The sequence below is a fragment of the Variovorax sp. 10N412 genome (genome assembly GCF_056394985.1).
Map to the genome: position 1 here is coordinate 558,698 of NZ_JBFTIO010000002.1, position 52,610 is coordinate 611,307.

The following is a 52,610-nucleotide window of genomic DNA, read 5'->3' on the forward strand; positions in this document are numbered from 1 at the left end:
CGGCAGCGGCAGGCGTGGCTGCACCTGGTACTGGATGGGCGCCATGTGCTTGGCCGACACCTGGCGCCAGATGCTGGCCGCCGCGTCGCCGTTGGTCACACCGTTGTGTGACATCGGAATGCTGGCGCAGCCGATCATCGTGTCCAGCTTGTTGCGGTGCATGAAGCCGGCCAGCGCGCCCCACAGCGCGAGGATCACCCCGCCCTGGCGGTGCTCGGGGTGCACGCAGCTGCGGCCCAGCTCGACCATGCGTTCGCGCAGGTCGCGCAGGCGGGTCAGGTCGAACTCGGTGTCGCTGTAGGTGCTGCCGACGCGGCGGGCCTGCGCTGGCGTGAGCACGCGGTAGGTGCCGACGACCTGCTGGGTCAGCTCGTCGCGCACCAGCAGGTGTTCGCAGAAGTCGTCGAACAGGTCGATGTCGTGGCCGGCCAGCGGCGACGAGACGCGGGCGCCCATTTCGCCGACGAACACGTCGTAGCGCAGGCGCTGCGCGGCGCGCACGTCGTCCAGGTGGCGGGCCCAGCCGACCGTGATGCCCTGCCTGGCTTCGACGGGCGGAGGAAGAATGACCGCGGGTGCCTGCGGCACCGACACACGGGCCGCGGTGGAAGCACCGGCGGCAGCGGCGACCGTGGGCGCAGGCCACAAGGCCGCGCGCAGCCCGAGCTGCGAGAGCGGAAACGTCGGGTTGGGCAGTTCTTTCATGGGGAACCCTTTCTGCCGAGGGAGTCTGCGCACGTGGAATGAAGCGTGCATGTCAGGAAGATGGCAGGCGGATGACGGTGGTTACAGCGCCGACATCGCATGGAACGCCACGCTGGCCCCACTTGGTCGTCTAATGCGGTTTGCAAGCGACATGGAGCTTTACCGCATGGCCACCGAAGCAAACGGCACCGACACCAGCCGACTCCACCAGACCTTTCCCGTCCTGAGCGACACCGAGATCGCGCGCATTGCCCGTTTCGGCAGCGTGCAGCAATTTGCGCGCGGCACCCGGCTCTTCACTGCCGGCGAGACCGGGCCCGGCATGTTCGTGCTGCTCAAGGGCGTCGTGGCCGTCACGCAACGCGACGGCCTCGGCCATGTGGTGCCCATCGTGCGGCAGGGGCCAGGTGAATTCCTGGCCGAAGTCGGCCAGTTGAGCGGCCGCCCTGCCCTGGTCGACGGCCAGGCCGAGGAGGACGTGGAAGCGCTGCTCGTCTCGCCCCAGCAACTGCGCGCGTTGCTGGTGGCCGAAGCCGACCTGGGCGAGCGCATCACGCGCGCACTCATCTTGCGTCGGGTGGCGCTGATCGAGTCCGGCGCCGGCGGGCCGGTGCTCATCGGTGCGCCGCAGTCGCCCGACATGGCGCGGCTGGAAAACTTTTTGCGCCGCAACGGCTATCCCTACCACGTGGTCGACGCCAATGAAGACCCCGACGCCGCCGCGCTGCTCGCGCAGTACGGCGCCGGCCACCTGCTGGCCGTGTGCCCCGACGGTTCGGTGCTGGTGAACCCGACGGACGAAGGACTGGCGCGCTGCCTGGGCATGCTCGACACCGCCGAGCACGACGCCCTGTACGACGTGGCCGTGGTCGGCGCCGGCCCGGCGGGCCTGGCAACGTCGGTGTATGCGGCCTCCGAAGGGCTGCGCGTGATCGTGCTCGACTGCCGCGCCTTCGGCGGGCAGGCCGGCGCCAGCGCGCGCATCGAGAACTACCTCGGCTTTCCGACCGGCATCTCGGGGCAGGCGCTGGCGGGCCGCGCCTTCGTGCAGGCGCAGAAGTTCGGCGTCGAGATGCTGATCCCGGCGAAGGTGCTGTCGCTGGACTGCACACGCGACAACGCGCTCGGGTGCCTGCGCATCGCGCTGGCCGACGGTCGCACGATCAACGCGCGCACCGTCGTCGTGGCGAGCGGCGCGCGCTACCGGCGCCCCGAGGTGCCGCGCCTGGCCGAATTCGAGGGCCGCGGCATCTGGTACTGGGCTTCGGCCATCGAGGCCAGGATCTGTTCGCAGCAGGAAGTGGCGCTGGTCGGCGGCGGCAACTCCGCGGGCCAGGCCGCGGTGTTCCTGTCGCGCCATGCGGCCAAGGTCAACGTGCTGGTGCGCGGGCCGTCGCTGGCAGCCAGCATGTCGCGCTATCTCATCGACCGCATCGAGGCCACGCCCAACATCGAGCTGCATCCGTTCACCGAACTCGTGCGCCTGCATGGCGGTTCCGACGAAGGCCTGACCGGTGCCACCTGGCGCAGCCACACCACGCATGCGGAACACGACTGCCCCGCACGCAACATCTTTCTTTTCGTGGGTGCCGAGCCCGAGACCTCGTGGCTCGAAGGCTGCGGCGTGTCGGTCGACAAGCACGGCTTCGTGCAGACGGGCGACGCGGCGAGCGGCGGCTTTCCGGCGCGGCCGGCCACCGCGCTCGAGTCCAGCGTGTCGGGCGTGTTTGCCGTGGGCGACGTGCGCTCGGGCTCGGTCAAGCGCGTGGGCGGCGCGATCGGCGAAGGCGCGGCCGTGGTGGCGCTGATTCATCAACACCTCTCGCAAGCCTCGGCGGTGGCCTGACGCGGGCGGTGAATCGCGCGAATTCCCGGCGCGGTGCGCGATTGAACCCGCACGTATAAGCTGCCGGCTCGCATCACACCCACCGGAGCAAGAGACATGTCCGCATCGCCCATCGAGGTCTATTCCTGGCCCACGCCCAATGGCCACAAGATTCACGTCATGCTCGAAGAGTGCGGCCTGCCGTACCACGCGCACCCGGTGAACATCGGCAAGGGGGACCAGTTCGCGCCCGAGTTCCTGCGGATCAGCCCCAACAACAAGATCCCTGCCATCACCGACCCCGACGGTCCGGACGGCAAGCCGATGTCGCTGTTCGAGTCGGGCGCCATCCTCGTGTACCTCGCCGGCAAGACCGGCAAGTTCTTGCCCACGGGCGACCGCGAACGCTACGACGTGCTGCAGTGGCTCATGTTCCAGATGGGCGGTGTCGGCCCCATGCTGGGCCAGGCGCACCACTTCCGCCTGTACGCGCCCGAGAAGATCGCCTATGCCATCGAGCGCTACAGCAACGAGGCCAAGCGCATCTACGGCGTGATCGACAAGCAGTTGGCCAAGAACAAGTTCATCGCCGGCAAGACCTATTCCATTGCCGACATCGCCATCTTCCCGTGGCTGCGCAGCTGGGAAAACCAGGGCATCACGCTCACCGACTACCCGCATCTGAAGGCCTGGTTCGACGGCATCGCCGCCCGCCCCGCCGTGCAGCGCGGCGTGAAGGTGCTGGCCGACCTGCGCCAGCCGATCACCGGCGACAAGGAGCGCGAGATTCTTTTCGGCAAGACGCAGTACGAGAAACGCTGAGAAACTCGCCGACCGGGTAAATATCCGGGCTAGAATAGAAGGCTTGGCGGGGTGTAGCGCAGCCTGGTAGCGCATCTGGTTTGGGACCAGAGGGTCGAAGGTTCGAATCCTTTCGCCCCGACCAAAGAAATCGATATGCACACAGTTCCCAACGGACTGTGTGCATTTTTCGTTTCAGGCCACACACGGCTTTGCGCAAGCGCTTCGGAGCGCTGCGCGAGACACGGAACTGGGTAGAATTCGCCGCTGCCGGCTGGAAACAACAACGCCTAAGTTGTTGATTTTCTTGGTTTCTTCCGGCTTCAAATCTGCCCGTAGCTCAGTTGGATAGAGCACCTGCCTTCTAAGCAGGTTGTCGGGGGTTCGATCCCCTCCGGGCAGGCCAGAACAGCCTCCAACCAATCGGCTTTCCTCTAACTCTTGGAGCATCGGCCCTTCAGCCGCGGCGCCCGGAGCATCTGCCGGAACCCGTGAAAACAGGCTCCAGCACGGCGCGCACGCTGTCGCAGCTCGCCAACCTGGCCTTGTTAATGCAGCCCGCGCCGAACACCCGCATCCGACTGCGCATCCCGCGCGCCCCAACCCACCCCCGCAGCGCCAGTGCTTTCACCGATCGCAAAGAACCGGCAAAGGCCGTTGCTGGTGTCGAAATGCCCGCCGTGCGTGCGGTGCACTGAGCGCCCGTCGAGCAACTGGTAGTTCACGCTCGCGACCATCGGCAGGTATTGCCTGTGAAGGCTGACGCGGAGGAAAAAAGTCGTGTATTCAACGACAGTGCCCTCGCAGTCGTTGGCGTCGACCACGTCGAACCGCGCGGTTTCGCGGATGACTTTCTCGTAAGTTGCCATGGCTCTTCTCCAGCTTCGGTGGAAAAAGCGGCCTGCAAACGAATGAGGTGCCGTGACGGTGACACGGCTCGGAAATCAGGCCATCAGCATGCTCTACGCAACGGGAGCGAAAGTGGATTCGCTTCGCCCGCGAGCGACGGCACGGCTCAGATCGGCCGCACGTCGAAGAAAGCCTCGTCGGTATCCCCCAGATCGCGAAAGCCCGCCGTGCGCGCCGCGTCGTAGGCCTTGGCCCAGCGCTTGGCCATGGCGATCTCGGCCTTCGACAGGTCGCTCTCGCTCGATTCGCTCGCGTTCTGGAATGCGCGCAATGCCGCGACGACATCGCCGCCGAGATGCTTGTCGATCTCGCGGCGGAAGCGCTGCTCGGCTACCTTCACGGCGTCGGCCGCCGGATGCGGATAGTCGGCGAGCCGCACGGCGTACGCGACGCGCGCTTCGACTTCGATGTCTTCGAACCGGAATGGCGCCTCACTCGCCTCTGCCAGGGAAAGAAGTGGCGGCGCGGGCACCGGCCGAGCGGGTTGTGAAGGTGGCCGCGGCGCCGAGGCATGCTGCGCCACCGCCATGGGCACCACCGACGCGGTCACGCGCGGAAAGAAAAGCTCAAACTGATTCATGGTTCATCGCCCCCTGCGCGTTGCGCGCTCACCAAAGGCCTGCTGCCAAAAGACTGTATGAATATACAGTTTTAAATTGCAGTTAACCAGCCCTGGATGAACGGGTACGAGCGCATCAACCCGCGGCCCTGCAGGCCCTCGGGGCGTCTTCCCCTCAGTCGTTGCGCGGCTCAACGACCGTCGTAGATCATTCGCCAGACGTTGCAGCCGCTCGGGCACGCCGCGTTGACCTGGCTGGCGCTGAGCTGTGTTTCGACAACGGGGGAGGCAGAAAGGGAAGGCCCGGCCGGATCGGCGCCCGGTGCCGGCACGCCGCCCATCGCCAGGGCGGTCACCCCAGCCGCGACGACTTTGGTCACCATCAACATGTGTGTCTCCAACAGTGGGTCACAAATGCAACTTAGACCCATGGGAGACAAAAATCGCCGGGACTTACCCTAGCTGCCCGATGCCGGATCGCCCGGCGGCGAAGGCAGGTCGCCCTCTCGCAGCTTGCGGCCCACCCACATCGTTCCGTTCGCATGGTCGACCGCCCCCACCTGGATGCCGCCCACGGTTCGAAGCGCACCGGTGCCGTCGTCAGTGGCGGGGCCTTCGCCGGTGTACTCGCCCGGAACCAGCAGCCGGCCTTCCTTCAGGAAATCGGCGATGCGAAGTTCCCGCATGGCACGGCCCCAGTGCCACTGCTTCTTGATGTCGTAGGGAGCCGGCCTGGCCGGCGGTCTGGATTTCTTCATGTCGTTCAGATCGCGCAAAAAACTGGCGCCAGCATAGCCGCGCCAAGTCACGACCCCACGCCCCATCAGTGCCTACTCAGCGCACGGCCTCCTGCCGTCGCTTTGCATCAGCGGGGCCGGTTCGGTGGCCTCGCCCGATTCCACATAGTTGGGTTCGACGGGATGCACGATGACGGCCGCGGGCTCTCCGTCGAACTTCACCAGCAGGTATTCCCCGCTGGCCCCGGTGATGACGCCGAACTTGCCATGAAACTCGATGCGCCCGCCGCGTCGCGCGGGCACCTTGAAACGAACGCGAATGTAGGGCAACCCCACGCGGAAATATTCAACCATCTGAACTCCCGAAACTTGCCGATCTGGCCAGTGCGTGCGCCCACCGGCATGCCATGCAGGCGGAGTGACATCCGCGGCTGCACGCTGCACTGTCGGCGTTAGGCCGGGGGAACGCATGTCAGCCACAGCCTACGCTTGTTGAAAGGCATTGGACATCCGCCAAGTGGCCATGGCGCCCATGGCGGCGGGTTCGGCCGATCGGCCTGGGTGTGCGGCATTGCGCCGCGCAAGTTCAGTCGTATTCGCCGCTGGTGCCGTCCTCGACCAGGGCCGGGTCGTCGGCTTCTTCGCGGGGGCCGACGTTCAGGTCTTCCGACAGTCCCCGCAGCGCCGCGTAGCCGGCCTGCAAGGCTTCGGCATAGGTAGGGAAGCCCTTGCCGGCCTCCATCAGCGACTCGAACTCCATCGAATTGTCGAAGGACTCGAGCAGCACCCAGAAATAGTCGCCGCCGTCGTGTTGGTCCACGGACAGGGCGATGGAGATAAGTTGACCAGCCATGCGCGCATGGTGACCCGCCCGAATGACGGATCGAAGAAAGGGCCGTGACCCTTTACTCGACGCCTTCCAGAAACTCGAATCCCATGGTTCGCGCGTGATAGTGCAGTCCGCCGTCCTGCACGATCAAGAAGCGCGCACCCTGCGGCCCTGCGTTGTGGTGCGAATGCGGCGCGCCCGGCGGCGTGACCAGCGTGGCCCAGGGCTCCCACGGGCACTGCGCGTCGCCAACGACCGAGTGGCAGCCCTCGCCCTGCACCACCAGCGTGACGGCGGCCGAGTTGTGGCGGTGCGTGCGCTGGTGCGTGCCAGGCTCCAGCGTGTTGAAGCTCAGCGTCAGCGTGGGCGTGAGGTTGCGCGCGGCGGCCTGCCGGTCGGACGAGAAGATCAGCGCGCGGCCCGAGGTGTCGTCGCGCGTGCCGCTCGAAAAGATCAGCGCGAACTGGCGCTCGATTTCCGCGGCCGGATAGTGCACGGCGTCGATGGTCGCCTTGGCCAGCGGCGCAGGCTGCGCGCGCTCGAAGGCCAGCTGCGGCTCGTTGCCGACGGTCCACAGCAGCACGCCTTCGGCACCGGCCTCGAGCCGGTAGCCCTTGGCGCCAGGCAGCAGAAAGACATCGCCCGTGCCGAACGCAAAGCCGTCCGTGCCGCCGGCCAGGCGGCCGCTGCCGGAGATCACGTACCACACCGACCCGGTGGCGCACACGTCCAGCGACAGCAGCGCGTCGCGCGCGGCAACGCGCACATAGCGCGCGAGCATCAGCGGCGTGGTGGCCGCAAAGCCGCAGCCCAGCGCACGCGACTGGTCGCACTCGAACACGCCGAAGCGATCTTCCGCGGGCGGCGGGAAAAGCCGCGCCGGCACTGCCGGCAGCTTCACGTTGAAGGCATTGCCCGAGTTGAAGAAACGCGCGCGGGCCTGCGCGGCGCTGGCCGGCGCACGCGGATGCTGCATCGGCAGGTCGGCCATGTCCACAGGGGTGGCGGTGGCTTCTGTGGCGGCGACAGTGGCATTCATGGCGAATCGCCCTCCCCGGTTGTTGCGCCTGGCAGCGCGTAAGGCAGCAAGACGCGCAGCAGCACGTTCGCCCCCGCCGCCACGTGCGCGGGCTCGGCCCACTCGTGTTCCGCATGGCTCACGCCGTCGCGGCAGGGAATGAAGATCATCGCGCTCGGGCACAGCGGGGCCATGTGGCGTGCATCGTGGCCGGCGGCCGAAAGAATGGGCATGTGCGGCTCCCCGATGCGCTGCGCGGCATGGGCAATCGCCTGCTGCAGCGCCGGGTCGAATTCATTCGACGGTGCATCGACCAGCGGCGTCACCGTCACCCGGCACGGCAGCGCGAACAGCTCGCACGAAGCCGCGAGCCTCTGGCCCAGCAGTTCCAGCACGGTGTTGTCGGGGTGGCGCAGGTCGATGCGCAGCGTCACGCGCTCGGGCACCACCGACGGCGCGTTGGGTTCGACCTGCAGGCGCCCGATGGTGAACTTGACCGCGTCGTCGTACCCGCCGATCTGCGCGTACAAGACCATCGCCATGCGCGAGAACGCCGCCAGCGCGTCGCGCCGGTCCGCCATCGCGAGCGTGCCGGCGTGGCCGCGCTCACCTTCGATGACGATGTCGAAGGTCTTCTTGCCCTGGATGCCGGTGACGACGCCGATCACGCACTCCTGCGCCTCCAGGATCGGCCCCTGCTCGATGTGCGCCTCGACATAGGCCGCCAGCGGAAACCCGAGCGGGCGTCGGCGCAGCGCGGGGAACGCGGCGTGCAAGGCATCCAGCGCATCGGCCACTGACACACCCTTCGCATCGCGCACCGCGCGCACGTCTTCGAGGCTGCGCACACCAGCGAAGGCTTCCGAGCCCATCATGCCGGGCGCGAAGCGCGAGCCCTCCTCGTTCATCCACGCCACGCACACGATGTCCACCGGCGGACGCACGCCGCGTTGCGACAGCGTGGTCAGCACCTCCAGCGCGGCCGCCACGCCGTACACGCCGTCGAAGCGCCCGCCGCCGGGCTGGCTGTCGAGGTGGCTGCCGGCCAGCACCGGCGGTGCCTCCCGGTCCACGCCGGGCAGCGCGATGAACAGGTTGCCGGCCGCGTCGGTCGAAGGCTCCAGGCCGGCCGACAGCGCCCAGTCGATCATCGTGCGCCACGCTGCGATTTCTTCCGCGCTCAGCGCCTGCCGGTCGACGCCGCCGCCCGGCGTGGCACCGATGCAGGCCAGCGCCATGAGCCGGTCCCAGAGCCGGTCGGCATCGATGCGCCAGATGCCCTGCTGCACCGCGACAGTCGCCGGGGCGTTCATCAGTCGGTCTTCATGATCTGGCTGGGCAGCGCGCGCGGGTCGCGCGGCTTCCACTGGCCGGCCTCGACCTGCGCGAAGAACTCCGCCAGCAGGGCGTTGAACGCGGCCGGCTCTTCCAGGTTGAGCGTATGGCCCGTCTTGGGCATCACGGCCAGGCCGCAGGCCGGCACGGTCTTCTTCAGGAAGATGCCCGGCTGCAGGCAGTGGTCGTCCTCGTCGCCGACCACCACGAGCGAAGGCACGGTCATCGCGCGCAGGTCGCTTTCCAGGTCGTAGATCGACGGGCGCCGCGCCTGCACGCCGCGCATGGTGTTGGCCGCACCCACGGCATCGTGCTCGCCGAGCCAGGTCGCAAACTCCTGCCAGCCGCGCGGGTCCTTGTTCTGGAACTGCACGCGGCTCGCGCCCAGCGAATAGGTGCGGGCGAATTTCTCGGAGCCCTGGGCCTCGAACTGCTTCGCGACCTCGAGCGAAACGCCGCGAAAGTAGTCTTCGTGCTCCTTCTCGGCGCCGTAGCCCGCGCCTGCAATCACCAGCGAGGCTGCGCGCTTCGCATGGCGCAGGCCGAAGTGCAGCGTCGCGAAGCCGCCCATCGACAGGCCCACGATGTGCGCGCGCTCCAGGTTCAGCGCATCCATCACGGCCACGATGTCATCGGCCGCTGTGGCCTGCGAATAGCGTTCCACGTCGGCCGGCACGTCCGACGGCGGATAGCCGCGCGCGCCGAAGGTCACGCACTGGTGGCGCCGCGCGAAGTAGCGCATCTGCGGCTCCCAGCTGCGGTGGTCGCCGCCGAACTCGTGCACGAACACGATGGGGGTGCCGCTGCCGGCCGTCTCGTAGTACAGGCGAATGCCGTCGGGGGTGGTGGCAAAACTCATGGCCCGGCCTTTCAGAAGAGCGCCGCCGTGGCGGGCAGGCTGCGCGCGCGTTCCACCGCCTGCGGCAGCACGTCGCACAACGCCTGCGCCCACGCCTTCGGCACGGTGGTCGAGATCTTGATGAAGCGATGGCCGAAGCGCGGCGTGTGGTACGTGCCCTGGCGCACCATGATGTCGTGCTCGCCCAGCGCGGTAACCAGCGCCTCGGGCGTCACGCCCGCCTTGCTGCACTCGACCACGATGAAGTTGGCCTGCGACGGAAACACCGGCACTTCGAAGCCCGGCAGCCTGGCGAAGGCGTCGACGATCATCTGCTGGTTCTCGCGCTGCTGCGTGATGACTCCGGCCATCCATTCGTCCTTCACGCCCAGGCCCGCGATGGCCGCGCGCTGCGCCAGCACGCTGGCACCCAGTGGCGCCTGCGAGTGCGGCAGGATCCGCGCGAGCAGCTCGGGCGACGCCACCAGCGCGCCCAGCCGCAGGCCGGCAAGGCCGAGCCACTTCGAGAAGCTCACGATGGTCACGGTGCCTTCCGGGTAGAAGCGCGAGGCCAGCGTGTGGCTGTCGGCAAAGTCGCGGTAGGTGCAGTCGTGGATCAGCACGGCGTCGATCTCGCGCGCGCGGTCCGCGAAGGCGCGCATCTCGTCTTCGGTGTAGGTGGTGCCCAGCGGGTTGTTCGGGTCCACCAGGTAGATGACCGACGTGTTGTCGTCGGTCGCCGCCGCCAGCGCCTCGGCCGACAGCTTGAAGCCGTACTCCGGCCCGTAGATCGGAATCTCGGTGATCACAGCGCCGGCCTTGGCCGCGAACTGCAGCGGCCACTTCCAGCCCGGATCGGTGGTGACGAAGCCCTTGCCGACCGCGCAGAAGGCACGGCAGGCTAGTGCCAGCGCCGAGACGGCACCGTCGGTCACCACGGCCGACTGGTTCGGCACGCCCAGGTCTTCAACAATCGCCGAGCGCAGCGCTTCCATGCCCAGCGGCGGCGCATAGGCGTGGAAGCTCTCGTCGTCGATGGCGTCATGCAGCGCCTTCTTCACCGCGGGGTGCAGCGGGAAGTGGTTGGTGTTCTGGCCCAGCCACATCAGGTCGGGGTTGGTGAAGAGCTTGTCGAAATACTGGTTGCGGGTTTCGGCGTCGCTCGTCACTGCGGGCACGGCCGCTGCGGGGTTCAGCGCCGCGTTCATGCTGCGAGCCTTTGCGCCTGCTCGGCGGCCATGGCCTTCTTGCTGGTCTTGATGATCGAGCCGCGCGAGGCAATGCCGCCGTCGATGGTCACCACCGTGCCCGTGATGTAGCCGGCGCGCGGCGAGGCCAGGAACACCATCAGCTCGGCCACTTCTTCCGGCGTGGCCGGGCGGCCGCCCGGGTAGTTGTCGAACAGCTCTTCCCAGCGGCCTTCGTCGCCGTGCGTGTCGAAGGCGCGGCGCTTCATGAGCTTGACCATGCGGTCGGTCGCGACCGGGCCGGGGTTCACGCCCACCACGCGGATGCCGTCGTCCAGGCTCACGCCGCCCAGGGCGCGCGTGAAGGCCATCACGGCCGCGTTGCCGGTGGAGCCCGCGATGTAGTTGGCGTCCCAGTTCTCGCCGGAGTTGCCGATGTCGTTCACGATCACGCCGCCGCCCGCGGCCTTCATGCGCGCGTAGTAGATCTGCGTGAGCTCCATGTAGCCCAGCACCTTGAGCTGGAAGCCGCGGCGCACCACGGCGAAGTCGAGCGACTCGATGGGGCCGGCCGGAATGTCGCCCGCGTTGTTCACGAGGATGTCGACATGCCCCGCCGCCTCGGCCAGCTGCTGCATGGCGCCGGGCGCGGCCAGGTCCATCGGGTGGATGCGCACGTTGATCGGGTAGATCTTCTCGATCTCTTCCTTGGCCGCGGCCAGTGCCACGCCGTCGCGCGCGGCCAGCTGCAGGTGGCAGCCTTCGGCTGCGAACGAATGGGCGGCCGCAAGGCCGATGCCTTTGGACGCGCCGGTGATGAGTACGGTCTTGCCTTCGAGTTCGAGTTTCATGATGAAGTGATGTCCGGGAATGCGGTCGAAAAAGTGGGTGTTGAAAAGGCGCTCAGGGCGCGCCGCCGTCCTGCTCGGACAGCGCCGCGATCAGGTCGACGATGTCGTCCTCGAGCAGGCTCACGTGGTCGATGGCGGAAGAAAACGCGGCGCCCGGGTCGTTGCGCCGGATGGCGTCCAGGATGGCGCCGTGCTCGCCGATGGTGGCGGTCATGCGCCCGGGCTGGAAGGTGACGTAGCGGCGGTACACGCGCACCCGCTTGCGCAGCGCGCGCGTCTGCTCGGCCAGGTAGTGCGTGTTGGAGGCCTCGTACAGCGCGTCGTGGAAGTCCTGGTTCACGTCGTAGAAACGCGAGTGATCGCCCGAGGCCAGGATGCTGGTCAGCTCGTCGTGCAGCGCGCCCATGCGCGCCTTCTGCGCTTCGGTGGCACGGCGCGCGGCGAACTTGGCGCACAGGCCTTCCATCACGGCCATCATCTGGAACATCTCGATGAGCATCGGCAGCGAGATGCGCGCCACGCACACGCCGCCCTGGCGGCTGCGCAGGTCGACCAGGCCCGTGGCGGCCAGCGCCTTCAGCGCCTCGCGCACCGGCGTGCGCGACACCTTGAAGCGCTCGGCCAGCTCGGCTTCGTCGAGCCGCGCGCCGGGCTTCATGACGCCGCTGACGATCAGGTCTTCCAGCGTGTCCTTCAGCTCGTCGGACAGCGTGGCGCCCTTGCCGCGCTGGCGCTCGCGTCCGCGCAGCATCGCGGGCTCCGCCATCTCGGGTTCGTTCGGTTCCATGGTCTTGCCTTCCTTGTTGTGTTTGTCTTTGTCGGTCTTCGATCGCGGGGCGCTGCGGCAAACCCGCGGGTCAGAACGGGCGGTCGCCCGCCACCGTGGTGCGGTGCATCACGCGGCGGTACACGTTGTCGTCGTACGGCGTGGCGCGGTGCATGGTGCAGCGGTTGTCCCACACCAGCAGGTCGCCCGCGAGCCACTTGTGGCGGTAGCTGAACTCGGGCGAGATGGCGTGCGCATTCAGCTCGGCCAGCAGCGCGGTGCTTTCCTCGGCGGGCAGCCCGTCGATCTGCTTGACCACGTCTTCGCCCACGTAGAGCGACAGGCGGCCGGTCTCGGGGTGCGTGCGCACCAGCGGATGCACGACGTCGGGCGTGGCGGCCAGCTGCTCGGGCGTGAGCGGGTTGCGGTCGGCAAACGCCTTGCCGTAGTAGTTGGCGTAGCTGTGCGTGGCCGTCATGGGGCGGATGCGCGCCTTCATGTCGTCGTCCAGCGCCTCGTAGGCGGCGTGCATCGAGGCGAAGAAGGTGTCGCCCTCCACCGGCGGCACTTCCAGCGCGTAGAGCAGCGCGCCCATCGAGGGCTCTGCCTTGTACGACAGGTCGGAGTGCCAGTTCCAGCCCTCCTTGTGGTTGCCGATGGGCTTGCCGTTTTCCGACACGTTCGACAGCACGTACACCTCCGGGTGCTCCTTCTTCAGGAACTGGGTGAGCACATGGCCCAGCAGCGGTCCGAAGCGGCGCGAGAAGGCCACGTGCTGCGCCTCGTTGATGCTCTGGCCGCGAAACAGCAGCACCGAGCGCTGGTTGAGCGTGTCGCGCAGCACGGCGAAGTCGTCGTCGCCCACCGGCTCGCGCAGGTCGATGCCTTTGACTTCGGTGCCGATGAAGGAGGTGAGGTTCTCGAGTTGCATGATCGAAATGTGTCTCTGGGGGTGAAGATGAAAAGAACGGCTGTCAGAGCCTGTAGTCGGGCTGCGTGCGCTCCAGCATGCGCAGGAACGCAGGCCATTCGCGCGTGCCGGGCGGCAGGATGTCGCCGGCGAATTCGGTGAACTGGCGCGCGGCCAGCGCGCTCACTTCGGGCTGCGGGTACACCAGCGATTCGCCGGGCGCCACGCCGCCCTGCGCGAGCAGCTGCACCTTGGCCGCCTTCTCGAAGTAATACATGAGGATGAAGGCCTCGGGAATGGTGCGGCCCACGGTCAGGATGCCGTGGTTGCGCAAGACCAGGGTGTTGTGCGCACCGAGGTCGCGCACCAGCCGCTCGCGCTCGCCGGTTTCCAGCGCCACGCCTTCGTAGTCGTGGAACGCGGTGTGGCCCTGGTAGCGCATTGCGAACTGGCTCAGCGGCAAAAGGCCGTTCGGCATGGCCGCGATGGCGGTGCCCGCGTCGGAGTGCGTGTGCAGCACGCACAGTGCGTCGGGCCGGCCCGCGTGAATGGCGCTGTGGATCACGAAGCCGGCCTGGTTGACCTCGGCCTCGGTGTCGTCGATCTTGCGGCCGTCGAGGTCGATCTTCACCAGCGACGAGGCCGTCACTTCCGAGAACAGCAACCCGTACGGGTTGATCAGGAAGTGATGCGCCGGCCCCGGCACGCGTGCCGAGATGTGGTTGTAGATGAGGTCGTCCATGCCGAAGTGCGCCACCAGCCGGTAGCAGGCGGCCAGCTGCACGCGCAGCTCGGCTTCGGTGTCGGGATATGCCGCGGGATTCGTCTTTGCCATCAGCGCCACCACACCAGTTTCTGGTCGATCCAGATCAGCAGGCCATAGAACACCATGCTCGCCAGCGACGCCACCAGCACCGCCGACCACACGCTCAGCAGGTCGACCTGCTGCGTCGACTCATAGATCATTCGCCCGAGCCCCGCATAGGCGCCCAGCATCTCGCCGACGATCGCGACGATCATGCTGCGCGGCACGCCGATGCGCAGGGCAGTGACCACCGAGGGCATGGCCACCGGCAGGCGCAGGCGCCAGACGATCTTCATGGGCCCTGCGCCGAAGCTGCGCATCAGGTTCACCGCCGCCAGGTCGGCCTGCTTCAGCCCGTGCAGCGCATTCACCAGCATGGTGAAGCCGACCGCCAGCGCCACCAGCGCGATCTTCGAGGCGGCGCCCAGGCCGAACCAGATCAGGAACAGCGGCGCATAGGCCACCGTGGGCACCGCGTTCACGGCCACCGCCAGCGGCATCACGATGCGCTCCAGCGGCGGTGCGAGCAGCAGCAGCACGGCCAGCAGCAAGCCCAGAACGCTGCCCAGCGCATAGCCGCCGAGCGCCTCGCCCAGCGTGGCCAGCAGCGCGGCCATCAGGCGGGCGGTGTCAGTGAAGGCGTGCTGCACGATCGCGCCCAGGCTGGGCAGCACGAACGGCGGAATCTTGAACAACAGGATCGCGCCCTCCCACACCACCAGCAGCACGACCACGCTCAGCACCACCGGCACCACGGGTGAATCTTTCAACTTTCGCTGCGCCACCATACGAGCCTCCTTTCCACGAAGGTGAGCAGCCCGTACAGCAGCGCACCCATGAGCCCGCAGGCAAACATCACCACCCACAGGCGCACCACGAGGTCGGCGTTCATCGCCTCCATGAGCATCACGCCCAGGCCCACGGTCTCGCCGAACCATTCGCCCACCACCGAGCCGATGAGGCTCAGGCCGATGGCCACGCGCAGCCCCACCATGATCTGCGGCAGCGCCGAGGGCACGGCCAGCTTGAAGAACATCGTGAAGCGGTTGGCGCCGAAGCTGCGCATCAGCGCCATGCGCTGCGGGTCGCACGACTTCAGCCCGCGCAGCGTGTTCACCGTGACGGGGAAGAACGTGAGGAAGAACGCGGTCATCACCTTGGCCAGCAGCGAGTTGCCGAACCAGATGACGATGAGCGCACCGAAGGCCACCACCGGCACCGTCTGCGACACCACGAACAGCGGGAACACCGAGCGCTCCATCCAGCGCGAGTAAGTGAACACGGTGCCGCAGAGGCAGCCGAACACCGCCCCCATGGCAAAGCCCAGCACCGTTTCGAGCAGCGTGCGGCCGAAGCCGCGCGCCAGTTGCGGCCACACCGACCAGGCGTCCTGCGCGATGGCGCTGAGCGCCGGCAGGTAGCGCGGCGACGGCGCGAAGGCGTGCACGCACAGCTCCCACACCAGCGCCAGGCCCACGAAGGCCAGCACGGGCGAGCGCACGGCGCGCTGCAGGAGTGCGTTCACGAGGCGGTGCCCTCCTGCGCGAAGGTCTTCTGGCTTTCTTCCTCGATCTCGGCCAGCAGGCGCTGCTTGAGGCCGATGAACTCCGGCGTGAGCACCACCGACGGGTCGCGCGGACGCGGCAGGTCGATCACGGTTTCGCTCTTCACCGTGCCGGGGCGCGCGGTCATCACCAGCACCTTGTCGCCCAGCAGGATGGCTTCGTCGATGTCGTGCGTGATGAAGAGCACCGTGCGGCGGTGTTTCGCCCACAGCTCCAGCAGCCAGTGCTGCATGCGGGTGCGGGTGAGCGCGTCGAGCGCGCCGAAGGGTTCGTCGAGCAGCATCAGGTCGCGCTCGAACAGGAAGGTGCGCATCAGCGCCACGCGCTGGCGCATGCCGCCCGACAGCTGGTGCGGGTAGTGGTTGGCGAAGCCGGCCAGGCCGAACTCCGGCAGCATGGCGCGGGCGCGTTCACGCGCCTCCTTGCGCGGCACGCCTTCCACCTCGAGCGCGAGGATGGCGTTGTCCAGCACGGTGCGCCACGGAAACAGCAGGTCGCGCTGCGGCATGAACGACACCTTGCCGAGCAGCTGGCCGTCGCGCTGCGGCGCGCCGCCGAACAGCAGCGAGCCGTCGTCGTCGGGCGGCAGCAGGCCCGCGATCATGTTGAAGAGCGTCGACTTGCCGCAACCCGAGGGGCCCACGAGTGTGACGAACTCGCTCTTCGCGATCCGCAGGTTGACGCCCGACACCGCGACGGTCTGGGCCTGCGCCTCACCGAAGCGCTTCCACACGTTGACCAGTTCGAGCATGGGCGGCGCCGTGTCTGCCACGGCGGGCGGCATCACTTCGTGAGGCATGAATTTCATGACGTTGCGATACGGCTCAGAACTTCTTGTCGGCCGCAGGCACCTGCGTCCAGAAGCTGGCGTCGTAGGCCTTCGACAGGTCGGCCGGCGCCTTCAGCGCCTTGTAGCCCACGAGCTGCGTCTGCATCTTCTCGACGGTCGGCAGGTCGATGGCCAGGATGCCGTCGCTGCCGCCCTTGCCGGCCTTCACGAGCTTTTCGAACTCGTCGAGCATGGCTTCCTGGTGCGGGCGGTTCAGGCTGGGCGAGGCGGCCATGATGATGTCGATGGCCTCCTTCTTGTTCTGCAGCGCGTACTTCCAGCCCTTGACGGTGGCGTTCATGAAGGCCTGCACCTGCTGCGGTTTCTCGTTGCGGTACTTCTCGGACACCAGCACGGTGTCTTGCTGCACCACCACGCCGTAGTCGTCGGGCTTGATGAGCACCAGCTTGTCGCCCAGGCCCTGCTCCTTGAGCGTGTTGAGCTCGTTGTAATAGGTGGCGGCGGCCACGTCGAACTGCTTCTCGACGAAGGGCGCCATGGAGCCCGACTGCGGCACGATGGTCAGGTCGGCCTGCTTCACGCCGGCCGAGGCCAGCATCGAGTACAGCGTGTACTGCGTGCCGGTGAACCAGGTGGCCACCTTCTTGCCCGCGAAGTCCTGCACCTTGGTGATGCCGGAGTCCTTGTAGGTGACATAGGTGAAGGGCGTCTTCTGCACGGTCACGCCGATGCACACCAGCGGCAGGCCCTTTTCGCGGGCGAGCAGCACGGTCTCGGTGCCGCCGGCCAGGCCGAAGGTGTCGTTGCCCGAGGCCACCAGCGTCTCGACGTTGAGGTTGGGGCCGCCGGGGTTGATCGTCAGGTCGAGGCCGGCCTGGTCGTAGAAGCCCTTGGCCTTTGCCACATAGAAGCCGGCGAACTGCGCCTGCGCCAGCCACTTCAGGCGCACGGACACCTTTTCAGCAGCGGACGCCGGCAGGGCCGACAGAAGGGCCATCGACGCAGCGACGACAGCCAGGAGACGCAAGGACTTGAAAGACATGTTGAAAGCCTCTTGAATACAAAAAACCATTTAAGCAGTATCCATGCCAAGCAATTTGGGTGTGTTTTGCGCCGAAAGACGGCGAAATTGGCCCGGAACATGCACCGGAGTGCAGCTCCTGCCCCAATTCGAGCCCTCATGAACCGAATCCATGCGCTGACCGATCTCTCCGCGCGACAGGCCGCCGAGCAGATGTCCCGCGGCGACCTGCGTGCCACCGACTACGCCCGGGCGCTGCTGGAACGCGCCGAGGCCACCGTGTCTTTCGGCGCCCTGCTGCACGTCGAACCCGACGCGCTGCTGGCGTCCGCCGCGTCACTGGATGCAGGGCCGCGCCCCGCGCCCGGCACCCTGCCCCTGCATGGCGTGCCGCTGGCCTTCAAGGACAACATCGACGTGGCCGGCATGCCCACCACCGCCGGCAGCCCCTGGATGGCCGGCCACCGCCCGCGCGTCCATGCCGGAGTGACCCGGCGACTGCTCGACGCGGGCGCGCTCGTGCTCGGCAAGACGAACCTGCACGAGTGGTCGCAGGGCGTCACCGGCCACAACCACGGCTTCGGGCCCTCGCGCAACCCCTTCGACCCGGCGCGCGTCACGGGCGGCTCCAGCGGCGGCAACGCGGCGCTGCTGGCCCTGCACGCCGCGCCGGCCGCCATCGGCACCGACACGGGCGGCTCGGTGCGCGTACCGGCCGCGCATTGCGGCCTCGTGGGCTTCCGCCCGACCGTGTACCGCTGGCCCGACGAAGGCCTGGTGCCGATCTCGCCGACCTTCGACACCGCCGGCGTGATGGCGCGCTGCGTGGACGACTGCGTGCTGGTCGACCACGCCGTGGCCGGCGGTCCGCTGCGGATTGCCCCCGCACCGCTGGCGGGCGTGCGTCTCGGCGTGCCCGAGGCCTACTTCTGGCAAGACGTCGATCCGCCCGTGGCCGGCCTGGCCCGCGAAAGCCTCGAGCGCCTGCGCGCCGCGGGCGCGGTGCTGGTGCCCTGCAACCTGGCCGAAGCCGGTGCGCTGTTCCAGGAAGGATCGATGTCGATCTCGCTGTACGAGATTCTTCCCGCGCTGGCCGCCTACTTCGCGCGCCACGACCGCCCCTTCGACGCCCGCGCGCTCACCGACGCCGTGGCGAGCCCCGACGTGCGCCCGCTGTTCGAGCGCCTGTTCGGCGACACCGCCGTCACGCCCGAGGCCTACGCCCACGCGCTGCACACCCTGCGCCCGCGCATGCAGGCCGCCTACCGCGAATGCTTCGCCCGGCACGACCTGGCGGCGCTGGTGTTCCCGACCAGCCCGCTGACCGCGGCGCGCATCGGCGAGGACGTGGAAGTCACGCTGTGCGGCCGCCCGGCCTCCGCGTTCTCGGCCTACATCCGCAACACCGGCCCGGCCGGCATGGCGGGGCTTCCGGCCCTGAGCCTGCCGATGGGACTGAGCTTCGACGGCCTGCCCGCGGGGCTGGAACTGACCGGCGCGGCAGGCGACGACACGGCCCTGCTCGCGCTGGCCCTGGGTGTCGAAGCCGTGCTGCCGCCGGCCCCCGTGGCCGCCGTTGTGCACAAGTTGGCAAATCGCTGAAACGGGCGTCGCCAAAACACTACGTGGCTTGGCGTAACAAGCCTTCACGGCGAGGGGTGGGATCGGCGATGCTCAGGGCATGCCCATCGCAAATCCGGCAAGTTCACGACCGCCCCGGCGCTCCGGCTGGCGCACTGCCGCGCTGATCTACACGGTCACCGGCGTGGTGTGCATCCTGGCCATGGCCGTCGCGCCCGACAGCGAAGTCGGCATGCTCGCCGCCATCGCGGGCGGCCTGCCGTGGTCGCTGAGCCTGCTCACGCTGGGCCTGTCGCCGGGCGTGGCCAGCACCGCGCTCGTGATGCTGGCCGCGAGCTGGGCGATCAATGCCGCGCTGCTGTGGTGGCTGGCGCTGCGGCGCCCCCGACGCCCGCGGCACCATGCGCCGTCGCACCTGGCGTAGCGCCGGCTTCTTCCAGCCCCAGGTACGCGCGCCGCAACTCCGGCCGCGCCATCAGTTCCTCCGGTCGGCCCAGCGCGACGATGCGCCCCTCCTCCAGCACCGCGGCACGTTCGGCCACGTCCAGCGCCATGCCCACGTTCTGCTCCACCAGCAGCACCGCGATGCCCTCGGCATGGATGCGCCGGATGGCGGTGAACATGTCGAGCACCACGCTCGGCGCCAGGCCCAGCGAGGGCTCGTCGAGCAGCAGCAGCTTGGGACGCGCCATCAGCGCACGGCCGATGGCCACCATCTGCTGCTGGCCGCCCGACAGCGAGCCGGCCGGCTGCGCCAGCTTTTCCTTCAGCACAGGGAACAGCGTGCACACATGCTCCATCGAGCGTGCGCGCTCCAGGCGTGCCGCGCGCAGGTAGCTGCCCAGCTCCAGGTTCTCGCGCACCGCCATCTCGGTGAACAGGCGCCGCCCCTCGGGCACCAGCGCAATGCCCTGCGCGCAGAAGCGGTGCGGCGCCAGGCGCGAGATGTCCTGCCCTTCGAAGCGCATGCGCCCCGCGCTGATGCGGTGCAGCCCGGCCACCGCGTTGATGAGCGTGCTCTTGCCCGCGCTGTTGGGCCCGACGATGCACAGCAGCTCGCCCTTGCCGATGGACAGCGACACGTCCCACAGCGCGGTCGCCTGCCCGTAGGCGACGCGGATGGCTTCGAGTTCAAGCATGGGCCAGCTCCCTTTCGATGCCCGTGGCGGGCGGTGCGCTCGCCGGTGCGGCGGGGTCGGGCGCCATCGCCTGCCCCAGGTAGGCCGACACCACCTCGGGGCGCTGCATCACGTCGTGCGGCGCGCCTTCGGCCAGCACCTCGCCGCGGTTGAACACCACGATGCGGTCGCACAGTGCCATCACCGCGCGCATGACGTGCTCGACGAAGACGATGGTCGCGCCCTGGTCGCGAATGCGGCGAATGAGCGCCACGGCCTCGTCGATTTCCGAAGGCGTGAGGCCCGACAGCACCTCGTCGAGCATCAGCACCTGCGGGCGCGAGGCCAGTGCGCGCGCGAACTCCAGGAACTTGCGCTGGTGCAGGTTCAGCTCGGCCGGCAAGGCGTGCGCGCGCTCGGTGAGGCCGGTGAAGGCCAGCCACTGCCATGCCTCGGCCTCGGCCGTCTGGCGGTCGAGCGCGGCCGCGCCGAACATCGCGGGCAGCGCCACGTTCTCCAGCACCGTGAGGTGCGCGAAGGGCCGCGGGATCTGGTACGTGCGCGCAATGCCACCCTGGGCGATGCGGTGCGCCGGTACGCCCGAGATGCGCCGCCCCTCGAACTCGATGAGCCCGGACGTCACCGCATAGTGGCCGCTCGCGACATTGATGAAGGTCGACTTGCCCGAGCCGTTGGGCCCCAGAAGCCCGAGGATCTCGCCGCGCCGCACTTCCAGGCTCACGCCGCGCAGCGCGTGCACGCCCTTGAAGGACTTGCGCACGCCTTGCGCACGCAGCAGCACCTCGCCGTCGGCAACGGCGGGCTTCTTCGCTTCGGCGGCAACGGGCGCAAGGGCCGGCGCCGCCGAAGCGGCCGGCGCACCCCGCCTTGCGCTCCACCACTTCAGCACCTGCCCCAGCAGCCCTTGCGGCATGAACAGGATCACCACGATCAGCACCAGCCCCGTCAGGCCCTTGCCGATGATCGCGCTGTCGCCGCCCGTGAAGGCGTAGAGCAGCAGCGTGATTGCCGTCGCCCCCACGATGGGCCCGGCCCAGTGCCGCGTGCCGCCGAGCACCGCCATCAGCACCACCGTGAGCGGCATCGCGATGGTGAAGGTGTCGCCCGTGGTCACGTACGAGATGAACAGCGCATGCACCCCGCCCACCACGCCGGCCAAGCCGCACGACAGCGCGAAGGCGCCGAGCTTGTAGCGGTAGGTGGGCACGCCCATCACCTCGGCCACGTCCTCGTCGTCATGGATGGCGAACAGGCCCGTGCCGAAGCGCGAGTGGTACACGGCCAGCGCGGCCAGCACCGTGACCACCGCCACGCCCAGGGCCAGCAGGTAGAAGGTGCCCGAGGCGGTCGGCCCGAGCTGCGGCACCGCCACCGCGCTCATGGACACGCCCGGTCCGCCGTCGATGGGCGTGTTCAGGATGATGGTCGCCACCACGAAGGTGGCGGCCAGCGTGAGCAGCGAGAACAGTTCGGCGCGCACCGCCTGCACGCGGAAGGCCACCGCGCCCAGCAGCGTGCCCACCAGCGCGGCCACCACGGCGGCGGCCGGCAGCGTCCAGAGAAAGGGAACGTCGAAGCGTGTCGCCAGCGTGGCCGTGGTGTACATGCCGATGCCGAAGAACGCGCCGTGCCCGAACGAGAAGTACCCCGAGTAGCCCGACAGCAGGTTCCACGAGGTGGCCAGCGCCACCCAGTGCAGCACCAGGTAGAGAATGGATTCGTAGAACGCCGGCAGCCCGAGCCACGGCACCACGGCCAGCCCCGCGCCGGCCGCAAGAATCAGCAGGAACGAGCGCTTCATGCCACCCTCCCCGGCCGCACCAGCAGCACGAACATCAGCAGCGAGAACGACACCAGCGGTGCCCACGAGGGTGCGGTCACGGTCATGGTCACGGCCTCGGTCACGCCGATGATGCAGCCCGCAATCAGCGGCCCGAGCGGGCGGCCCAGGCCGCCCAGCATCACGGCCGCGAACACCACGCCGATCCATGCGTAGATCTGCGAGGGCGACAGCGTGTACGCCAACGCAATGCACACGCCCGCCACGCCGGCCAGCGCCGCGTTCAGGCCCGAGAGCATGAGCGCCAGCGCGTGCTGGTTCACGCCGAAGGCCGCGGCAATGGGCGCGTCTTCGGCCGCCGCGCGCATCGCCTTGCCCAGGTCGGTGCGGCGCAGCGCAAGCCACACCGCCAGCGAGATGCCCACGCCCAGGCCCAGCGTGATGAGTTCGGGCACCGGCAGGTACAGCGTGCCGATCTGCAGCTTGTGCTCCGCGTAGCTCGACTCCAGCTTGCGGTAGTCGGCCGTCCAGGTCCACTGCAGCAGCGCCTCGATGATCACGGTGATGCCGAAGGTGACCAGCAGCGAGTTGAAGGGGCTCACCCGAAAGCGCGTGAGCACCCAGTGCAGCGCGGCGCCCAGCACGAAGAACAGCGGCACGATGACCACCAGCGTGAGCAGCGGATCGACGCCGCGGTGGCTCGACAGCTCGTACGTGAGGTAGGCGCCCAGGAAGGCGAGCGCGAAGTGCGCCAGGTTGATCTGCCGCAGCATGCCCCACGACAGGCTGAGGCCGAGCCCCAGCAGGCCGTAGAGCGCCCCGGTGAACAGGCCCGCCAGGATGGACTGGGCCAGCAGCGTGGCACTGGGAAAGCTCATCAGCCGGTCACTCCGCGCGTCTGCAGCTTCGCGCCGGGAGCGGCCCACTCCTTGGGCCACACCACCACCCACTTGCCGTTCTGCACCTGCTTCACCTTGCCGAGGTCGTCGCCGAAGTTGCCGCGCTCGTTGAAGCGCAGCTTGCCCTGGATGGTGTCGACCTTGTTGGCGCGCAGCCAGGTGGCCATGGCCTTGTCGTCCAGGCCCTGCGTCGCGACCACGGCGGCCTCGATGATCTGCCAGGCCGAGAACGAGGCGGCGGCCTGCGTCTCCACCGCCGTGTCGGGCATGGCGGCCTTGGCCGCGCGCTCGCGGTAGAGCTTTACGAACGCGGCGGCCGTCGGGTTGTCGGTGAAGGGCGGATGGTCTTCGAAGATGGTGGTGGCCAGCGCGCCGTTGGCCTCGGGCGCCTTGAGCATCGGCGCGGGCGCGGGCACGTGATAGAAGTGATGCAGCGGTGCGTAGTCGATCTTCTTCATCGCGTCGAGCAACTGGTTGCCTTCGAGGCCGATGGCGCCGTTCCAGATGAAGTCGGGGTTGGCCTCCTTCAGCCGGCCCGCAATGGGGCCGAAGTCGCGGTTGCCGAAGTCCCACTCCAGGAACAGCACTTCCTTCAGCCCGCGCTGCCGGGCCACCTCGCGCGCGCCCAGCGCCACGAAGTGCACCGAGGGGAACTTGCTGGTGACGATGGCGATGGTCTTCGGCGGCTTGGGCGAGGTCGCCAGTGCATCGAGCACCATGGCCGGCATCGTCTTCTCGGGATCGGGCCCGAGCGACCAGGCGGGAAACTGCTGGTCGTACTTGGCCAGGCTGGGAATGCCGAAGGTGTGGTGCACCAGCGTCTTGTTGTAGCGCTGGGCCACGCCCATGGCCGAAAGAATGGCGCCCGTGGCATAGGGGCCGATGAGCAGGTCGACCTTGTCGGCCGTCACCAGTTGCTCGTACAGCGTGCGCGCGAGGTCGGGCTTGGACTGGTCGTCCTTCAGCACCCACTCCACCGGCCGGCCCAGCAGGCCGCCGCGCTGGTTGAGCGACTCCACGTAGATCTCGCCCGTGAGCTTGTGCACCAGGCCCGTGGCCGACAGCGGCCCGGTGAGCGCCAGCGTGCCGCCCACGCGAATGGGCTTGCCCGCGGGCTGCTGCGCGGCGGCGCTGCCGCTGAAGAGCGCGCCGGTGCCCAGGGCACCGACAGCTGCGACGAAGGAACGACGATCGATGCTCATTTTTTTGTCTCCGGAATGGTTGTTGTCTGCGCGGCGTGGAAACAGCCGCGCGTCAGTCGCCGTCGACCACCGGGTTGGAGAGCAGGCCCACGCCTTCGATCTCCACCTCGCACACGTCGCCCGCCTTCATGAACACCTGCGGCTTGCGCGCCAGGCCCACGCCCGAGGGGGTGCCGGCGATGATGATGTCGCCCGGCTGCAGCGCGAAGGGCTCGGAGCACACCGACACCAGCGTGGCCACGTCGAAGATCATGTCGCGCGTGTTGGCGTCCTGCAGCACGGTTCCGTTCAGGCGCGTCTGCAGCTTCAGGCCGGCGGCGCCCGCGGGCAGCTCGTCGGCGGTGACGAACTCGGGGCCGAAGGAGCCCGAGCGGTCGAAGTTCTTGCCCATCATCCATTGCGCGGACTTGAACTGGTAGTCGCGGATGGAGCCGTCGTTGAACACCGAGTAGCCCGCCACGTGGTTCAGCGCGTCGCCCTTCTTGATGTAGCGCCCGGCCTTGCCGATGACCACCAGCAGTTCGCCTTCGTAGTCGAACTGCGTGGACACGTGCGGCCGAACGATCGGCTGGTTGTGGCCCACCCACGACGACGGAAAGCGATGGAACAGCACCGGATAGGTCGGCGGGTCGAACTTGCTTTCGGCGGCGTGGTCGATGTAGTTGAGGCCCACCGCAATGGCCTTGGAAGGCGACTGCACCGGCGCCAGCCAGTCGATGTCGGACAGCGGCAGGCGCGTGCGCGCGGCGTCGCCGGCCTTCTTCGCGGCGGCCATGGCCTCGGGGCCGCCGCGCAGCAGTTCGTCCAGCGTGGCGGGCAGGCCTTCGGCCGTGAGGTTGACGACTTCCTTGTCGAGGCGCAGGCCGAGGGCCGGCTTGCCGTGGTGGTTGAAGGCGAGAAGACGCATGGAAATTCCTTGTCAGGCGGGGTTGTTCGAATGAAAAAAAGAAACGGTGGCCAGGGTGCTCAGGCCGTGGGCGCCTCGACCTCGTAGTTGGTGACGAAGTCTTCGGGCACCTTGGGGCCCCAGGCGTAGAAGGAGTCTTCGGGCGGGTGGTCGGCGTGGGGCCAGTCGAAGTCGCCGGGCACGAAGTCCATGTCGCAGGAGTACTCCGAATAGCTGCCCCACGGGTCGCGCACGTAGTGGAAGTAGTTCGAGCCGAGCACGTGGCGCCCCACGCCCCAGCCGCGCACGTGGCCGGCGGCGTACATCTGCTCCATGCCGCGCCCGACCTCGTCGATGTTGGCGACGTCCCAGCTCAGGTGGTGCAGGCCCGGGCCGTTCGAATGCGCCATGGCGACCAGGTGGTGGTCGCTGCCGTGCGCGCCGTGCATGAAGACGATGAGGTCGCCCGAGCGGTCGGTCACGCGCAGGCCCAGGGCCTCCTCAAAGAAGCGCACCGCTTCGGGCACCTTGGCGCTGAACAGCAGGATGTGCGAGAGCCGGCGCGGATGCACTTTGGGAATGCGCGCACGGTTCGGCGACGCCCCGGTGCCGACCGGCGGGCGCGGCGCCACCACGGGCTCGCTGCCGGCGTCGGGCGCGCTCTTGGCGGCCACGACCAGCTGCACCGCATAGCCCTCCGGATGCAGCACCCACAGGCCGCGGTCGTCGCCCAGCGCATGCGGCGAGCAGCGCGGCGCGCCCAACCGCTCGATGCGCGCGGCAATGGCGTCGAAGTCTTCCGCGAAGCAGGCAAAGCGCAGGTACTGCAGCTTCTTCACGCCACTCGCCTGGAAGAGCGAACCCCAGGCATGGGGATGGCCGGCCGTGTACAGGTCGAGCCGGCCGCCCTCTCGCCTGGGCTCCAGCCCGAAGGCCTCGTAGAAGCGCGCGGCTTCGTCGAGGTCGGGCACGGTGAAGACGAAGGCATCGAGCGAATGAACGCCGTGCAGCGCCGCGCGGTGCGGGCTTTTCTGGGTGCGAAGCTGGATCTCGGCCATGGGTGGTGTCTCCGTTCGGCTGTCCATGTTGGGACAAACAATATATTATTTTGTTGTTAGTCTATTGTTTGGCTGTTTATCCATCATTAGGGTTAACAAGTAACATCAACCGTTTTTCGCGGTGTGACGGGAGTGCAATGAACGAGAAAACGAAGGGCCTGGGCCAGACGCGCCAGGTCTTTGCCGAGCTGCGCACGGCCATCGTGGGCGGGCGGCTGCTGCCGGGCTCCAAGCTCAACATCGCCGCGCTCGCCGAGGAGCTGGACGTGAGCGCGGGCGCGGTGCGCGAAGGGCTGGCCATGCTGGAGGCCGAGGCGCTGGTGGTGTCGGAGCCCGCGCGCGGCTACCGGGTGAGCCCGATTTCGCCCGAGGACCTCGAAGAGCTGGTGAACGCGCGCATCGAGATCGAGAAGCTCTGCCTGGCCGAAGCCATCCGCCACGGCGACCTGGGCTGGGAAGGCAGCGTGGTGTCGGCGCACCACCGCCTGTCGCGGCAGGCCGAGCGCGACGCGGCCATGCCCACTGTGCTGAGCGCCGAATGGACCAGCAGCCACGCCGACTTTCACAACGCGCTGGTTTCGGGCTGCCCGAACAGCTGGCTGCTGCGCATGCACCAGATGCTGTACCAGCAGAGCGAGCGCTACCGGCAGTTGTCGGCGCCGCTGGGCAAGGAATCGCGCGACGTGGGCGCCGAACACCAGGCGCTGCTCGACGCGGTGCTCAACCGCGACATCCAGGCCGCGCAGGCGCTGATGGGCGAGCACCTGCAGACGACCGGGCGGCTGCTGATGGCCGCGCTGAAGGCGAGCCCGCCCGCCGACCGGTAGGCTGCGCCACGCCGGCTCGTCACGGGCTCGGCACCGTGGTGCGGCCATTTGGGAAACTACGAGGCATCGCACCGAACGTTCGATGCGATCATTTCGCAACGTATCCCGGCCTGCACCGCAGGCTCACTCTCTTCCCACAAAGGCTTTTCCTCGATGTTCCAGGACCTGCAAGTCAACGCGCCCCTGATCGGCGTTCCCGGCGGCCGCCATCTGCTCGACACACCCGCACTGCTGGTCGACCTGCCCGCCATGACGCGCAACATCGAACGCATGGCCGCCTTCGCCAAGGCACGCGGCGTCAACCTGCGCCCGCACGTGAAGACGCACAAGTCGGTCGAGATCGCGCGCCGCCAGGTGGCGGCCGGCGCCGTCGGCGTGAGCTGCGTCACGCTGGGCGAGGCGGAGGTGATGGTCGAGGGCGGCATTCCGGGCGTACTGATCACCTCGCCGGCCGTCACGCCGAGCAAGATCGCGCGGCTCATCAAGCTGGCGCAGCGCGCGCGTCCCGGCGACGTGATGGTGGTGGTCGACAACCCGCGCAACCTGGCCGACCTGGCCCAGGCCGCAAGCGGCCTCACGCACCCGCTGGACGTGCTGGTGGACTACGGCGCCGGCTACAACCGCACCGGCGCCGCCACGCAGGCGAAGGTGCTCGAACTCGCGGCGCTGGTGGCCGCCGAACCGCGCCTGCGGCTGCGCGGGCTGCAGTCGTATGCCGGCAACCTTCAGCACATCGTGGCGCGCGCCGAGCGCAGCGCCGCGGCCGCCGGCCTGCGCGAGACCGTGGCCGGCATCGTCGCGGCGGCCAGGCGCCAGGGCCTGCAATTCGAGATCGTGACCGGTGCGGGCACCGGCACGCACGACCTCGATTCGCAGGAGAACGCATTCACCGAACTGCAGGCCGGCTCCTATGTGTTCATGGACGCCGAATACACGCAGGTGCTCGCCGGCGCCGGGCAGGCCTCGCCCTTCGAGGTGTCGCTGTTCGTGCAGGCGGCGGTGGTCAGCACCAACGCGCCCGACTGGGTCACGGTCGACGCGGGCACCAAGTGCTTCTCGACCGACAGCGGCGCGCCGCTGGTGGCGCGGGGCGTGGATGCATCGACCCGCTATGCCTTCTTCGGCGACGAGCACGGCAAGCTGATGGTGACGGCGGGCGCGCGACCCGCGCTGGGCGCGCGCGTGGAGTTCGTCACGCCGCACTGCGACCCGACGGTGAACCTGCACGACACGTACCACGTGGTCGATGGCGGCACGCTGGTGGGCATCTGGCCGGTGGACGCGCGCGGCAAACGCTAGTCATCGCGCACGGCATAAGAAAGCGCGAAAAGCGTATTTCACAAATGCCGCGGTGCGGGGGACAGTCGCACGCCTGTCTCCTCTCTTTCCGGGCGTGCGTCATTGCCGCCCCGCCCCCATGGAATCCATCCAAGAAACGACGCGCCCCGCAGCGCACGTCGCCGGCGCGCACGCGCCCGGCTCGCAACAACTCGCCGAGCGCTTCCGCCCCGTCTTCCAGCGCATCGCCGAGGGCGCGGCGCAACGCGAAATCGATCGCGAGCTGGCCTACGAGCCCGTGGCCTGGCTCAATGCCGAGCGCTTCGGCGCGCTGCGCGTGCCGCTGGAGCACGGCGGCATCGGCGCGTCGGTCGAGCAGCTGTACGACCTGCTGATCGAGCTCGGCGAGGCCGACTCCAACCTGCCGCAGATCCTGCGCGCGCACTTCGGCTTCATCGAGCGGTTGCTGGCGGAAATCGACCCCGCCCTGCATGGCCCTTGGATGCGCCTGGCCGCCGAGGGCGTGGTGTTCGGCAACGCCACCACGGAGCTCGGCGACGGCGCCATCGGCACCATGCAGACCACGCTCAAGCGCGAAGGCGACGCGTGGCTGCTCGAGGGCGACAAGTACTACAGCACCGGCACGCTGTACGCCGACTGGATCGCGGTGTCGGCCCAGCGGCTGAACGCCGACGGCAGCAGCGACCGCGTGATTGCGCTGGTGCCGGCCGAGGCACCGGGCGTGGAGCGCGTGGACGACTGGCGCGGCTTCGGCCAGCGGCTGACGGCCTCGGGCACCACGCGCTTTCGCAACGTGCGCGTGAAGCCCGAGAACGTGCTGCTCTACGTGCGCGACCAGCCCACGCCGATGACCGCGCATTTCCAGCTCACGCACCTGGCCACGCTGGCGGGCATTGCGCGCGCCATCGTGCGCGACGCGGTGGCCTTCGTGCAGCCGCGCAAGCGCATCTACACCCACGGCAGCGGCAGCACGCCGCGCGAAGATCCGCTGGTGCAGCAGGTCATCGGGCAGCTCGCCAGCACGGCGTTCATTGCGGCGTCCACCGTGCAGGCGGTGGCGCGCGGGCTCGGCGAGATCGACCGCTACCGCGCGCGCGGCGAGACGGTTCCGGAAAGCCTGTTGTTCGAAGTGGAACTGAACACGGCCAAGGCGCAGGCCGGCATCGTCGATGCGGTGCTGCAGGCGGGCACGCGGCTGTTCGACATCGGCGGCGCCTCGGCGCTGCAGGAAGACCGGCGGCTCGACCGGCACTGGCGCAATGCGCGCACGCTGGCCTCGCACAACCCGACCATCTACAAGGGCCGCGTGGTGGGCGACCACCTCCTGAACGGCGCAAGGCCGACCTTCTACTGGGCGGTGGGCGCGATCGCGTCCTGAAGCGCCCCGGGGCGGCGCAGCGCTTAAAGTCTCCGGTCTTCCGACTGGACCTTTTCATGCGCCTGCTGTTGCTTGCCCTTGTTTCCGTGGCCCTGGCCGCCTGCTCCACGCCCGTGACGGGGGTGGTGCGGCTGTACGACGGCATCCTTCGCGCGGGCAGCCAGCCCGAGGCCGAGGCCTATTGCCGCAAGGACGGCAACCCGATCCGCTTGCTAGAGCAGGCCGACGCGCCGCAGACGCCCGGCAATGGCGTGCTGTTCAGGTGCGACTGAGCCCGGCCTGCGCGTTCAGACGCGCGGCAACGCGGCCAGGAAGGTGGACACCACAATCGCCGCGGCGCGGTCGAGCTGCAGGATGTCCGCCACTTCGAAGGCGTGCGGCGAGGTGCGTCCGCTCGCGACGGCCGGCTTGCGGATCTCGACAAGCACTTCGGCCGCCAGTTCGCGGTCGCTGCGCGGCGCCCCGTCGGCGTCCATCACCCACTCGTCGACCTGGTCGAACGGAATGCTGCGAAAGACCCCGACGATGGGGATGTACTTGTAGCGATCCTCGCCCACCAGGATGGGCACGCTGAGGTTGCAAAAAAACGTAGTGATCGACATGCAGGATCGCTGTCGCGAAACTAAAGCATCCAATTGTTGATGAGCGCGGCGTCAGGGGCCATCCTCCAACGGTCGCTGGGGGACAAGACGTGACCTTCTGCACACAAATTGTCTCCGAATTCCCTCGTTTTCCCCATAAAACAACTACTTTATTCTTACATATTGACGCGTAAAGGCACATCCGCTGCGGCCGAACGTTGCAATGGCGTGAAAAAGCGTGCGCGCACGGGAAGACCGGCACGGCTTTGCCTGGAGCGGGAAAAGACACAGAGGGGCGCGAGGGTGCGCGAAGACAGGCCCCGGCAGACTGCTGGATTACCCCACAACGTCTGTGCGCCGCAACACAAGGCGGCGGGCAAGCGTCAGTGCGGGTCGGTGAACTTCGGCGCGCGGCGTTCGATGTTGGCTTTCACCGCCTCGACCTGGTTCGGGCTGCCGATCAGCGCCTTCTGCTCGAGCGACTCGGCCAGCAGCAGTTGCGCAGCGCTCTGCGACGCGCTGCCGTTCAGCAGCCGCTTGCCGGCGCGGATGGCGTCGGGGCTCTTCTGCGCAATGTCGTGCGCCATCTGCAGCGCCTCGGCCAGCGGGTCGGCTGCCACGCGGGTGGCGAAGCCGATGCGCAGGGCCTCCTCGCCCGAGAAGATGCGCCCTGTGTAGGTGAGCTCGCGCACCACGTCGCTGCGGGCCAGCTCGCGCATGAGCACCATGCCGGCCATGTCGGGTACCAGGCCCCACTTGATTTCCATGACCGAGAGCCTGGTGTCGGGCGCCACGATGCGGATGTCCGCGCCCAGCGCCACCTGCAGGCCGCCGCCGAAGGCCACGCCATGCACCGCCGCAATCACCGGCACCGGCACGTCGCGCCAGACCATCGCCACCTGCTGGGCGGCATTGGAGATGCCGTGGGTGCGCACCAGCAGGTCGGCCCCCGCGGCCCCCTCGCCCAGCACGTCGGCGCCAGCGCCTTCCTGCATGCGCTGGAACGAGGCCATGTCCAGCCCCGCGCAAAAGGCCTTGCCGCGGCCTGAAATCACCACCGCCCGCACCGTGCTGTCGCTGCACAGCGCCTGCCCGGCCTCGATCAGCGCGTCGAACATCGCGGGGTCGAGCGCGTTCATCTTGTCGTCGCGGGCGAGCTGCAGTTGCACCACGCCGTCGGCGTGGCGGGTGGTTGCGATGCGGTCGTTCATTTGGTGTCTCCTGGGGCGGTTCTTGCGCCAGTATCGCGCCGTGCGGCGCTGCGCGATGATGGCGGCTGTCGCCTGCACAACACCCTGAACACCTCGCCATGCCATTGGACCGCCGCCAGTTTCTTCTTCAATCGGGCTCGGCCGCCGCGGTGGTGGCGCTGTTCGGACAGGGCTGCGCCACATCGCTGCCGCCGGCGCAGCCCGCCCCTGGCGGTGTGCTCGGCTTCACCGGCGTGCCCGCCTCGCTGCGCGACGGCATCGCGATACCGCCCGAGTACGAATGGCAGCTGCTCTACCCCTGGGGCACGCCCACCGGCGTGGCGGGCCGGATGCCGGCCTTCGCGCCCGATGCCGGCAACAGCGCCGACGACCAGGCGGTGCAGGCCGGCATGCACCACGACGGCATGCACTTCTTCGCGCTCGATGCGCTCGGCGAACGCGGCCTGCTCGTGATGAACCACGAATACACCGACGAGCAGCTGCTGCACACCGATGGCGTGAAGGGCGCGGCGGATGCCGCGGGCTGGACCGCCGACAAGGTGCGCAAGTCGCTGCACGCCATGGGCGCCTCGGTGATCGAGATCCGCCGCACCGTGCAGGGCTGGCAGCAGGTGCTGCCCTCGCCCTTCGCGCGCCGCGTGCACGGCCGCACGCCGATGCGCATCGCCGGCCCGGCCGCCGGCACGCCGCTGATGCGCACCGCCGCCAACCCGGCGGGCGACGCGGTGCTCGGCACCTTCGCCAACTGCGCGATGGGCGTCACGCCGTGGGGCACCTACCTGACCTGTGAGGAGAACTTTCACGGCTACTTCGGCGGCCCCAAGGAAGCCGCGCAGGCCATGACGCCCGCGCAGCGCCGCTACGGCACGGTGCCGGGCGCGCAATGGGTCGAGTACTGGCGCTTCGACGAGCGCTTCGACCTGAGCCGGCATCCCAACGAACCACACCGCTTCGGCTGGGTGGTCGAGATCGATCCGTTCGACGCGACCGCCACGCCCGTCAAGCGCACCGCGCTGGGCCGCAAGCGGCAGGAAAGCGCCACCTGCACCGTCGCGAAGGACGGCCGCCTGGTGGTCTACATGGGCGACGACTCGCGCTTCGAATACATCTACAAGTTCGTCAGCCGCGACAAGGTGCGCCCCGGCACGGACGCCGCCGCGCGCGCCGCCAACCGGCACCTGCTGGACGAGGGCACGCTGCACGTGGCGCGCTACGACGCGGGCGGGCGCGGCCAATGGCTGGAGCTCAGGCACGGGCGCGACGGGCTGGACGCGGCGCACGGCTTTGCCGACCAGGCCGAGGTGCTCATCCACGCCCGGCTGGCCGGCGACATCGTCGGCGGCACGAAGATGGACCGGCCCGAATGGATTGCCGTGCACCCGCAGTCCGGCGAGGTGTACGTCACGCTCACCAACAACACCCAGCGCGGCGACGCCGGCAAGCCCGGCCCCGACGCGGCCAACCCGCGTGCCGACAACTTCTTCGGCGGCATCCTGCGCTGGCGAGAGGACGGCGGCGACGCCGCGAGCAGCGCCTTCGCCTGGGACCATTTCGCGCTCGCGGGCGACCCGGCGCAGCCCGGCAGCGGCGCGCGCTACCCCAGCGCCGATGCCGACATGTTCGGCGCGCCCGACGGCCTGCATTTCGACCGGGGCGGCCTGCTCTGGATCCAGACCGACATGAGCGGCCAGTTGATCGGCAAGCCGCCCTACACCGCGCTGGGCAACAACCAGATGCTGTGCGCCGACCCGGCGTCAGGGCGCATCAAGCGCTTTCTCACCGGGCCGAACGGCTGCGAGATCACGGGCTGCGTGGTCACGCCCGACCGGCGCACGCTGTTCGTCAACATCCAGCATCCGGGCGAGGCGCGCGACGACGGCGACGGCGGCCACAACAGCGCATGGCCCGACGGCACCGTGCCGGGCAGCACGCGGCCACGCTCGGCCACGCTGGCGATCCGCCGGCGCGACGGCGGCATCGTCGGCACCTGAATCCCGGGGAGCAACCGCATGAGCATCCGCATCGTCCGCCTGGGCACGCCGCGCGCACCCGGCGAAGGCTTGCGCGTCGGCACCGTGCGCCGCCCGCCGCGCGGCGTTCCGAAGACCGAGTTCGCCTCGCAGGACTGGTACGACGTGTGGTTCCCGAACCTGGCGCCCTCCGTCGAGACGATGAAGCAGGCGCAGGAGGCACAGGCGAGCGGTTCGCCCGCGCAATGGAACGCCTTCGTGCGCAGGTTCAAGGCTGAGATGGCCGAACCGGACGCGAGCCGCAGCCTCGACCTGCTGGCAGCGCTGTCGCACGGCACGGCCTTGGCGATCGGCTGCTATTGCGAGCACGAGTCGCACTGCCACCGCGGCGTGCTGCGCAGCCTGCTGGCCGAGCGCGGCGCGGACATCACGGACTGAACCTGCTCGTTCAGACCTGCGGCGCGCCGAGGAACACGGGCAGGTGTTCCGCCTGCGCGGCATGCGCCGCCAACGCGGGGAAACCGCCGGGCGAGATGAGCTCGGGCAGCATCAACTGCGTGAAGGACCACGCCACGGCGCTCGACACGCCGGCCTGCGTCATCGTCGTTTCCTCGGCGGACAGCGGCGAAGCGGCCACCTCCGCTTCCAGCGCCGAATACGCGGCCATCAATTGGCTTCGCACGCGGTCGACCCACGGCTGGTGCAGCTTCTCGGCCGGCCGCAGCTGGTGCTCGTAGACGATCTGCACGGTCTTCTCGCAGGCCGCGAGCGCGAGCCCCGTGAGGCGCAGTGCACGCAGCCGTCGGGCGGGGTCGGCGGGCATCAGGCTGCGCCCGCTCAGCGCCTGGGCATGGTCGATGATCAGCGTGGAGTCCATCAGCACCGTGCCGTCGTCGCACACCAGCGTGGGCGCCTTCACCACCGGGTTGATCGCGCGAAACTGCTCGAAGGTGCTGAAGACCGAGACCGGCCTGTGCACGAAAGGCAGGCCGAGCAGGCGCAGCGAGATGGCGGCGCGCCGCACGTAGGGTGAGTCGAGCATGCCGACGAGTTGCATGGGTTCTCCTGGAAAAATGAGAACCACGATAGCGGGCGTGCCGCGCGCGCAGAAGCGCAATCCATCGAAAATCGCGGCCGCAAACCGATCAGGCATCGGCCGCTACACCCCTGACTTCGCCCCCCATGAACATCGACAAGAAAGACCGGCTGATCCTCGAAGCGCTGCAGGCCGACGCGCGCCAGAGCCTGGCCGCCATCGGCAAGCGCATCGGCCTGTCGCAGCCGGCCATGAGCGAGCGCGTGCGCAAGCTCGAGGAGGCCGGCGTGATCGAGGGCTACGGCGCGCGCGTCAACCTGCGCGCGCTGGGCGTGGGGCTGCAGGCCATCATCCGCATCGAGACCACGCACGCCGGCATTGCCAGGTACCTGAAGCTGTTCGAGGCCATGCCCGAGGTGCTGAGCGCCGACCGCGTGACGGGCGCGGACTGCTTCATCGTGCGCTGCGCGATCGCCGAGCCGGCCGACCTGGAGCGCGTGGTGGACGCGCTGGCGGTCGATGGCGCGGTGAGCACCTCGCTGGTGTTGTCGAGCCCGGTGAACAAGCACGTCACGGTGCACGCCGCCCGGCCGGCGATGTCGCCGAAGAAGTAGGCAGCGAGCCCCGCAGATCAGCGCTGGGCCTTGTCCTTCTGGTTCTGCGCCTCGATGCGTTCGCGCGCGGCCAGCCAGTCGGCGTCGCTCCACTGGCGCAGTTCGTAGAAGTTGCCGCCGGTGGCCAGCGCGTTGCCGCCGTCCATCATGATGCTCTGGCCCGTGAGCCAGTCGCACTGGCCCGGCGCCATCAGGAAGGCCGCGAGGTTCTGCAGCTCGCTCATGCGGCCGGTACGCGCCATCGGGTTGTGCAGCTTGCTGCGCGCGCCGGGCTCTTCGCCGGGGTTCAGGCGCTTGCTCATGCCTTCGGTGGGAATCTCGCCGGGGCCCACGGCGTTCAGCCGGATGCCGTGCCGCGCCCATTCGACCGCGAGCGACTTGGTCATCACGTCGATGCCGGCCTTGCTCATGGCCGAGGGCACCACGTAGGGACTGCCGTTGTCGACCCAGGTCGTGATGATGCTCATGACGCTGCGGTAGGCGTCGCCGCTCTTCCATTCGCCCGCCTTGGCCTGCGCCACCCAGCGCTTGCCCACGGCCTGCGTCACGTAGAAGCTGCCGTGGAAGACGATGTTGGCGACGGCATCGAAGGCGCGCGGCGAGAGGTTTTCGGTGGGCGAGACGAAGTTGCCCGCCGCGTTGTTGACCAGCCCGGTGAGGCCGCCGCTCTTGAACAGGCTATCGACCATGTCGTCCACGCTCTGCGCAATGCGGATGTCCACGCCGAAAGTGTCGATGCGCCGGTCCGGGAACTGCTGGCGCCATTCGGCCGCCGTTTCCTCGCAGACCGCCTGGCGCCGCCCGCAGATGGCCACGTCGGCGCCCAGGCCCAGGAAGCGCTCGGCCATGGCCCGGCCCAGGCCGGTGCCCCCGCCGGTCACCAGGATGCGCTGGCCGCTCATGAGGGAAGCTTCAAACATGTCTGTCTCCTGTTCGTTGAGGCAGCGGCAAGGTGGATGTGGCTGCCACCAGCGGATGCTACGCGCGGGGCGGCACGGCGGCTTGCGGGAAGTGGCTCCCTGCGGGACTTCGGGTGCAGGCGCACCGGGTGAGAATGTGCGAAACAAGCTCCCTGGAGACAAGACCGATGCCGAGTTCCGCCAGCTCCGTCAACGCCGCCGATGCGGTCAACGCCCCTGCCGCACCGCTCGAAGGCGTGCGCATCGTGAGCCTCGCGCTCAACCTGCCCGGCCCCGCCGCGCTGCTGCGCTGCCGCGCGATGGGCGCCACCTGCCTCAAGCTGGAGCCGCCGGGCGGCGACCCGATGGGGCTGTACAACCGGCCCGCCTATGCCGCGCTGCACGAGGGCGTCGAGATCCGCGCCGTGGACTTGAAGAGCGAAGCCGGCCAGCAGCAGCTGCACGCCGAACTCGCGAAGACCGACGTGCTGCTCACCTCGTTCCGCCCCTCCGCGCTCCACAAGCTCGAGCTCGACTGGGCCACGCTGCACGCACGCCACCCGTCGCTGTCGCAGGTGGCCATCGTCGGGGCGCCGGGCGAGCGCGCCGAGGAACCGGGGCACGACCTGACCTACCTCGCGGAAAGCGGGCTCGTCACCGGCACCGAGCTGCCGCCGACGCTTTACGCCGACATGGGCGGTGCGCTGCTCGCGAGCGAGGCGGTGCTCAAGGCCATGCTGCTGCAGTCACGCAAGGCGGGCGGCGTGTACCTCGAGGTGGCGTTGAACGCCTCGGCCGACTGGCTCGCCCTGCCCCGCACCTGGGGCCTGACGCAGCCCTCGGGGGCGGTCGGGGGCGCGCACGCGGGTTACCGCGTGTACCCCTGCGCCGACGGCCGTGTGGCGGTGGCCGCGCTGGAGCCGCATTTCGCGGCCAGGCTCTGCGAGGCGGCGCAGATCGCATCGCGCGACATGATGGCGCCGGCCACGCACGAGGCGCTGGCTGCATGGCTGGCAGGCCGCACGCGGGCCGAGCTCGACGCCATGGGCCGCGAGCGCGACGTGCCGCTGCTCACGCTGGCAAACTGATCGAGCACGCCGGCCCGCTCACTTGGCCCGCTCATCTAGGCGCGCCGTCGCGTTGCCGGTCTTCGCGCTTGAGCGCGAGGTAGGTGTCGAGGTCGACCTCGTGCAACTGCCGCGGGTACTGCTCGGCCCCGGCGAACCAGCGCCGCTGCCGGCGGTCGAGCTGCTCCGCCCCCGGCCCGGGCGCCGCAAGGTAGGCGTCCAGCGTCAGGAAGTAGCGCATCGCATTGCGCTCCACCAGCCCGCGCAGGCCGCGGATGTAGTCGGGCTGCCCTTCGGGCGTCTTGCCCAGCACGGTGAAGCCCACCTTGTCGCTGCCGAAGGTCGCCAGGTAGGCCATGGTGCCCAGCCGCACCATGGTGGTGTGGTCGTAGCTGTAGCTGAAGTGCAGGAAGCTCTTGCGTTCGTCCAGCGCAATGGCCTCCAGCGTCACGTGGTAGTTGCTGGTGCCCAGCGGCCCGCTCTCGGCCGTCAACTCGACCGACAGGTGCTCGGGCGTCGCGCTGGCCACGCGGTAGACGAAGGGCAGCTCGAAGGCCTGGTCGAGCGGCTTGTCGTAGCGCCGCACCACGTAGAGCGTGAGCGCTTCGCGCCCCTGCGGTGCGCCGGCCGCGACGCAGCGCCGGTTGTTGATGTGCAGGGTGAGCACGTCGCACCAATGGGCCGAGCCCTTGAGCGTGGCGCTGATCTCCGACAGCGGATGGTCGACCACCGCGTAGACGTCGCCCTGCACGCCGTCGGCCGTTTCCGTGGAATCGAGCTGCACGGGCCGCCCGAAGCTGCTGTGGTCGAGCTTGTCGCTCAGCCGCTGGTGGGTGGCGCGCAGTGCCTGGGCGGTCGACGGCTCCGGCGCGGCGGCACTTGCCAGGAGCGAGGCCGAAAGCAGCAGCGTCCCTGCCAGAAGGCGCGTCCATGAAGCCGGCTGTGGGGGCGAACTGCTCATGGGGCCACACCATACAACGGCGCGGCCGCGCGTGCGCGCCTCACCGCGCAACGGCGAGAATCCCGCCCATGAAACGCCAAGGCACGCTCGTTCGATGGGAAAAGGACCGGGGCTTCGGCTTCATCCGCAGCCCCCACATTTCCGCAGACGTGTTCGTGCACCTGCGCGACTTCACGGACCGCGGTATCACGCCGCAGGTCGGCATGAAGCTGGCGTTCGAAGAGATCCATGTGGGCGGCAAGGGGCCGCGCGCGGTGGCGGTGCAGGCCGAAGGCGCCGTGCAACAGCGTCCGCAGGAGCGACAACGACAGCCCCCGCGGCCTGCCGTTCCAGCTCGCACACGAACGTTCGCGCCACCAGCCGGCGCCGGGAGGCCGCGCCCTCCTCTTCATCGTCGCTGCCGATGGCCCTGCTGCTCGTGGGCTACGCCGCACTGCTGGGCTACGGCGTGTGGACCGCGCGCGTTCCGCCGATCGCGCTGGGCGTGTTGCTGCTGCTCAGCCTGCTGACCTTCTTCATCTACGGCTTCGACAAGAACGCCGCCGAAACAGGCCGCTGGCGCACCGCGGAAAACACGCTGCACCTGCTCTCGCTGGTCGGGGGCTGGCCGGGCGCATGGGTGGCGCAGCGGTTGTTCCGCCACAAGGTGCGCAAGACGAGCTTCATGGCCGGCTACTGGGCCACGGTGCTGGCCCACCTGGCGGCCGTGGGTGCCTGGGTGGGCAAGCTGCTGCCGGCGGGCCTGCCGGCCTTCTGAAGCTCAGCGCGGCTTGCGGATGCTGCCGCGCACGGGGCCGGCGGCCTTGCGTGGCGCCGGCGCCGAGCCGTTGTCGCGCGGCGGCAGGCCGGTGTGCTGCGTGAGGATGCGGCCCTTCATGGGCTTCACCGGCGCCAGCTTCACCGGCGCGGCCTTGGCAGCCACAGGCGCTGCCGTCGAGTTCTTGCGCCGCGCACTGGTGTAGCCGCCGTCGGTCAGCGGCTGCCACGTCGGGATGAGATGGTGCTTGCCGTTGCCGATCAGGTCGGCACGGCCCATGCTCTTGAGCGCCTCGCGCAGCAGCGGCCAATTGTTCGCGTCGTGGTAGCGCAGGAAGGCCTTGTGCAGCCGTCGGCGCTTGTCGCCGCGCACGATGTCCACCGTCTCGCTCTCGCGCGTGATCTTGCGCAGCGGGTTCTTGTTGGTGTGGTACATCGTCGTGGCCGTGGCCATCGGGCTGGGGTAGAAGGTTTGCACCTGGTCGGCGCGGAAACCGTTCTTCTTGAGCCAGATCGCGAGGTTCATCATGTCCTCGTCGCTGGTGCCCGGGTGTGCGGCAATGAAGTACGGAATGAGGTACTGCTTCTTGCCCGCCTCGGCCGAGAACTTCTCGAACATCTGCTTGAACTTGTCGTAGCTGCCAATGCCGGGCTTCATCATCTTCGTGAGCGGGCCCTGCTCGGTATGCTCCGGCGCGATCTTCAGGTAGCCGCCCACGTGGTGCTGCACCAGTTCCTTCACGTACTCGGGCGACTGCACGGCCAGGTCATAGCGCAGGCCGGAGCTGATCAGGATCTTCTTGATGCCCTTCAGCGCACGCGCGCGGCGGTAGATCTTGATGAGCGGGTCGTGGCTGGTGTTCAGGTTCGGGCAGATGCCCGGGTACACGCAGCTGGGCTTGCGGCAGGCCGACTCGATCTCGGGCGACTTGCAGCCCACGCGGTACATGTTGGCCGTCGGGCCGCCGAGGTCGGAGATGGTGCCGGTGAAGCCCTTGACCGAATCGCGGATGGCCTCGACCTCCTTGATGATCGAGTCTTCCGAGCGGCTCTGGATGATGCGGCCCTCATGCTCGGTGATCGAGCAGAAGGTGCAGCCGCCGAAGCAGCCGCGCATGATGTTCACGCTGAAGCGGATCATTTCCCATGCGGGAATCTTGGTCGCGCCGTCGTGGCTGCCGTTCTCGTCGGCATAGCGCGGGTGCGGACTGCGTGCGTACGGCAGGTCGAACACGTGGTCCATCTCGGCCGTGGTGAGCGGAATGGGCGGCGGGTTGATCCACACGTCGCGCGCCGTGGCGCCCTCGCCGTGGGCCTGCACCAGCGCGCGGGCATTGCCGGGGTTGGTCTCGAGGTGCAGCACGCGGTTGGCGTGCGCGTAGAGCACCGGGTCGCTGCGCACCTGTTCGTACGACGGCAGTCGGATCACCGAATGGTCGCGCGGCGGCACCTTGATCTTCGCGCGCGAAGCCAGCGCCGGGTTGGGCATGAAGGTCAGCGGCTTGATGGCGGGGTTCACCACCGAGGCGGGCATCGCGGGCATTCCTGAGACAGGCTCGCCCGAGGCGGCGGCTTCCGCGGCCTTGGCGACGGCTTCGGCCTCGTCTTCCTTGGCGCAGGTGGCACCGTTGGCCTTGGCCTGATCGGACACCATCAGGTAGGGGTTGACGTGGGCCTCGACACGGCCGGGCTCGTCGACGCTGGTGGAGTTGATCTCGAACCAGCCTTCGGGCGTTTCGCGGCGCACATAGGCAGTGCCGCGCACGTCGGTGATCTGCTGCACCGGCTCTTTCGCTGCCAGGCGGTGTGCGATTTCCACGATGGCGCGCTCGGCGTTGCCGTACAGCAGAAGGTCGCACTTGGCATCGACGACGATGGAGCGGCGCACCTTGTCCGACCAGTAGTCGTAGTGCGCGATGCGGCGCAGGCTGCCTTCGATGCCGCCGAGGATGATCGGCACGTCGTTCCAGGCTTCCTTGCAGCGCTGCGAATAGACGATGGCCGCACGGTCGGGCCGCGAGCCGCCGACGTCGCCGGGGGTGTAGGCGTCGTCGCTGCGGATCTTGCGGTCCGCGGTGTAGCGGTTGATCATCGAATCCATGTTGCCGGCGGTCACGCCGAAGAACAGGTTCGGTTTGCCCAGTGCCTTGAAGGGCTCGGCGCTCTGCCAGTCGGGCTGCGCGATGATCCCCACGCGAAAGCCCTGCGCCTCGAGCATGCGGCCGATCACCGACATGCCGAAGCTCGGGTGGTCCACATAGGCATCGCCCGTGACCACGATGATGTCGCAGCTGTCCCAGCCGAGGGCGTCCATTTCCTTGCGCGAGGTCGGCAGGAACTTGGCCGTGCCGAAACGCGCCGCCCAGTACTTGCGGTAGCTGGTCAGCGGCTTGGCGGCACGCGCGAAAAAGGAGACGTCGACGGGGGCGTTCATCGGTGGAAGTGACAGCGCCGTGGGAGCACCGTTGTGGGCAACCCTCGATTTTAGGGTTTTCCTCCATCCGTGTCGCGACAAACATCCTGTGACCGCGCCGCCGGGAGGTCTTCATATGATTGCCTTGGTCAACCAACTGAATGACAATGGCAACCATGCCAGAGTCCACCGCCAACCCGTCCGTCGCCGTCGACGCCACCGCCGTCAAGGCGATCCGGCAATTCAACCGCTTCTACACGCGCCGCATCGGCGCCCTCGACCCCTACCTCGGCAGCCCCATGTCGCTGACGGACGTGCGCGTGCTGTACGAGCTGGCGCACCGCGAAACGGCGGTGGCGAGCGAGATCAGCCGCGACCTCGGGCTCGATGCGGGCTACATGAGCCGCATCCTGCGCCGCTTCGAGGCCGAAGGCTGGCTCACGCGCGCGCCGCACGCGCGCGATGCGCGGCAAAGCTTGCTGCGCCTGACCGGAAGCGGCCACGCCGCATTTGCGCCGCTGCAACAGAAATCGCGCGAAGAGGCCGCCGCCCTGCTCGCCCCGCTCGCACCGGCGCAGCGCCAGCAATTGGTGCAGGCCATGGGCACGATGCAGTCGCTGCTCGACCCGCAGGCCGGGCCAGCCAAGCCCCAGGCCGCCGTGCTGCGCGACCCCGCGCCCGGCGACATCGGCTGGGTGGTGCAGCAACACGGGGAGGTCTATGCGCGCGAGTACGGCTGGAACAGTCAATTCGAGGCGCTGGTCGCCGGTATCGCAAGCGAGTTCCTGCTCAAGTTCCAGCCCGAATGGGAGCGCTGCTGGATCGCCGAGCTCCACGGCGAGCGGGTGGGCGCGATCTTCGTGGTGCGCAAGTCGCACACCGTCGCCCAGCTTCGCATGCTGATCCTGGCGCCCGGCGCGCGCGGACTGGGGCTGGGCGGCAAGCTCGTGGACGAATGCATCGCCTTTGCGCGGCTGAAGGGGTACAGGAAGATGGTGCTGTGGACCAACAGCTGCCTGCTGGCCGCGCGCGGCATCTATGCCAAGCGGGGGTTCAAGCTGGTGCAGTCGGAGCCGCACGAAGGGTATGGCGCGCCGCTGGTGGGCGAGACTTGGGAGCTGAAGCTGTAGCGGCCCGGAGCTTCTGTGTTGCTCCTTGCCGTTCCGGGGGAAGGCTGGGATGGGGGCAGGCTTGCGATCAAGCGCCGCGTTAAAACGAACGCCGTCGTGCCCCCACCCCTGCCCTCCCCCAGGAGGGGAGGGAGAAATTCAATTCAGCTTTACTGCATGAACCAGCCGTGGCTCACGACCAGCGACTGGCCCGTGAGCGCATTCGTCGGAAACCCCGCGAACAGCAGCGCGACGCGCGCGACGTCTTCCGTGGTCGTGAATTCCCCGTCGACCGTCTCCTTCAGCATCACGTTCTTGATGACTTCCTCTTCGCTGATGCCCAGCGTCCTGGCCTGCTCGGGAATCTGCTTCTCGACCAGCGGCGTGCGCACGAAGCCCGGGCAGATCACGTTGGCGCGCACGCCGTGCTTGGCGCCTTCCTTCGCGACCGTCTTGGCCAGCCCGATGAGGCCGTGCTTGGCCGTGACGTAAGGCGCCTTCAGCAGCGAAGCCTCCTTCGAGTGCACCGAGCCCATGTAGATCACGCTGCCGCCGCGGCCCTGCGCATACATGTGCTTCAGGCAGGCCTTGGTGGTGAGGAAGGCGCCGTCGAGGTGAATGGCGAGCATCTTCTTCCAGTCGGCAAAGCTGAACTCTTCCACCGGATGCACGATCTGGATGCCGGCATTGCTGATCAGGATGTCGATGCCACCGAAGGCGGCGGCGCCCTCTTCCACCGAGGCATTGACCTGGTCTTCGTTCGTCACGTCGACCGCCACGCCGATGGCCTGCGCGCCCGTGGCCTTGAGTTCGGCCGCGGTGGCGTCCGCGGCTTCCTTGTTCAGGTCGGCAATGATGATCTTGGCGCCTTCCTGTGCGAAGAGGATGGCAATTTCCTTGCCGATGCCGCTGGCCGAGCCGGTGATGTAGGCGACCTTGTCCTTGAGTTGCATGGTGAGTGTCCTTGGGTGAGAGTCGGGGTTGAAAAGTGACGGCTGGAATCAGGCGAGATAGTCGTGTTCGACGGTGCCGAGCGCAAGCGTCATGTCGGCGATGTAGTGCACGGCCGACTCGACCTTCAGCACCGGCAGGTCGGCCACCGGCGCCAGCGCGTGCGGATGCAGCTCCAGCGAGGCCGGCGCGGTCCACGCGCCGTGCAGCGTGACATCGACCATGTGATAGCGCACCAGCTCGCAGATGCGCGCGGTGCCGTCGACGTGCGGAATGATCTTGAGCAGGAAGTTCGGCTGCGCGATGCCTGCGAGGATCGGCTCGGGGTCGAGCGCTCGGTGCTTGAAGCCCATGGTGGCCTTGGCCACGCGCACCTTGCCGTAGTCGAGCGTACCCACCACCACGTCGGTCTCGTAGTCGAGCACCGGCGAGGCCAGCTTCTTCGGAAAGCCCCAGAGTTCGCGGCCACCGGCGATGGGCGGATGGTCGTTGAGGTACATCGCGTGAACGTAGGCGCCCTTCTCCACGCCCCTGGCCGTGCGCAGCTGCACAGGAATGACCTGGCCCGACTCGGTGTAGTCGCCGAAACCGGTGGAGTCGGGCATGCGGATGAACTCGTACTTGACCAGCGGTTCGACCACCTCGAGCGGCTCGGGCACCACGGCGCGCAATGCGTCCATGTCGGTGCGGTAGGTGACGATGAGAAATTCGCGCCGCATGAACCGGTACGGACCCGGCGGAAACGCGGGACTGGTCAGCGGCATGGCGAATGCGGTTCGCCGCACATCTTCAATGTTCATGAACATTTCCTCCTGTTGAAGTGACGCGCCCAGTCTGGCCAGGGTTTCTTAGTCGAAGCTGAATCCCCGCCCTACACCGAGAAGCCGGGCCGCTTCACGCGCCCGGTGCCGTGCTCGCCCAGGTCGAAGGTGGTCACGCCGTTGACCGTGGCGTCGGCGCGCAGCGTCTCCGGATGCGCCAGCGTGATGCGCATGTCGCGCGCGCCCGAATCCCAGTGCTCTTCCACCGCGGCGCGCGAGAACTCGTAGTCCTTCGATTCGAGCTCGTAGGGCTTGTCGCGGTAGATCAGGTGAAAGATGTCGATCGGCTCGTGGGTGAGCTGCGACTGCACCGCGAGCACGCTCGGGTCGTTGCGCAAGCCGGCCGGCAGCTTGGTGATGAGGTCGGCAATGGCCTGCTGCAGGTTCATGTTGGCGGCCAGCGCGTCAGTGTTCATGCGCGTGCGGCTGGAGTAGGTGATGTCTTTTTGCCGCTCCAGCACGCCCGCCATGGTGCGCGGCATTTCGCCGCGCGCATTGAACAGGTCGACCTGCAGCACCACCAGCGGCTCGGTGCGCGGGTGCGTGTCGAGCACGTACTGCAGCGGCGTGTTCGACACGATGCCGCCGTCCCAGTAGTCGTCCCCGTCGATGGTGATGGGCGCGAAGCCCGGGGGCAGCGCGCCGCTGGCCATGATGTGCTCGGGGCCGATGCGCTGGCGCGTGTTGTCGAAGTACACCGAGTTGCCGGTGCGCACATTGACCGCGCCGACGCTGAAACGGGCTTCGCAGGCATTGATGCGGTCGAAGTCCACCAGCCGCTCGAGCGTGGACTTGAGTGGTGAGGTGTCGTAGTAGCTGAGCAGCGGCGCGGCACCGCCCATGAGCAGCGCCGGCGCATAGCGCGGTTCGAAGAAGCCCGGAATGCCCACGAGCGAGGCCATGGTGGCGCTGTACTGGTTCTGCGTGGCGCGGTCGCCCATCCACGAGGGCAGGCGCTGCGAAGGGCCGGAAGACACCAGATGCCAGAACTCGCGCAGCCGGTCGACCCGCTGCTCGGGCGCGTTGCCCGCGATCAGCGCCGCATTGATGGCGCCGATGGACACGCCGGCGATCCAGTGCGGCTCCAGCTCGGTTTCACTGAGCGCCGCGAACACGCCCGCCTGGTAGGCACCGAGCGCGCCCCCGCCCTGCAGCACCAGCGCCTTTCGGGCACTGCGCATGTCTTCGCGGCGCGAAGCAAAAGGGTTGAGGGGGCGGGAGGCGGCACGGGATTTTTTCTTCGAAGGTGTCGTCATGCATTTATTTGACACCAGCCGTGCGGCGCCAACCTGACCAGGGGCTTCATCAGCACGAGCCCCTGGCCCGGGATCACATCTTCGGCAGCAGCTGCCCGCGAATCTCGCCGCCCGGGTTGGCCGCCGTGTGCACGTTCGCATACCACTTGCCCGAGACCAGGTCGGCAGCCTGCGACGGCGTGAGCGTGGCCTGGCCTTCGATCGGGCTGGCCGGATTGGCAAAGGGCAGCACCACGCCGGCGTTGGCACCCGCGGCCGCGGGGCCGTGGAAGTGCGCCATGGTGGCGGGTCCGCTCAGGCCGGTGTAGGTGATCTTGTACTTGAGCACGTTGGTGTCGCGGTCGAGCCAGGCTTCGGCCATGCCGCTGCCGCGCGTCATGTTCGGAGGCACTTCACTGGCCGCGTTCATCGCGCCGCTGAAGCTCGCGGTGTTCGACTTCGACATCATTCCGCAGCCGACCAGCGCGGCACTGGCCACCCCGGTGATGAGGGCTGCGCGCAAAAAGGTGCCATATTTGGTCATGAGCTTGATCTCCTGAGTTGTGGAAGCGCCCACAGCATAGGCAGCACCGCCTGGCTTGTCTTGTCGGCCATCGTCCCGACTTGGGCGGGCTCATGCGGCGCGGCACAGGGGCTGAAACACAATTCGCCCATGACTTCCTTCCCCCTTCCGACCGCCCGCGACGTGGTCGAGTTCTGGCGCCAGGCCGGCCCCGAGCGCTGGTTCGCCAAGAACGCCGCGTTCGACACCGAATTCATTTCCCGATGTGCCCAGGCGCACCAGGCCGCCGCCCGCGGCGAGCTCGATGCATGGCTGGCCGATGCCGAAGGCACCCTTGCACTGCTGGTGCTGCTCGACCAGTTTCCGCGCAATGCCTGGCGCAACAACCCCCACATGCTGGCCACCGACGGCAAGGCGCTGGCGGTGGCGAAGAAGGCCGTCGACGCCGGCTTCGACCGGCAGCTGGAGCCCCCGCTTCAGCCCTTCTTCTACCTGCCGTTCATGCACTCAGAAGTGCTGGCGGAGCAGGAGCGTTCGGTGCGACTCAATGCAGCGCTGGACGCCAACACGCAGCGTTTCGCGGTACTGCACCGAGACATCGTGGCGCGCTTCGGGCGCTTTCCGCACCGCAACAAGCTGCTGGGCCGCGAAACCACGGCAGAGGAACAGCAGTTCCTGGACATCGGCGGCTTCGCCGGTTGAGCGGCCTCAGGCGCCGGGGCGGGCCGGCAGCGGCGCGTCGCGCGTGGGCGACGGATTGAGCTCGCCCACGCCCTTCAGGTTCTTCATGGAGCCGTAGGTGCGTGCATAGACCCAGGTGAACTCCGCGCCGAGCAGGAAAATCTGCGCCGAGTAGTACACCCACACCAGCACCACCACCAGCGAGCCCGCCGCACCGTAGCCCGACGCCACGCTGCTCTTGCCGATGTACAGCCCGATGAGGTGCTTGCCCACGGTGAACAGCAGCGCCGTCACAGCCGCGCCCACCCACACGTCGCGCCATTGCACCCGGGCGCGCGGCATGATCTTGTAGATCATCGCGAAGATCACGGTCACCATCGCGAAGCTGAAGACGAAGTTGACCACCTGCGCCGTGCTCTCCCAGGCGCCGAACATCGGCGACCACCACTTGCCCAGGGCCGCGAGCGCGGCGCTCGCCACCAGCGACACCATGAGCAGGAAGCCGATGCCCATGATCATGCTGAAGGACAGCAGCCGCACGCGCAGCATGTTGAACAGCCCCCCGCTCTTGGCGCGCGCCGGCGCGCGCCAGATGCGGTCGAGCGCGTCCTGCAGTTCGCCGAACACCGTGGTCGCGCCCACCACCAGCAGGCCGATGCCGATCACCGTGGCGAAGATGCCCTCGGCCGGCTTGTTCACCGCCTGCAGCATGCCTTGCACCGCCGCGGCGCCTTGCGCGCCCATCAGCCCCGAGAGCTGCGCGAAGATCTCGCCCCGCGCCGCCTCCTGTCCGAACACCAGCCCCGCCACGGCAATCACGATCAGCAGCAGCGGCGCGATGGAAAACACCGTGTAGTACGCCAGCGCGGCGCCCATGCTCGGGGCGTAGTCGTTCGACCACGAATTGAAGGCTCGCTTGCAGAGGTCGAAGAGTGCGCGCAGTTGCATGATCATGGGTAAGTGTCCGCCGGGCGGCGTCCGGCATCCTGTCAGTGCGATGCCCGGCGTGTTGAAAGCCTGCCAACGATAATCGCTCCACATGCATCCGTCTCCCCCAGCATCCGGCACGGCGGCACCGCCCGCCGAACCGGCCGTCGCCCATCCGCAGTCGCCGCGCGACCTGTTCGTTTCGTTCACCTGGCTGGCGCTTCAGGGCTTCGGCGGGGTGCTGGCCATCGTGCAGCGCGAGATGGTCGAGAAGAAGAAATGGCTCACACCCGAGCAGTTCCTCGAAGACTGGGCCGTGGCCCAGGTGATGCCCGGCCCCAACGTGATCAACCTCGCCCTGATGATCGGCGACCGCTACTTCGGCCTGCGCGGTGCGCTGGCCGCCGTGGCGGGCATGCTGACCATTCCGCTGGTCGTGATCCTCGCGCTGGCGGTGCTCTATGCCCACTACGCCGGCAACCCGCAGGTCGCTGCTGCGCTGCGCGGCATGGGTGCGGTGTCGGGCGGGCTGATTGCCGCCACCGGCATCAAGCTGGTGCCGCAACTGCGCAAGCACCCGCTGGGCTTTGCCACCTGCCTCGCGTTCATGACACTGGTGTTCCTGGCCATCGCGGTGTTCAAGGTTCCGCTGGGCTGGGTGCTGCTGGTGGTGGGCGGAGTCGCTTGCGTGTGGACCTGGAAGAAGATCGGCCCATGAGCGCGCGCCGGGCCGCCCCAAGCAAGCTCGCGCCGCAGCCGAAGGCGGAGGTTTTGCGATGACCATTGCGATGCACTGGCACGACTGGCTGGCGCTCTTCGGGCAGTACATGCTGCTGTCGCTGCTGTCGATCAGCGGCGCCATCACCACGGTGCCCGACATGCACCGCTACCTCGTGGCCCAGCACGGCTGGCTGACCGATGCGCAGTTCAGCTCGTCGGTGGCCATCGCGCAGGCCGCGCCCGGGCCCAACGTGCTGTTCGTGGCGCTGATGGGATGGAACGTCGGGCTCAACGCGGGCGGCGGCATCGGCGCCGGGCCCGGCGCCTGGGTGCTCGGCTTCTTCGGCCTGATGGTCACCATGGTCGGCATCATGCTGCCCAGCACCACCCTCACCTACTTCGCCACACGCTGGGGACACCGCAACCGCACCCGGCGCGAAGTGCGCGCCTTCAAGCAGGGCATGGCCCCCGTGGTCGTGGGCCTGCTGGTCGCCACCGGCTGGGTGCTGTCCGCGGGTAACCATGCTGGCAATGCGCCTGCCTGGCACCTGTGGGCGCTCAGCGGCGTGGCTGCGCTTATCGTCTGGCGCACGCGCATCCACCTGCTCTGGCTGCTCGGCGCCGGTGCGGTGCTGGGCGCCGTGGGCTTCGTCTGACCGTTCAACCTTTTTCCCTTCCCTTCTTCAGGAACACTTCGACATGTCGCAACTTCGCCCGCTCGGCCGCTCCGGTCTCCTGGTTTCTCCGCTCGCCTTCGGCGGCAACGTGTTCGGCTGGACCGTCGACGAGGCAGCCTCGTTCAAGCTGCTCGACGCCTGGGTGGACGCGGGCTTCAACTTCGTCGACACCGCCGACGTGTATTCGAGCTGGGTGCCGGGCCACACGGGCGGCGAATCGGAAACCATCATCGGCAAGTGGCTCAAGCAGAGCGGCAAGCGCAACCGCGTGGTGCTGGCCACCAAGGTCGGCAAGCCGATGGGCGAAGGCAAGGTGGGCCTGTCGCCTGCGTACATCCGCGAAGCCGTCGAAGCCTCGCTGCGGCGCCTGCAGACGGACCACATCGACCTGTACCAGTCGCACGACGACGACGCCAACACGCCGCTCGAAGACTCGCTGGGCGCCTTCGACGAACTGATCAAGGAAGGCAAGGTGCGCGCCATCGGCGCGTCGAACTACACCGCGCCGCGGCTCAAAGAGGCACTGGACGTGTCCGAGCGCCTGGGCATCGCCCGCTACGAGAGCCTGCAGCCGCTGTACAACCTGTACGACCGCGCGGTGTTCGAAGACGCACTGGAGCCGCTGTGCGTGAAGCGCGAAGTGGGCGTGATCAACTTCTATGCGCTGGCTGCCGGCTTCCTGACCGGCAAGTACCGCACCGAGGCCGATGCCGCCAAGAGCGCGCGCGGCGCCAACACCACCAAGAAATACCTCAACGAGCGCGGCCTGCGCATCCTCGACGCGCTGGACAAGGTGGCCCAGCAGTACAACGCCAAGCCGGGCCAGGTCGCCATCGCATGGCAGATCGCGCGCCCGGGCGTGACGGCGCCCATTGCCAGCGCGACCTCGATCGCGCAGCTCGAAGAACTGGTGGTGGCCACGCAGCTGAAGCTGGACGCCGGCACCATCGAGATGCTCGACCGCGCCAGCGCCGAGACCGCCGCCGCCTGACGGTGCCCCGGCAATGAGCGTGTTCGATTCCATCGCGGCGCCCGCGCTCGAGCACTTCGCCGACCTGCGCGTCGAGGTGGGCGTGCCGCAGGTGCTGGGCAACAGCCCGCGCGGACTGCGCCGCATCGTGCCGATCACGGGGGGCGAGGCCGTCGGCCACGGGTGGCGGGCGCGCGTGCTGCCCGGCGGAAGCGACTTCCAGCTGATCGTGAGCGACACGCTCTCGGAGCTCGACGCGCGCTACGGCCTGGAGACGGATGCGGGCGACCTCGTCTACGTGCAGAACCACGCAGTGCGTGCGGCGTCGCCGGAGGTCATGGGCAAGCTGCTGCGCGGCGAGCCTGTGGACGCGTCGCAGGTCTACTTTCGCTGCAGCCCGCGCTTCGAGACCGCCTCGCCGTCGCTGAAGTGGATCAACGAACGCATGTTCGTGGGTGCCGGCGCGCGCCATCCCGCCGAGGTGGTGATGCGCTTCTACGCGCTGGTGTAGCCGTTCAACCGTCGACCGGGTTCAGCGGTGTCGCCAGGATGCGCTGGTAGAACGCCACGTCCAGCCAGCGGCCGAACTTGAAACCGGCCTGGCGCACCGTGCCGGAGTGCTCGAAGCCCAGACGCTCGTGCAGCGCGATGCTGCCGGCGTTGGCCGCGTCGATGGCGCCGACCATCACGTGCACGTCGCGCGCGATCGCTTCGGCAACGATGGCCTCCATCAGCGTGCGGCCCAGGCCCTCGCCGCGGTGGGCGCTGTCGACGTACACCGAGTGCTCCACCGTGTACTTGTAGGCGGGAAAGGCGCGGAACGCGCCGTAGCTCGCGAAGCCCAGCAGCTTGCCGTCGTCGTCCACGGCGCCGATCACCGGGAAGCCGCCGGAGCGCTTGGCGGCGAACCACGCAACCATGTTCTCGCTCGTGCGCGGCTTGTAGTCGTACAGCGCGGTGGAGGTGACGATGGCGTCGTTCAGGATGGCAAGAATCGCCGCGGCGTGCGCTTCTTCGGTGCAGGGGATGAGACGCATGGGAGTCCTCGGTGGAAGTTTCACTCGGGTCACTGGAGACCGTTCAATATAGGAGAATAATAATCTCATATGAGAAACGATTCATCCCCCAGCGCCCCGCCCGGCGAGAACATCGACGCGCTCATTGCCACCCGCCTGCTGGCGCTGCGGCAGGCGCAAGCGCTGAGCCTCGCCGAGCTGGCCGAGCGTTCGGGCGTGAGCAAGGCGATGATTTCGAAGGTGGAGCGCGCGCAAAGCAGCCCCACGGCCGTGCTGCTGGGCCGGCTGGCCGCGGGGCTCGGCGTGCCGCTGGCGCATTTGCTGACGGCAGACAAGGCGCAACCGCAGCGATTGCGAAAGCGCGCCGCGCAAGATGTGTGGCGCGACCCCGAGGCCGGCTACCTGCGCAGGCAGGTCGCCGAGCGCCAGGCAGGCAGCGGCGTCGAGCTGGTCGAGGTCGAGCTGCCGCGCTCGGCGCAGGTTGGCTATCCGCGCTGGAGCGGCAAGCCGTACCGGCAATGCCTGTGGATGCTCGAAGGCGCACTGCGCGTGGACTATGGCGACGATCGTTTCGAACTCGCCCCCGGCGATTGCCTGGACTTCGGCGTCGACCGGCCGCTGGTGTTCAAGGCGCTCGGCCGCAGCGGCTGCCGCTACCTGCTGGTGGCCAGCCCAGAGTAGGCAGGCTCCCACATGCACAGGCGGCACACGCCGGTGCGGGGCGCGGCCCGGGTCGGGATACTGCATGGCATCTCAGCTTCTGGAGGAACGACCATGTCTTTCGCGCTCTACATGATCGGTTTCGTGATTTTCCTGGGGGGCCTCATCTGGGGCGCCTCCGTGGCCGGCGTGCCCACGCTCTACATCGGCATCGGTGCGGTGATCCTGCTCGGCATCGGCATCTTCAGTGCGGTCGGCCGCACGCGCGGCAAGGACCCGTCCTGAGTTCACACAGGCTTCACGCCGCGCGCACAGGCGGCAGCTAACTTCGATGGCGCACTGCAGGAACGCGGTGCGCGTCGAAACCGTTGGCTGCCATGCACACCTCTTCCAGTCTTTTCTCCCCTCTCGCTTTCTCATCCACTGCACCCGAGCCGGCCTTTTCACCTGTGGCTGGCCACGGCATAGGCAACCTCAAGGTCGACCTGCTTGTCGTGGGCGCGAGCTTTGCGGGCCTCGCGTGCGCGCGGGCCGCGGCCCTGGCCGGGCTCAGCGTGATGGTGCTGGAGAAGAAGACCTGCGCTGGCGCCAAGCTGCACACCACCGGCATCATCGTCAAGGACGCCGTGGACAGCGTGCCCTGGCTGGCTGAAGTGCCGCCCGCGCTCGTGCGCCGCATCGACGGCGTGCGGCTCTACGCACCCGACATGCGCCATGTCGACCTGCACGCGCCCGGCTACTGGTTCTGGGCCACCGACGCGCCCTGCCTGCTCGACTGGATGGTCGATTCGGTGCGGGCCTGTGGTGTGGACGTGCGCCTGGGCACGCTGTTCGAGCAGGCGCTGTGGATCGACGGCCGCTGGGAAGTGCCAGTGACGCAAGGCCCCTGCATCACGGCCACCTACCTCGTGGGCGCGGACGGACCGCATTCGCGCGTGGCCAAGGCACTCGGCCTGTCGCGCAACAAGCACTTCCTGTACGGCGTCGAGCATGAGTACCAGGGCGCCCGCATGGCGCCCGACCTGCTGCATTGCTTTGTCGACCGGAAACTTGCACCGGGCTACATCGGCTGGGCGCTGGACGGCGTGGGTGTCAGCCAGATCGGCCTGGCACGGCGCATGGGGCGCCACGCGGCGGGCGACGCCAGCGCGCTGAAGCTCGACCCGCTGCTGCGCAAGATCGCCTCCGTGGTCTCGCCCGGAGAGGCCCCGCCCGTCGCGGTGCGCGCCGGAATGATCCCCTGCGGCGGCGTGCTGCCGGTGGTCGCGCGGGAACGGGCGTTGCTGGTGGGCGATGCGGCCGGCATGGTGTC

At 68.4% G+C, this 52,610-nt stretch carries 60 protein-coding genes and 2 tRNA genes (2 of these 62 running past the window's edge); 25 read left to right on the forward strand and 37 right to left on the reverse strand.

Annotated elements, in window-relative coordinates; genetic code table 11:
- A protein-coding gene (locus AC1DJH_RS08145; RefSeq protein WP_478185342.1) for a GNAT family N-acetyltransferase crosses the window boundary here: on the reverse strand, nucleotides 1-705 show its 5' portion. 186 nt of this gene lie to the left of the window's left edge; 705 of the gene's 891 nt are visible here — the first part of the coding sequence; it begins with the start codon at nucleotides 703-705; its stop codon lies beyond the left edge, outside the window.
- A gap of 166 nt (nucleotides 706-871) precedes the next feature.
- Between AC1DJH_RS08145 and AC1DJH_RS08150 the strand changes: the two genes are divergently transcribed.
- The 4 genes from AC1DJH_RS08150 (at nucleotide 872) to AC1DJH_RS08165 (ending at nucleotide 3,737) form a co-directional block, all read left to right on the forward strand.
- Nucleotides 872-2,551 (forward strand): FAD-dependent oxidoreductase, encoded by a 1,680-nt coding sequence (locus tag AC1DJH_RS08150; protein ID WP_478185343.1) that lies wholly within the window; start codon nucleotides 872-874, stop codon nucleotides 2,549-2,551.
- A gap of 96 nt (nucleotides 2,552-2,647) precedes the next feature.
- A complete protein-coding gene (locus AC1DJH_RS08155; RefSeq protein WP_478185344.1) occupies nucleotides 2,648-3,352 on the forward strand; it encodes a glutathione binding-like protein in 705 nt (234 codons plus the stop codon).
- 47 nt (nucleotides 3,353-3,399) lie between these two features.
- Nucleotides 3,400-3,476: transfer RNA gene (locus AC1DJH_RS08160), tRNA-Pro, on the forward strand.
- A gap of 184 nt (nucleotides 3,477-3,660) precedes the next feature.
- Nucleotides 3,661-3,737: transfer RNA gene (locus tag AC1DJH_RS08165), tRNA-Arg, on the forward strand.
- 142 nt (nucleotides 3,738-3,879) lie between these two features.
- Here AC1DJH_RS08165 and AC1DJH_RS08170 read toward each other — a convergent pair.
- The 18 genes from AC1DJH_RS08170 to AC1DJH_RS08255 form a co-directional block, all read right to left on the reverse strand.
- On the reverse strand, nucleotides 3,880-4,200 hold the full coding sequence (locus tag AC1DJH_RS08170) for a hypothetical protein (RefSeq protein WP_478185345.1): 321 nt from the start codon (nucleotides 4,198-4,200) through the stop codon (nucleotides 3,880-3,882).
- A 146-nt stretch (nucleotides 4,201-4,346) separates the two neighbouring features.
- Nucleotides 4,347-4,790 carry a hypothetical protein gene (locus tag AC1DJH_RS08175; protein WP_478185346.1) on the reverse strand — a complete coding sequence of 148 codons (444 nt, stop codon included), beginning with the start codon at nucleotides 4,788-4,790 and terminating at the stop codon, nucleotides 4,347-4,349.
- A 200-nt stretch (nucleotides 4,791-4,990) separates the two neighbouring features.
- The gene (locus AC1DJH_RS08180) at nucleotides 4,991-5,188 is read right to left on the reverse strand and encodes a hypothetical protein (RefSeq protein ID WP_478185347.1); all 198 of its coding nucleotides are present in this window, start codon (nucleotides 5,186-5,188) and stop codon (nucleotides 4,991-4,993) included.
- 69 nt (nucleotides 5,189-5,257) lie between these two features.
- A complete protein-coding gene (locus AC1DJH_RS08185; RefSeq protein WP_478185348.1) occupies nucleotides 5,258-5,557 on the reverse strand; it encodes a hypothetical protein in 300 nt (99 codons plus the stop codon).
- A 72-nt stretch (nucleotides 5,558-5,629) separates the two neighbouring features.
- The gene (locus AC1DJH_RS08190) at nucleotides 5,630-5,890 is read right to left on the reverse strand and encodes a hypothetical protein (protein WP_472114874.1); all 261 of its coding nucleotides are present in this window, start codon (nucleotides 5,888-5,890) and stop codon (nucleotides 5,630-5,632) included.
- A 232-nt stretch (nucleotides 5,891-6,122) separates the two neighbouring features.
- Nucleotides 6,123-6,389, reverse strand: a complete 267-nt coding sequence (locus tag AC1DJH_RS08195; protein ID WP_478185349.1) for a hypothetical protein — start codon at nucleotides 6,387-6,389, stop codon at nucleotides 6,123-6,125.
- Nucleotides 6,390-6,441: 52 nt separating this feature from the next.
- Nucleotides 6,442-7,404, reverse strand: a complete 963-nt coding sequence (locus tag AC1DJH_RS08200; protein WP_478185350.1) for a cupin domain-containing protein — start codon at nucleotides 7,402-7,404, stop codon at nucleotides 6,442-6,444.
- Nucleotides 7,401-8,696 (reverse strand): Zn-dependent hydrolase, encoded by a 1,296-nt coding sequence (locus tag AC1DJH_RS08205; RefSeq protein WP_478185351.1) that lies wholly within the window; start codon nucleotides 8,694-8,696, stop codon nucleotides 7,401-7,403. Before AC1DJH_RS08205 ends, AC1DJH_RS08200 begins: the two co-directional genes overlap by 4 nt.
- Nucleotides 8,696-9,577, reverse strand: coding sequence for an alpha/beta fold hydrolase (locus AC1DJH_RS08210; RefSeq protein WP_478185352.1), 882 nt, complete (start codon nucleotides 9,575-9,577; stop codon nucleotides 8,696-8,698). Before AC1DJH_RS08210 ends, AC1DJH_RS08205 begins: the two co-directional genes overlap by 1 nt.
- Nucleotides 9,578-9,588: 11 nt before the next feature.
- Nucleotides 9,589-10,764: a pyridoxal phosphate-dependent aminotransferase gene (locus AC1DJH_RS08215; RefSeq protein ID WP_478185353.1), complete on the reverse strand. Its 1,176-nt coding sequence runs from the start codon at nucleotides 10,762-10,764 to the stop codon at nucleotides 9,589-9,591.
- Nucleotides 10,761-11,594, reverse strand: a complete 834-nt coding sequence (locus tag AC1DJH_RS08220) for an SDR family oxidoreductase (protein ID WP_435438676.1) — start codon at nucleotides 11,592-11,594, stop codon at nucleotides 10,761-10,763. The genes AC1DJH_RS08215 and AC1DJH_RS08220 overlap by 4 nt, the downstream gene beginning before the upstream one ends.
- A gap of 52 nt (nucleotides 11,595-11,646) precedes the next feature.
- Nucleotides 11,647-12,381 carry a GntR family transcriptional regulator gene (locus AC1DJH_RS08225; RefSeq protein ID WP_435438675.1) on the reverse strand — a complete coding sequence of 245 codons (735 nt, stop codon included), beginning with the start codon at nucleotides 12,379-12,381 and terminating at the stop codon, nucleotides 11,647-11,649.
- Between the two features lie 70 nt (nucleotides 12,382-12,451).
- Complete coding sequence (locus AC1DJH_RS08230; protein ID WP_478185354.1) at nucleotides 12,452-13,291, reverse strand: TauD/TfdA dioxygenase family protein; 840 nt, start codon at nucleotides 13,289-13,291, stop codon at nucleotides 12,452-12,454.
- Between the two features lie 43 nt (nucleotides 13,292-13,334).
- A complete protein-coding gene (locus AC1DJH_RS08235; protein ID WP_478185355.1) occupies nucleotides 13,335-14,105 on the reverse strand; it encodes a class II aldolase/adducin family protein in 771 nt (256 codons plus the stop codon).
- The gene (locus AC1DJH_RS08240; protein WP_435483973.1) at nucleotides 14,105-14,845 is read right to left on the reverse strand and encodes an ABC transporter permease; all 741 of its coding nucleotides are present in this window, start codon (nucleotides 14,843-14,845) and stop codon (nucleotides 14,105-14,107) included. The genes AC1DJH_RS08235 and AC1DJH_RS08240 overlap by 1 nt, the downstream gene beginning before the upstream one ends.
- A complete protein-coding gene (locus tag AC1DJH_RS08245) occupies nucleotides 14,842-15,600 on the reverse strand; it encodes an ABC transporter permease (RefSeq protein WP_435483974.1) in 759 nt (252 codons plus the stop codon). Before AC1DJH_RS08245 ends, AC1DJH_RS08240 begins: the two co-directional genes overlap by 4 nt.
- On the reverse strand, nucleotides 15,597-16,448 hold the full coding sequence (locus AC1DJH_RS08250) for an ABC transporter ATP-binding protein (RefSeq protein ID WP_478185356.1): 852 nt from the start codon (nucleotides 16,446-16,448) through the stop codon (nucleotides 15,597-15,599). The genes AC1DJH_RS08245 and AC1DJH_RS08250 overlap by 4 nt, the downstream gene beginning before the upstream one ends.
- Before the next feature lie 16 nt (nucleotides 16,449-16,464).
- Complete coding sequence (locus AC1DJH_RS08255; RefSeq protein ID WP_478185357.1) at nucleotides 16,465-17,472, reverse strand: ABC transporter substrate-binding protein; 1,008 nt, start codon at nucleotides 17,470-17,472, stop codon at nucleotides 16,465-16,467.
- 138 nt (nucleotides 17,473-17,610) lie between these two features.
- Between AC1DJH_RS08255 and AC1DJH_RS08260 the strand changes: the two genes are divergently transcribed.
- Nucleotides 17,611-19,053, forward strand: a complete 1,443-nt coding sequence (locus tag AC1DJH_RS08260) for an amidase family protein (protein ID WP_478185358.1) — start codon at nucleotides 17,611-17,613, stop codon at nucleotides 19,051-19,053.
- A 79-nt stretch (nucleotides 19,054-19,132) separates the two neighbouring features.
- Nucleotides 19,133-19,456, forward strand: a complete 324-nt coding sequence (locus tag AC1DJH_RS08265) for a hypothetical protein (RefSeq protein WP_478185359.1) — start codon at nucleotides 19,133-19,135, stop codon at nucleotides 19,454-19,456.
- On the opposite strand, the gene AC1DJH_RS08270 is transcribed toward AC1DJH_RS08265, so the two are convergent.
- Genes AC1DJH_RS08270 through AC1DJH_RS08295 form a run of 6 tightly spaced genes read right to left on the reverse strand, consistent with a single transcriptional unit; the run spans nucleotide 19,377 to nucleotide 25,996 of the window.
- Nucleotides 19,377-20,171 carry an ABC transporter ATP-binding protein gene (locus tag AC1DJH_RS08270; RefSeq protein WP_478185360.1) on the reverse strand — a complete coding sequence of 265 codons (795 nt, stop codon included), beginning with the start codon at nucleotides 20,169-20,171 and terminating at the stop codon, nucleotides 19,377-19,379. The genes AC1DJH_RS08265 and AC1DJH_RS08270 overlap by 80 nt on opposite strands.
- Nucleotides 20,164-21,972, reverse strand: a complete 1,809-nt coding sequence (locus AC1DJH_RS08275; RefSeq protein WP_478185361.1) for a branched-chain amino acid ABC transporter ATP-binding protein/permease — start codon at nucleotides 21,970-21,972, stop codon at nucleotides 20,164-20,166. Before AC1DJH_RS08275 ends, AC1DJH_RS08270 begins: the two co-directional genes overlap by 8 nt.
- Nucleotides 21,969-22,829, reverse strand: coding sequence for a branched-chain amino acid ABC transporter permease (locus tag AC1DJH_RS08280; protein ID WP_478185362.1), 861 nt, complete (start codon nucleotides 22,827-22,829; stop codon nucleotides 21,969-21,971). The genes AC1DJH_RS08275 and AC1DJH_RS08280 overlap by 4 nt, the downstream gene beginning before the upstream one ends.
- Nucleotides 22,829-24,052, reverse strand: coding sequence for an amino acid ABC transporter substrate-binding protein (locus AC1DJH_RS08285; RefSeq protein WP_478185363.1), 1,224 nt, complete (start codon nucleotides 24,050-24,052; stop codon nucleotides 22,829-22,831). Before AC1DJH_RS08285 ends, AC1DJH_RS08280 begins: the two co-directional genes overlap by 1 nt.
- A gap of 52 nt (nucleotides 24,053-24,104) precedes the next feature.
- Nucleotides 24,105-24,959 (reverse strand): fumarylacetoacetate hydrolase family protein, encoded by an 855-nt coding sequence (locus tag AC1DJH_RS08290; protein WP_435483982.1) that lies wholly within the window; start codon nucleotides 24,957-24,959, stop codon nucleotides 24,105-24,107.
- A gap of 59 nt (nucleotides 24,960-25,018) precedes the next feature.
- The gene (locus AC1DJH_RS08295) at nucleotides 25,019-25,996 is read right to left on the reverse strand and encodes a VOC family protein (protein WP_478185364.1); all 978 of its coding nucleotides are present in this window, start codon (nucleotides 25,994-25,996) and stop codon (nucleotides 25,019-25,021) included.
- 137 nt (nucleotides 25,997-26,133) lie between these two features.
- On the opposite strand from AC1DJH_RS08295, the gene AC1DJH_RS08300 reads away from it, so the two are divergent.
- The 4 genes from AC1DJH_RS08300 (at nucleotide 26,134) to AC1DJH_RS08315 (ending at nucleotide 29,772) form a co-directional block, all read left to right on the forward strand.
- A complete protein-coding gene (locus AC1DJH_RS08300) occupies nucleotides 26,134-26,823 on the forward strand; it encodes a GntR family transcriptional regulator (protein ID WP_472114826.1) in 690 nt (229 codons plus the stop codon).
- Between the two features lie 153 nt (nucleotides 26,824-26,976).
- Entirely contained in the window at nucleotides 26,977-28,122 is a 1,146-nt protein-coding gene (locus AC1DJH_RS08305) for a DSD1 family PLP-dependent enzyme (protein WP_472114823.1), read from the forward strand.
- A gap of 118 nt (nucleotides 28,123-28,240) precedes the next feature.
- Nucleotides 28,241-29,500, forward strand: coding sequence for an acyl-CoA dehydrogenase family protein (locus AC1DJH_RS08310; protein ID WP_478185365.1), 1,260 nt, complete (start codon nucleotides 28,241-28,243; stop codon nucleotides 29,498-29,500).
- 56 nt (nucleotides 29,501-29,556) lie between these two features.
- A complete protein-coding gene (locus AC1DJH_RS08315; RefSeq protein ID WP_472114817.1) occupies nucleotides 29,557-29,772 on the forward strand; it encodes a hypothetical protein in 216 nt (71 codons plus the stop codon).
- A 15-nt stretch (nucleotides 29,773-29,787) separates the two neighbouring features.
- Here AC1DJH_RS08315 and AC1DJH_RS08320 read toward each other — a convergent pair whose 3' ends face one another.
- Nucleotides 29,788-30,102, reverse strand: coding sequence for a hypothetical protein (locus AC1DJH_RS08320; RefSeq protein WP_472114814.1), 315 nt, complete (start codon nucleotides 30,100-30,102; stop codon nucleotides 29,788-29,790).
- Between the two features lie 362 nt (nucleotides 30,103-30,464).
- Nucleotides 30,465-31,292, reverse strand: coding sequence for a crotonase/enoyl-CoA hydratase family protein (locus tag AC1DJH_RS08325; protein WP_435483988.1), 828 nt, complete (start codon nucleotides 31,290-31,292; stop codon nucleotides 30,465-30,467).
- Nucleotides 31,293-31,390: 98 nt separating this feature from the next.
- Between AC1DJH_RS08325 and AC1DJH_RS08330 the strand changes: the two genes are divergently transcribed.
- On the forward strand, nucleotides 31,391-33,283 hold the full coding sequence (locus AC1DJH_RS08330; protein ID WP_472114811.1) for a PhoX family protein: 1,893 nt from the start codon (nucleotides 31,391-31,393) through the stop codon (nucleotides 33,281-33,283).
- 18 nt (nucleotides 33,284-33,301) lie between these two features.
- Entirely contained in the window at nucleotides 33,302-33,700 is a 399-nt protein-coding gene (locus tag AC1DJH_RS08335; protein WP_472114808.1) for a DUF488 domain-containing protein, read from the forward strand.
- 10 nt (nucleotides 33,701-33,710) lie between these two features.
- Here the strand turns inward: AC1DJH_RS08335 and AC1DJH_RS08340 are convergent, their stop codons facing one another.
- The gene (locus AC1DJH_RS08340; RefSeq protein ID WP_472114805.1) at nucleotides 33,711-34,319 is read right to left on the reverse strand and encodes a glutathione S-transferase family protein; all 609 of its coding nucleotides are present in this window, start codon (nucleotides 34,317-34,319) and stop codon (nucleotides 33,711-33,713) included.
- A 125-nt stretch (nucleotides 34,320-34,444) separates the two neighbouring features.
- Here AC1DJH_RS08340 and AC1DJH_RS08345 point away from each other — a divergent pair, with 125 nt between their 5' ends.
- On the forward strand, nucleotides 34,445-34,912 hold the full coding sequence (locus tag AC1DJH_RS08345; protein ID WP_472114802.1) for an Lrp/AsnC family transcriptional regulator: 468 nt from the start codon (nucleotides 34,445-34,447) through the stop codon (nucleotides 34,910-34,912).
- A 17-nt stretch (nucleotides 34,913-34,929) separates the two neighbouring features.
- Here AC1DJH_RS08345 and AC1DJH_RS08350 read toward each other — a convergent pair whose 3' ends face one another.
- On the reverse strand, nucleotides 34,930-35,832 hold the full coding sequence (locus AC1DJH_RS08350) for an SDR family oxidoreductase (protein WP_472114799.1): 903 nt from the start codon (nucleotides 35,830-35,832) through the stop codon (nucleotides 34,930-34,932).
- Between the two features lie 167 nt (nucleotides 35,833-35,999).
- Here AC1DJH_RS08350 and AC1DJH_RS08355 point away from each other — a divergent pair, with 167 nt between their 5' ends.
- A complete protein-coding gene (locus AC1DJH_RS08355) occupies nucleotides 36,000-36,899 on the forward strand; it encodes a CoA transferase (RefSeq protein ID WP_472114796.1) in 900 nt (299 codons plus the stop codon).
- A 31-nt stretch (nucleotides 36,900-36,930) separates the two neighbouring features.
- On the opposite strand, the gene AC1DJH_RS08360 is transcribed toward AC1DJH_RS08355, so the two are convergent.
- A complete protein-coding gene (locus AC1DJH_RS08360) occupies nucleotides 36,931-37,839 on the reverse strand; it encodes a hypothetical protein (RefSeq protein ID WP_472114793.1) in 909 nt (302 codons plus the stop codon).
- A 68-nt stretch (nucleotides 37,840-37,907) separates the two neighbouring features.
- Between AC1DJH_RS08360 and AC1DJH_RS08365 the strand changes: the two genes are divergently transcribed.
- Together AC1DJH_RS08365 and AC1DJH_RS08370 are read left to right on the forward strand one after the other, a co-directional pair.
- On the forward strand, nucleotides 37,908-38,348 hold the full coding sequence (locus tag AC1DJH_RS08365; protein WP_478185366.1) for a cold shock domain-containing protein: 441 nt from the start codon (nucleotides 37,908-37,910) through the stop codon (nucleotides 38,346-38,348).
- Complete coding sequence (locus AC1DJH_RS08370) at nucleotides 38,243-38,596, forward strand: DUF1294 domain-containing protein (RefSeq protein ID WP_478185367.1); 354 nt, start codon at nucleotides 38,243-38,245, stop codon at nucleotides 38,594-38,596. Before AC1DJH_RS08365 ends, AC1DJH_RS08370 begins: the two co-directional genes overlap by 106 nt.
- A gap of 3 nt (nucleotides 38,597-38,599) precedes the next feature.
- Here AC1DJH_RS08370 and AC1DJH_RS08375 read toward each other — a convergent pair whose 3' ends face one another.
- Nucleotides 38,600-41,029, reverse strand: coding sequence for a YgiQ family radical SAM protein (locus tag AC1DJH_RS08375; RefSeq protein WP_472114786.1), 2,430 nt, complete (start codon nucleotides 41,027-41,029; stop codon nucleotides 38,600-38,602).
- 146 nt (nucleotides 41,030-41,175) lie between these two features.
- Between AC1DJH_RS08375 and AC1DJH_RS08380 the strand changes: the two genes are divergently transcribed.
- Entirely contained in the window at nucleotides 41,176-42,138 is a 963-nt protein-coding gene (locus AC1DJH_RS08380) for a bifunctional helix-turn-helix transcriptional regulator/GNAT family N-acetyltransferase (protein WP_478185368.1), read from the forward strand.
- Nucleotides 42,139-42,287: 149 nt separating this feature from the next.
- Here the strand turns inward: AC1DJH_RS08380 and AC1DJH_RS08385 are convergent, their stop codons facing one another.
- The 4 genes from AC1DJH_RS08385 to AC1DJH_RS08400 form a co-directional block, all read right to left on the reverse strand.
- The gene (locus AC1DJH_RS08385) at nucleotides 42,288-43,070 is read right to left on the reverse strand and encodes a 3-hydroxybutyrate dehydrogenase (protein ID WP_472114780.1); all 783 of its coding nucleotides are present in this window, start codon (nucleotides 43,068-43,070) and stop codon (nucleotides 42,288-42,290) included.
- A gap of 48 nt (nucleotides 43,071-43,118) precedes the next feature.
- Nucleotides 43,119-43,868 (reverse strand): acetoacetate decarboxylase, encoded by a 750-nt coding sequence (locus AC1DJH_RS08390; protein WP_435484000.1) that lies wholly within the window; start codon nucleotides 43,866-43,868, stop codon nucleotides 43,119-43,121.
- Nucleotides 43,869-43,939: 71 nt separating this feature from the next.
- Nucleotides 43,940-45,070 (reverse strand): patatin-like phospholipase family protein, encoded by a 1,131-nt coding sequence (locus AC1DJH_RS08395; RefSeq protein WP_478185369.1) that lies wholly within the window; start codon nucleotides 45,068-45,070, stop codon nucleotides 43,940-43,942.
- A gap of 148 nt (nucleotides 45,071-45,218) precedes the next feature.
- On the reverse strand, nucleotides 45,219-45,668 hold the full coding sequence (locus tag AC1DJH_RS08400; RefSeq protein ID WP_472114772.1) for a CHRD domain-containing protein: 450 nt from the start codon (nucleotides 45,666-45,668) through the stop codon (nucleotides 45,219-45,221).
- A 129-nt stretch (nucleotides 45,669-45,797) separates the two neighbouring features.
- On the opposite strand from AC1DJH_RS08400, the gene AC1DJH_RS08405 reads away from it, so the two are divergent.
- Nucleotides 45,798-46,349 carry a DUF924 family protein gene (locus tag AC1DJH_RS08405; RefSeq protein WP_472114769.1) on the forward strand — a complete coding sequence of 184 codons (552 nt, stop codon included), beginning with the start codon at nucleotides 45,798-45,800 and terminating at the stop codon, nucleotides 46,347-46,349.
- A 6-nt stretch (nucleotides 46,350-46,355) separates the two neighbouring features.
- Here the strand turns inward: AC1DJH_RS08405 and AC1DJH_RS08410 are convergent, their stop codons facing one another.
- The gene (locus AC1DJH_RS08410; RefSeq protein ID WP_472114767.1) at nucleotides 46,356-47,282 is read right to left on the reverse strand and encodes a YihY/virulence factor BrkB family protein; all 927 of its coding nucleotides are present in this window, start codon (nucleotides 47,280-47,282) and stop codon (nucleotides 46,356-46,358) included.
- 85 nt (nucleotides 47,283-47,367) lie between these two features.
- On the opposite strand from AC1DJH_RS08410, the gene AC1DJH_RS08415 reads away from it, so the two are divergent.
- The 4 genes from AC1DJH_RS08415 to AC1DJH_RS08430 are packed head-to-tail and all read left to right on the forward strand — an operon-like array spanning nucleotide 47,368 to nucleotide 50,133.
- Nucleotides 47,368-47,973, forward strand: a complete 606-nt coding sequence (locus AC1DJH_RS08415; protein WP_472114765.1) for a chromate transporter — start codon at nucleotides 47,368-47,370, stop codon at nucleotides 47,971-47,973.
- A gap of 58 nt (nucleotides 47,974-48,031) precedes the next feature.
- On the forward strand, nucleotides 48,032-48,631 hold the full coding sequence (locus AC1DJH_RS08420; RefSeq protein ID WP_435438636.1) for a chromate transporter: 600 nt from the start codon (nucleotides 48,032-48,034) through the stop codon (nucleotides 48,629-48,631).
- 43 nt (nucleotides 48,632-48,674) lie between these two features.
- The gene (locus AC1DJH_RS08425) at nucleotides 48,675-49,643 is read left to right on the forward strand and encodes an aldo/keto reductase (protein ID WP_478185370.1); all 969 of its coding nucleotides are present in this window, start codon (nucleotides 48,675-48,677) and stop codon (nucleotides 49,641-49,643) included.
- Between the two features lie 13 nt (nucleotides 49,644-49,656).
- Entirely contained in the window at nucleotides 49,657-50,133 is a 477-nt protein-coding gene (locus tag AC1DJH_RS08430; protein WP_435438634.1) for a DUF3237 domain-containing protein, read from the forward strand.
- Between the two features lie 4 nt (nucleotides 50,134-50,137).
- Here the strand turns inward: AC1DJH_RS08430 and AC1DJH_RS08435 are convergent, their stop codons facing one another.
- Nucleotides 50,138-50,659: an N-acetyltransferase family protein gene (locus AC1DJH_RS08435; protein ID WP_478185371.1), complete on the reverse strand. Its 522-nt coding sequence runs from the start codon at nucleotides 50,657-50,659 to the stop codon at nucleotides 50,138-50,140.
- Nucleotides 50,660-50,728: 69 nt separating this feature from the next.
- On the opposite strand from AC1DJH_RS08435, the gene AC1DJH_RS08440 reads away from it, so the two are divergent.
- The 3 genes from AC1DJH_RS08440 to AC1DJH_RS08450 form a co-directional block, all read left to right on the forward strand.
- Nucleotides 50,729-51,319, forward strand: a complete 591-nt coding sequence (locus AC1DJH_RS08440; protein WP_478185372.1) for a helix-turn-helix domain-containing protein — start codon at nucleotides 50,729-50,731, stop codon at nucleotides 51,317-51,319.
- A gap of 93 nt (nucleotides 51,320-51,412) precedes the next feature.
- Complete coding sequence (locus tag AC1DJH_RS08445) at nucleotides 51,413-51,583, forward strand: hypothetical protein (RefSeq protein ID WP_177206563.1); 171 nt, start codon at nucleotides 51,413-51,415, stop codon at nucleotides 51,581-51,583.
- Nucleotides 51,584-51,747: 164 nt separating this feature from the next.
- Nucleotides 51,748-52,610 carry the 5' portion of an NAD(P)/FAD-dependent oxidoreductase gene (locus AC1DJH_RS08450; protein ID WP_478185373.1) on the forward strand. It continues 274 nt past the right edge of the window, so only the first 863 of its 1,137 coding nucleotides appear in the window; the start codon lies at nucleotides 51,748-51,750; the stop codon falls past the right edge of the window.

Bases quoted from the DNA above. Each gene is read 5' to 3' on its own strand.
- AC1DJH_RS08150 (WP_478185343.1), top strand. From the start codon at position 872: ATGGCCACCGAAGCAAACGGCACCGACACCAGCCGACTCCACCAGACC.
- AC1DJH_RS08155 (WP_478185344.1), top strand. From the start codon at position 2,648: ATGTCCGCATCGCCCATCGAGGTCTATTCCTGGCCCACGCCCAATGGC.
- AC1DJH_RS08170 (WP_478185345.1), bottom strand. From the start codon at position 4,200: ATGGCAACTTACGAGAAAGTCATCCGCGAAACCGCGCGGTTCGACGTG.
- AC1DJH_RS08180 (WP_478185347.1), bottom strand. From the start codon at position 5,188: ATGTTGATGGTGACCAAAGTCGTCGCGGCTGGGGTGACCGCCCTGGCG.
- AC1DJH_RS08185 (WP_478185348.1), bottom strand. From the start codon at position 5,557: ATGAAGAAATCCAGACCGCCGGCCAGGCCGGCTCCCTACGACATCAAG.
- AC1DJH_RS08190 (WP_472114874.1), bottom strand. From the start codon at position 5,890: ATGGTTGAATATTTCCGCGTGGGGTTGCCCTACATTCGCGTTCGTTTC.
- AC1DJH_RS08195 (WP_478185349.1), bottom strand. From the start codon at position 6,389: ATGGCTGGTCAACTTATCTCCATCGCCCTGTCCGTGGACCAACACGAC.
- AC1DJH_RS08200 (WP_478185350.1), bottom strand. From the start codon at position 7,404: ATGAATGCCACTGTCGCCGCCACAGAAGCCACCGCCACCCCTGTGGAC.
- AC1DJH_RS08205 (WP_478185351.1), bottom strand. From the start codon at position 8,696: ATGAACGCCCCGGCGACTGTCGCGGTGCAGCAGGGCATCTGGCGCATC.
- AC1DJH_RS08210 (WP_478185352.1), bottom strand. From the start codon at position 9,577: ATGAGTTTTGCCACCACCCCCGACGGCATTCGCCTGTACTACGAGACG.
- AC1DJH_RS08215 (WP_478185353.1), bottom strand. From the start codon at position 10,764: ATGAACGCGGCGCTGAACCCCGCAGCGGCCGTGCCCGCAGTGACGAGC.
- AC1DJH_RS08220 (WP_435438676.1), bottom strand. From the start codon at position 11,594: ATGAAACTCGAACTCGAAGGCAAGACCGTACTCATCACCGGCGCGTCC.
- AC1DJH_RS08225 (WP_435438675.1), bottom strand. From the start codon at position 12,381: ATGGAACCGAACGAACCCGAGATGGCGGAGCCCGCGATGCTGCGCGGA.
- AC1DJH_RS08230 (WP_478185354.1), bottom strand. From the start codon at position 13,291: ATGCAACTCGAGAACCTCACCTCCTTCATCGGCACCGAAGTCAAAGGC.
- AC1DJH_RS08235 (WP_478185355.1), bottom strand. From the start codon at position 14,105: ATGGCAAAGACGAATCCCGCGGCATATCCCGACACCGAAGCCGAGCTG.
- AC1DJH_RS08250 (WP_478185356.1), bottom strand. From the start codon at position 16,448: ATGAAATTCATGCCTCACGAAGTGATGCCGCCCGCCGTGGCAGACACG.
- AC1DJH_RS08255 (WP_478185357.1), bottom strand. From the start codon at position 17,472: ATGTCTTTCAAGTCCTTGCGTCTCCTGGCTGTCGTCGCTGCGTCGATG.
- AC1DJH_RS08260 (WP_478185358.1), top strand. From the start codon at position 17,611: ATGAACCGAATCCATGCGCTGACCGATCTCTCCGCGCGACAGGCCGCC.
- AC1DJH_RS08265 (WP_478185359.1), top strand. From the start codon at position 19,133: ATGCCCATCGCAAATCCGGCAAGTTCACGACCGCCCCGGCGCTCCGGC.
- AC1DJH_RS08270 (WP_478185360.1), bottom strand. From the start codon at position 20,171: ATGCTTGAACTCGAAGCCATCCGCGTCGCCTACGGGCAGGCGACCGCG.
- AC1DJH_RS08275 (WP_478185361.1), bottom strand. From the start codon at position 21,972: ATGAAGCGCTCGTTCCTGCTGATTCTTGCGGCCGGCGCGGGGCTGGCC.
- AC1DJH_RS08280 (WP_478185362.1), bottom strand. From the start codon at position 22,829: ATGAGCTTTCCCAGTGCCACGCTGCTGGCCCAGTCCATCCTGGCGGGC.
- AC1DJH_RS08285 (WP_478185363.1), bottom strand. From the start codon at position 24,052: ATGAGCATCGATCGTCGTTCCTTCGTCGCAGCTGTCGGTGCCCTGGGC.
- AC1DJH_RS08290 (WP_435483982.1), bottom strand. From the start codon at position 24,959: ATGCGTCTTCTCGCCTTCAACCACCACGGCAAGCCGGCCCTCGGCCTG.
- AC1DJH_RS08295 (WP_478185364.1), bottom strand. From the start codon at position 25,996: ATGGCCGAGATCCAGCTTCGCACCCAGAAAAGCCCGCACCGCGCGGCG.
- AC1DJH_RS08300 (WP_472114826.1), top strand. From the start codon at position 26,134: ATGAACGAGAAAACGAAGGGCCTGGGCCAGACGCGCCAGGTCTTTGCC.
- AC1DJH_RS08305 (WP_472114823.1), top strand. From the start codon at position 26,977: ATGTTCCAGGACCTGCAAGTCAACGCGCCCCTGATCGGCGTTCCCGGC.
- AC1DJH_RS08310 (WP_478185365.1), top strand. From the start codon at position 28,241: ATGGAATCCATCCAAGAAACGACGCGCCCCGCAGCGCACGTCGCCGGC.
- AC1DJH_RS08315 (WP_472114817.1), top strand. From the start codon at position 29,557: ATGCGCCTGCTGTTGCTTGCCCTTGTTTCCGTGGCCCTGGCCGCCTGC.
- AC1DJH_RS08320 (WP_472114814.1), bottom strand. From the start codon at position 30,102: ATGTCGATCACTACGTTTTTTTGCAACCTCAGCGTGCCCATCCTGGTG.
- AC1DJH_RS08325 (WP_435483988.1), bottom strand. From the start codon at position 31,292: ATGAACGACCGCATCGCAACCACCCGCCACGCCGACGGCGTGGTGCAA.
- AC1DJH_RS08330 (WP_472114811.1), top strand. From the start codon at position 31,391: ATGCCATTGGACCGCCGCCAGTTTCTTCTTCAATCGGGCTCGGCCGCC.
- AC1DJH_RS08335 (WP_472114808.1), top strand. From the start codon at position 33,302: ATGAGCATCCGCATCGTCCGCCTGGGCACGCCGCGCGCACCCGGCGAA.
- AC1DJH_RS08340 (WP_472114805.1), bottom strand. From the start codon at position 34,319: ATGCAACTCGTCGGCATGCTCGACTCACCCTACGTGCGGCGCGCCGCC.
- AC1DJH_RS08345 (WP_472114802.1), top strand. From the start codon at position 34,445: ATGAACATCGACAAGAAAGACCGGCTGATCCTCGAAGCGCTGCAGGCC.
- AC1DJH_RS08350 (WP_472114799.1), bottom strand. From the start codon at position 35,832: ATGTTTGAAGCTTCCCTCATGAGCGGCCAGCGCATCCTGGTGACCGGC.
- AC1DJH_RS08355 (WP_472114796.1), top strand. From the start codon at position 36,000: ATGCCGAGTTCCGCCAGCTCCGTCAACGCCGCCGATGCGGTCAACGCC.
- AC1DJH_RS08360 (WP_472114793.1), bottom strand. From the start codon at position 37,839: ATGAGCAGTTCGCCCCCACAGCCGGCTTCATGGACGCGCCTTCTGGCA.
- AC1DJH_RS08365 (WP_478185366.1), top strand. From the start codon at position 37,908: ATGAAACGCCAAGGCACGCTCGTTCGATGGGAAAAGGACCGGGGCTTC.
- AC1DJH_RS08370 (WP_478185367.1), top strand. From the start codon at position 38,243: ATGGCCCTGCTGCTCGTGGGCTACGCCGCACTGCTGGGCTACGGCGTG.
- AC1DJH_RS08375 (WP_472114786.1), bottom strand. From the start codon at position 41,029: ATGAACGCCCCCGTCGACGTCTCCTTTTTCGCGCGTGCCGCCAAGCCG.
- AC1DJH_RS08380 (WP_478185368.1), top strand. From the start codon at position 41,176: ATGGCAACCATGCCAGAGTCCACCGCCAACCCGTCCGTCGCCGTCGAC.
- AC1DJH_RS08385 (WP_472114780.1), bottom strand. From the start codon at position 43,070: ATGCAACTCAAGGACAAGGTCGCCTACATCACCGGCTCGGCCAGCGGC.
- AC1DJH_RS08390 (WP_435484000.1), bottom strand. From the start codon at position 43,868: ATGAACATTGAAGATGTGCGGCGAACCGCATTCGCCATGCCGCTGACC.
- AC1DJH_RS08395 (WP_478185369.1), bottom strand. From the start codon at position 45,070: ATGCGCAGTGCCCGAAAGGCGCTGGTGCTGCAGGGCGGGGGCGCGCTC.
- AC1DJH_RS08400 (WP_472114772.1), bottom strand. From the start codon at position 45,668: ATGACCAAATATGGCACCTTTTTGCGCGCAGCCCTCATCACCGGGGTG.
- AC1DJH_RS08405 (WP_472114769.1), top strand. From the start codon at position 45,798: ATGACTTCCTTCCCCCTTCCGACCGCCCGCGACGTGGTCGAGTTCTGG.
- AC1DJH_RS08410 (WP_472114767.1), bottom strand. From the start codon at position 47,282: ATGATCATGCAACTGCGCGCACTCTTCGACCTCTGCAAGCGAGCCTTC.
- AC1DJH_RS08415 (WP_472114765.1), top strand. From the start codon at position 47,368: ATGCATCCGTCTCCCCCAGCATCCGGCACGGCGGCACCGCCCGCCGAA.
- AC1DJH_RS08420 (WP_435438636.1), top strand. From the start codon at position 48,032: ATGACCATTGCGATGCACTGGCACGACTGGCTGGCGCTCTTCGGGCAG.
- AC1DJH_RS08425 (WP_478185370.1), top strand. From the start codon at position 48,675: ATGTCGCAACTTCGCCCGCTCGGCCGCTCCGGTCTCCTGGTTTCTCCG.
- AC1DJH_RS08430 (WP_435438634.1), top strand. From the start codon at position 49,657: ATGAGCGTGTTCGATTCCATCGCGGCGCCCGCGCTCGAGCACTTCGCC.
- AC1DJH_RS08435 (WP_478185371.1), bottom strand. From the start codon at position 50,659: ATGCGTCTCATCCCCTGCACCGAAGAAGCGCACGCCGCGGCGATTCTT.
- AC1DJH_RS08440 (WP_478185372.1), top strand. From the start codon at position 50,729: ATGAGAAACGATTCATCCCCCAGCGCCCCGCCCGGCGAGAACATCGAC.
- AC1DJH_RS08445 (WP_177206563.1), top strand. From the start codon at position 51,413: ATGTCTTTCGCGCTCTACATGATCGGTTTCGTGATTTTCCTGGGGGGC.